This window comes from Streptococcus sp. FDAARGOS_522 (assembly GCF_003812445.1).
GTDB classification, from domain to species: Bacteria; Bacillota; Bacilli; order Lactobacillales; family Streptococcaceae; genus Streptococcus; species Streptococcus agalactiae.
Map to the genome: position 1 here is coordinate 576,714 of NZ_CP033808.1, position 57,671 is coordinate 634,384.

39 protein-coding genes, 1 other RNA gene, 2 pseudogenes and 1 CRISPR repeat array (1 of these 43 only partly in view) are annotated in these 57,671 nt (G+C 35.2%); of the genes and pseudogenes, 9 read left to right on the forward strand and 33 right to left on the reverse strand.

All coding sequences use genetic code 11. From position 1 onward, the window contains the following. Positions 1-2,106, reverse strand: the 5' portion of a protein-coding gene (locus EGX70_RS02895; protein WP_123947891.1) for a DNA polymerase III subunit alpha. The gene continues 999 nt to the left of window position 1, outside the view; 2,106 of the gene's 3,105 nt are visible here — the first part of the coding sequence; it begins with the start codon at positions 2,104-2,106; the stop codon falls past the left edge of the window. 144 nt (positions 2,107-2,250) lie between these two features. Between EGX70_RS02895 and EGX70_RS02900 the strand changes: the two genes are divergently transcribed. The 3 genes from EGX70_RS02900 to EGX70_RS02910 are packed head-to-tail and all read left to right on the forward strand — an operon-like array spanning position 2,251 to position 4,112. Next, positions 2,251-2,619 (forward strand): GntR family transcriptional regulator, encoded by a 369-nt coding sequence (locus EGX70_RS02900; protein ID WP_000312256.1) that lies wholly within the window; start codon positions 2,251-2,253, stop codon positions 2,617-2,619. Then, entirely contained in the window at positions 2,620-3,318 is a 699-nt protein-coding gene (locus EGX70_RS02905) for an ABC transporter ATP-binding protein (RefSeq protein ID WP_000192686.1), read from the forward strand. An 11-nt stretch (positions 3,319-3,329) separates the two neighbouring features. After that, positions 3,330-4,112: a hypothetical protein gene (locus EGX70_RS02910; RefSeq protein WP_000467138.1), complete on the forward strand. Its 783-nt coding sequence runs from the start codon at positions 3,330-3,332 to the stop codon at positions 4,110-4,112. 36 nt (positions 4,113-4,148) lie between these two features. Here the strand turns inward: EGX70_RS02910 and EGX70_RS02915 are convergent, their stop codons facing one another. Further along, positions 4,149-4,760 (reverse strand): TVP38/TMEM64 family protein, encoded by a 612-nt coding sequence (locus EGX70_RS02915; protein WP_123947893.1) that lies wholly within the window; start codon positions 4,758-4,760, stop codon positions 4,149-4,151. Between the two features lie 92 nt (positions 4,761-4,852). Here EGX70_RS02915 and ssrA point away from each other — a divergent pair. Then, positions 4,853-5,202, forward strand: a transfer-messenger RNA (tmRNA) gene (gene ssrA / locus EGX70_RS02920). A gap of 325 nt (positions 5,203-5,527) precedes the next feature. Next, positions 5,528-6,109: a CatB-related O-acetyltransferase gene (locus EGX70_RS02925; RefSeq protein ID WP_041970307.1), complete on the forward strand. Its 582-nt coding sequence runs from the start codon at positions 5,528-5,530 to the stop codon at positions 6,107-6,109. A gap of 120 nt (positions 6,110-6,229) precedes the next feature. On the opposite strand, the gene EGX70_RS02930 is transcribed toward EGX70_RS02925, so the two are convergent. From EGX70_RS02930 to cdaA, 21 genes and pseudogenes are all read right to left on the reverse strand, one after another. Beyond that, the gene (locus EGX70_RS02930; protein WP_000065321.1) at positions 6,230-7,333 is read right to left on the reverse strand and encodes a DUF2974 domain-containing protein; all 1,104 of its coding nucleotides are present in this window, start codon (positions 7,331-7,333) and stop codon (positions 6,230-6,232) included. Then, positions 7,333-10,125: pseudogene (locus EGX70_RS02935) on the reverse strand (cation-translocating P-type ATPase). Before EGX70_RS02935 ends, EGX70_RS02930 begins: the two are co-directional and overlap by 1 nt. A 151-nt stretch (positions 10,126-10,276) precedes the next feature. Continuing rightward, positions 10,277-10,711 carry a peptide-methionine (R)-S-oxide reductase MsrB gene (gene msrB / locus EGX70_RS02940; RefSeq protein ID WP_000665410.1) on the reverse strand — a complete coding sequence of 145 codons (435 nt, stop codon included), beginning with the start codon at positions 10,709-10,711 and terminating at the stop codon, positions 10,277-10,279. Further along, positions 10,711-11,175, reverse strand: a complete 465-nt coding sequence (locus EGX70_RS02945; protein ID WP_000621142.1) for a GNAT family N-acetyltransferase — start codon at positions 11,173-11,175, stop codon at positions 10,711-10,713. The genes msrB and EGX70_RS02945 overlap by 1 nt, the downstream gene beginning before the upstream one ends. 8 nt (positions 11,176-11,183) lie before the next feature. Further along, positions 11,184-11,843, reverse strand: coding sequence for an HD domain-containing protein (locus tag EGX70_RS02950; RefSeq protein WP_000180007.1), 660 nt, complete (start codon positions 11,841-11,843; stop codon positions 11,184-11,186). 99 nt (positions 11,844-11,942) lie between these two features. Continuing rightward, a pseudogene (locus EGX70_RS02955) lies at positions 11,943-14,576 on the reverse strand (pneumococcal-type histidine triad protein). Positions 14,577-14,822: 246 nt separating this feature from the next. Then, positions 14,823-16,655, reverse strand: coding sequence for a translation elongation factor 4 (gene lepA / locus EGX70_RS02965; RefSeq protein ID WP_123947895.1), 1,833 nt, complete (start codon positions 16,653-16,655; stop codon positions 14,823-14,825). A 135-nt stretch (positions 16,656-16,790) separates the two neighbouring features. Then, positions 16,791-17,207 carry a nucleoside-diphosphate kinase gene (ndk, locus tag EGX70_RS02970; RefSeq protein WP_000438314.1) on the reverse strand — a complete coding sequence of 139 codons (417 nt, stop codon included), beginning with the start codon at positions 17,205-17,207 and terminating at the stop codon, positions 16,791-16,793. A gap of 557 nt (positions 17,208-17,764) precedes the next feature. Further along, positions 17,765-19,912: a CRISPR direct-repeat array (repeat unit 36 nt; unit sequence GTTTTGGAACCATTCGAAACAGCACAGCTCTAAAAC). 100 nt (positions 19,913-20,012) lie between these two features. Next, a complete protein-coding gene (gene csn2 / locus EGX70_RS02980) occupies positions 20,013-20,678 on the reverse strand; it encodes a type II-A CRISPR-associated protein Csn2 (RefSeq protein ID WP_000590706.1) in 666 nt (221 codons plus the stop codon). Then, positions 20,665-21,006, reverse strand: a complete 342-nt coding sequence (cas2, locus tag EGX70_RS02985) for a CRISPR-associated endonuclease Cas2 (RefSeq protein ID WP_000122194.1) — start codon at positions 21,004-21,006, stop codon at positions 20,665-20,667. Before cas2 ends, csn2 begins: the two co-directional genes overlap by 14 nt. Further along, positions 21,003-21,872, reverse strand: coding sequence for a type II CRISPR-associated endonuclease Cas1 (gene cas1 / locus EGX70_RS02990; RefSeq protein ID WP_000929489.1), 870 nt, complete (start codon positions 21,870-21,872; stop codon positions 21,003-21,005). Before cas1 ends, cas2 begins: the two co-directional genes overlap by 4 nt. 1 nt (position 21,873) lies before the next feature. Then, positions 21,874-25,986: a type II CRISPR RNA-guided endonuclease Cas9 gene (gene cas9 / locus EGX70_RS02995; protein ID WP_123947897.1), complete on the reverse strand. Its 4,113-nt coding sequence runs from the start codon at positions 25,984-25,986 to the stop codon at positions 21,874-21,876. A gap of 387 nt (positions 25,987-26,373) precedes the next feature. Beyond that, the gene (locus EGX70_RS03000; protein WP_000653357.1) at positions 26,374-27,030 is read right to left on the reverse strand and encodes a TIGR01906 family membrane protein; all 657 of its coding nucleotides are present in this window, start codon (positions 27,028-27,030) and stop codon (positions 26,374-26,376) included. Further along, positions 27,020-27,790, reverse strand: a complete 771-nt coding sequence (locus EGX70_RS03005) for a TIGR01457 family HAD-type hydrolase (protein ID WP_000323544.1) — start codon at positions 27,788-27,790, stop codon at positions 27,020-27,022. Before EGX70_RS03005 ends, EGX70_RS03000 begins: the two co-directional genes overlap by 11 nt. Beyond that, a complete protein-coding gene (locus EGX70_RS03010; RefSeq protein ID WP_000523795.1) occupies positions 27,791-28,528 on the reverse strand; it encodes an acyl-ACP thioesterase domain-containing protein in 738 nt (245 codons plus the stop codon). A gap of 3 nt (positions 28,529-28,531) precedes the next feature. Beyond that, on the reverse strand, positions 28,532-29,662 hold the full coding sequence (hemW, locus tag EGX70_RS03015; protein WP_000914664.1) for a radical SAM family heme chaperone HemW: 1,131 nt from the start codon (positions 29,660-29,662) through the stop codon (positions 28,532-28,534). Positions 29,663-29,753: 91 nt separating this feature from the next. Next, positions 29,754-30,134, reverse strand: a complete 381-nt coding sequence (locus EGX70_RS03020; RefSeq protein WP_001241816.1) for a TIGR02328 family protein — start codon at positions 30,132-30,134, stop codon at positions 29,754-29,756. 24 nt (positions 30,135-30,158) lie between these two features. Beyond that, complete coding sequence (locus EGX70_RS03025) at positions 30,159-30,530, reverse strand: YbgA family protein (protein WP_000159234.1); 372 nt, start codon at positions 30,528-30,530, stop codon at positions 30,159-30,161. Positions 30,531-30,652: 122 nt separating this feature from the next. Further along, positions 30,653-32,005, reverse strand: coding sequence for a phosphoglucosamine mutase (gene glmM / locus EGX70_RS03030; RefSeq protein ID WP_000521427.1), 1,353 nt, complete (start codon positions 32,003-32,005; stop codon positions 30,653-30,655). Positions 32,006-32,058: 53 nt separating this feature from the next. After that, positions 32,059-33,018: a YbbR-like domain-containing protein gene (locus EGX70_RS03035; protein WP_123947899.1), complete on the reverse strand. Its 960-nt coding sequence runs from the start codon at positions 33,016-33,018 to the stop codon at positions 32,059-32,061. A gap of 2 nt (positions 33,019-33,020) precedes the next feature. Further along, the gene (gene cdaA / locus EGX70_RS03040) at positions 33,021-33,872 is read right to left on the reverse strand and encodes a diadenylate cyclase CdaA (protein WP_000350949.1); all 852 of its coding nucleotides are present in this window, start codon (positions 33,870-33,872) and stop codon (positions 33,021-33,023) included. A 139-nt stretch (positions 33,873-34,011) separates the two neighbouring features. Here cdaA and murT point away from each other — a divergent pair, with 139 nt between their 5' ends. Both murT and gatD read left to right on the forward strand, forming a co-directional pair. Then, positions 34,012-35,355, forward strand: coding sequence for a lipid II isoglutaminyl synthase subunit MurT (gene murT / locus EGX70_RS03045; protein WP_000700880.1), 1,344 nt, complete (start codon positions 34,012-34,014; stop codon positions 35,353-35,355). Then, positions 35,355-36,140, forward strand: a complete 786-nt coding sequence (gatD, locus tag EGX70_RS03050; protein ID WP_000222749.1) for a lipid II isoglutaminyl synthase subunit GatD — start codon at positions 35,355-35,357, stop codon at positions 36,138-36,140. The genes murT and gatD overlap by 1 nt, the downstream gene beginning before the upstream one ends. A 107-nt stretch (positions 36,141-36,247) precedes the next feature. Here gatD and EGX70_RS03055 read toward each other — a convergent pair whose 3' ends face one another. The 6 genes from EGX70_RS03055 to EGX70_RS03080 form a co-directional block, all read right to left on the reverse strand. Then, positions 36,248-37,237: a lipoate--protein ligase gene (locus tag EGX70_RS03055; protein ID WP_123947901.1), complete on the reverse strand. Its 990-nt coding sequence runs from the start codon at positions 37,235-37,237 to the stop codon at positions 36,248-36,250. A 97-nt stretch (positions 37,238-37,334) separates the two neighbouring features. Next, entirely contained in the window at positions 37,335-39,092 is a 1,758-nt protein-coding gene (lpdA, locus tag EGX70_RS03060; protein WP_000863368.1) for a dihydrolipoyl dehydrogenase, read from the reverse strand. A 59-nt stretch (positions 39,093-39,151) separates the two neighbouring features. Then, positions 39,152-40,540, reverse strand: a complete 1,389-nt coding sequence (locus EGX70_RS03065) for a dihydrolipoamide acetyltransferase (RefSeq protein WP_000257565.1) — start codon at positions 40,538-40,540, stop codon at positions 39,152-39,154. Between the two features lie 126 nt (positions 40,541-40,666). Then, entirely contained in the window at positions 40,667-41,665 is a 999-nt protein-coding gene (locus EGX70_RS03070) for an alpha-ketoacid dehydrogenase subunit beta (RefSeq protein WP_000005088.1), read from the reverse strand. Between the two features lie 74 nt (positions 41,666-41,739). Beyond that, entirely contained in the window at positions 41,740-42,708 is a 969-nt protein-coding gene (locus EGX70_RS03075; RefSeq protein WP_000258166.1) for a thiamine pyrophosphate-dependent dehydrogenase E1 component subunit alpha, read from the reverse strand. 149 nt (positions 42,709-42,857) lie between these two features. Beyond that, positions 42,858-44,768: an ABC-F family ATP-binding cassette domain-containing protein gene (locus EGX70_RS03080; RefSeq protein ID WP_000584913.1), complete on the reverse strand. Its 1,911-nt coding sequence runs from the start codon at positions 44,766-44,768 to the stop codon at positions 42,858-42,860. Between the two features lie 127 nt (positions 44,769-44,895). On the opposite strand from EGX70_RS03080, the gene mnmE reads away from it, so the two are divergent. Next, positions 44,896-46,272: a tRNA uridine-5-carboxymethylaminomethyl(34) synthesis GTPase MnmE gene (mnmE, locus tag EGX70_RS03085; RefSeq protein WP_000028893.1), complete on the forward strand. Its 1,377-nt coding sequence runs from the start codon at positions 44,896-44,898 to the stop codon at positions 46,270-46,272. 32 nt (positions 46,273-46,304) lie between these two features. On the opposite strand, the gene EGX70_RS03090 is transcribed toward mnmE, so the two are convergent. From EGX70_RS03090 to rexB, 3 genes are read right to left on the reverse strand one after another with little or no spacing between them, the layout of a single operon-like run. Next, positions 46,305-47,222, reverse strand: coding sequence for a magnesium transporter CorA family protein (locus tag EGX70_RS03090; protein ID WP_000634649.1), 918 nt, complete (start codon positions 47,220-47,222; stop codon positions 46,305-46,307). Between the two features lie 12 nt (positions 47,223-47,234). After that, positions 47,235-50,858: a helicase-exonuclease AddAB subunit AddA gene (addA, locus tag EGX70_RS03095; protein WP_000143231.1), complete on the reverse strand. Its 3,624-nt coding sequence runs from the start codon at positions 50,856-50,858 to the stop codon at positions 47,235-47,237. Next, entirely contained in the window at positions 50,848-54,081 is a 3,234-nt protein-coding gene (gene rexB, locus EGX70_RS03100) for an ATP-dependent nuclease subunit B (protein ID WP_000772298.1), read from the reverse strand. Before rexB ends, addA begins: the two co-directional genes overlap by 11 nt. A 177-nt stretch (positions 54,082-54,258) precedes the next feature. Between rexB and EGX70_RS03105 the strand changes: the two genes are divergently transcribed. Further along, positions 54,259-55,161 carry a neutral zinc metallopeptidase gene (locus EGX70_RS03105; RefSeq protein ID WP_000686759.1) on the forward strand — a complete coding sequence of 301 codons (903 nt, stop codon included), beginning with the start codon at positions 54,259-54,261 and terminating at the stop codon, positions 55,159-55,161. A 68-nt stretch (positions 55,162-55,229) separates the two neighbouring features. Here EGX70_RS03105 and pheT read toward each other — a convergent pair whose 3' ends face one another. Continuing rightward, entirely contained in the window at positions 55,230-57,635 is a 2,406-nt protein-coding gene (gene pheT / locus EGX70_RS03110) for a phenylalanine--tRNA ligase subunit beta (RefSeq protein ID WP_123947903.1), read from the reverse strand. Positions 57,636-57,671: the final 36 nt, after the last annotated feature.

Here is a 57,671-nt window from a genome sequence, read left to right on the forward strand (position 1 = left end):
ATAATGGGCTTTGAAATAGGCTAATTGAAAAGCTAAAGCCGAATAAGCAAACGCATGGCTGCGATTAAACCCATAACCTGCAAATTTAGCCATGCGTTCAAATATAAGTCGAGCATCTTCTTGACGATGTCCCTTAGATACTGCACCCTCTAAGAAGGATTGAGACATCTTTTGCATCTCCTTAGAATTTTTCTTAGACATAGCACGTCTGAGCAAATCAGACTTGCCTAGCGTAAAACCTGCGTAGGTCTGGGCAATCTGCATAACCTGTTCTTGATAGAGCATTATGCCATAGGTAGGTTGTAAAATTGGAGCTATGACAGGATCTACTAAATCGATTTTTTCTTTACCAAAACGACGGTTTATAAAATTCTCAGTATAATCACTTGCACCAGGCCTATTCAAGCTGGTGGTAGCTACCACATCTTCAAAACACTCTGGCCTAATACGTCGCAACAAATTAATAGCTCCACTTTGCTCAAATTGAAAAATCCCCTTTGTTTGACCAGCTGCAAATAGTTTTAGAGTCTCTTTATCTTCTAAATCAATAGTTTCTAATTGTATAGAGATACCGTAGTCCTTATCGACTTTCTCCTTCATTTTCTGAACAAATGTCAAATTTCGAAGACCTAGAAAGTCCATTTTTAGAAGACCATTATCCTCAACAGAACTAGCATCATATTGCGTTATCATCATATCCTCACCGTTTTTTAAAGGAATATGATCTGTTAACAAATCGTCACTCATTACTACCCCAGCGGCATGAATAGAAGTCTGTCTAGGATTTCCTTCAATACGCTTAGCAATATCATAGGCTTTTTGGTATTCAATTTTACTATCTATTATTTGTCTGAAAGCTAAGTTGCGGTTATAAACACTGGTCAAATTATCTCTGAAATGAATTTTTTTAGTTATGTTTGTTAACTCATACTCTGATGCACCAAAGCGTTTAAAAACATCTCGAATAGCCTGTTTCGCACCAAAAGTTGAGAAGGTTACAATCTGTGCAGAATGCATTGAACCATATCGATTACGTACATAGCGCAAGAATTCTCCACGATAAATATCCGGAAGATCAATATCAATATCTGGCATCGAATAACGCTCTTCATTTAAAAAACGTTCAAAAATTAAATTATGTTTGACAGGATCGATACCGGTAATATTTAAAGCATATGAGACTAAACTTCCCGCTGCTGAACCACGTCCCATTCCCATATAGTAGCCCTTACTACGACCAAATCTTAATAAATCCCACACAATAAGGAAATAGTCATCAAAGCCCATTTTGTGAATGATTGTTAATTCTTTTTCGAGACGCTCTTGATAAGCATCGCTCCATAAACCTTTACTTTTTAAGTTATTTTGAGTTAAGGTTCTTAATTCTTCTCCAGCAGGAATTTCTCTATTAAAAATAGGTAACTTAAAGTCAGAATCAAAGTGATAAGCAACATTCTCTACCAAAGATTCTAGGTTAGCTAAAGCTTCAGGAAAACGTTCCTTGAATGCTAGAGTCATTTCTTGACAAGGTTTTAATTCTTGATTTTTGCTCGCATATTGTGCGTCTTTTAACAGGACATTATCTCTTATAGCATGAAGCATCTGTAATGTCTCAATATCATTTTTTTGAAAATATCGAACAGTATCTATGGCTATAATGGGTTTGGTATATGGAATCTGCGGAGAGGTCAAATTAACACCAATAACATAATCAAAGGGTAAATTGAGCTGATCAAGAACATCTTGATAGGGAAGAATCAATTGCACCCCTTCAAGATGTTCTGTCAATAAATTTAGAGACATCTTCTCAGACATTTGAGCCGTTGACAACTTCAAGAGATTCTTATAACCAACTGTATTTATCGCAATACAGTAAACTTCTATTGATCTATTTTCAACCACTATATCAAAGCTAAATCCAACTATTGGTCTTAGGTTTGCCTTTTGCGCCTCTTGAATAAAATGATATGCTGCATAAAGATTACTGTGGTCCAAGATACCAATAGTTTGATATCCTAATGATTTCGATTTAGAGACATATGTCTTTAAATCAACCAAGCTATCCATAAAAGAATAAACGGTTCTTGTATCAAGTTGTGCAAACATAGTAGCCCCTTTTTACGATTTTTTACTATTATACTATGAAACAATAAACGATTAAAGTCTCAATGATAATTCCTTGACATTTCAAATATTTTTTTGTACTATTTTTATAGTACAAAAAGTACAAGATTATGAAAGGAGTTATCTATGGCTTGGGAATTCAATGAAAAATCACCTATTTATTCACAAATTGCTGAACATATAAAGATGCAAATTGTTAGTCAAGAAATAAAAAGTGGTGACCAATTGCCTACCGTGAGAGAGTTAGCTCAAGAAGCTGGTGTTAACCCAAATACCATGCAACGTGCCTTCACTGAATTGGAACGTGAAGGAATGGTATTCTCACAACGTACTTCCGGACGCTTTGTTACAGAAGACAACTTACTAATTGGTAAAATTCGTCAACAAGTTGCAAAAGCAGAGTTAGCAACTTTTGTCAACAACATGAAAAAAATAGGATATAAATTAGATGAAATTACGGTTGCTCTCGATCATTTTATAAAGGAGATTAATTAAATGACACAGTTATTACAACTTCATCATGTTACAAAGAAATATCACAAACATACTGCTGTTAATGATGTGACTGTAAGTATTCCAACAGGAAAGATTATAGGTTTATTAGGTCCAAATGGTAGCGGAAAAACAACAATCATCAAAATGATAAATGGATTACTTCAGCCAGATAAGGGAGATATCGTTATTGATGGTTACAGACCGTCTGTTGAAACCAAAAAAATTATTTCATATCTCCCTGATACTTCATATTTACAAGAAAATATGAAAATCAAAGACGTCGTTACATTATTTGAAGATTTCTATAACGATTTTGATTCAAAGGTAGCATATCAACTATTTGAGGATCTTAACCTAAATCCTAGGGAACGTCTAAAAAACCTATCAAAAGGGAACAAGGAAAAAGTTCAATTAATACTTGTTATGAGTCGTAAAGCTAGGCTCTACATCCTTGATGAACCTATTGGTGGTGTAGACCCTGCAGCGCGTGACTACATTTTAAAAACAATCATTAGCAACTACTCTAATGATGCTTCTGTTTTAATTTCGACTCACTTAATTTCTGACATTGAACCTATCCTTGATGAAGTTATCTTCCTTAAAGAAGGAGAAATTGACCTACAAGGCAATGCTGATGACTTAAGAGAAGAGCACAACTGTTCGATTGATGCTCTCTTTCGTGAAAGATTCAAGAAATAAAGGAGATTGATATGTTTGGAAAATTATTAAAATATGAATTAAAATCAGTTGGTAAGTGGTATCTAACACTCAACGCTGCGGTTTTATTAGTATCTATTATTTTAGGACTGGTATTAAAGGCACTTGGCGGCAATTTTTCTACTGATACTAATAGTACTAGCGCCCAAATATTCACTATAATACTCGTTTTATTGTTAGCGATGGTTATTTCAGGATCTCTGTTATCCACCCTTGCTATTATTATCAAACGTTTTTATAGCAATATCTTCGGCCGTCAAGGATATCTAACCTTAACGCTCCCAGTAACTACGAATCAGATTATTTGTTCAAAGCTACTAGCTTCTCTTCTTTGGAGTATTTTTAATATTTTTATTGTCATTATTGGAATCATATTGGTCATATTACCTTTAGTAGGTATTGGTCAGTTCGTTGTCGCTTTTCCAGAAATCTATAAAATTATTTCATCTTCGAACGCTCCACTTTTTATCGCCTATTTCTTTCTATCGTACGTTGCAGGGACATTACTGATTTATCTCTCTATCGCTGTAGGGCAATTATTTACAAACAAACGTGTATTGATGGGAATTGTTTCTTATTTTGGAATATCACTCTTAATTACTTTCTTAACATTAATAATAGATAGTATTTTTCATATTGATTTATTCAACTCTCATGCAAATGCAACATTCTCTCAACCTGTATTGCTCTACAATATACTTGTTAGCATTGTTGAAATTGCTATATTCTATATGTTGACACACTCTATTATTAAGTACAAACTTAATATACAATAAAAAGATTGGAGATATATCTCCAACCTTTTTTTATTTTTAATTCAAAAAATTTTTCAAAATATCACCGCCATAAATCCACAAATAGCTATAACCGATGATAGAAATAGGTTTCGTTATCATAATGATTGTCACAAAGCGCTTAATAGACATATTAGATAGACCGGTAATCATCACCATGATGTCCGCTGGTGAAATGGGAGATGCCATACAAAAGATAAAAAACCTTTCATATCCGGATGTTTCTAGCTTAGACTCATATTTATCAAATGTCTTCTGATCCATAAATAGCAAAACGAATTTTCGTCCATAAAATTTGACTAACCAAAAAAGGATGACACTTCCGATGATAATCCCAATATAGTTATAAATAAAGCCTAAGGTAGGACCAAAAATTAAGAAACCTGCTACTGTTGTAACACCTCCAGGAATTACTGGAAAAACAATCTGTACAATTTGAGCCACAATAAAAATCATTGGACCCCAAAATTCATACTTGTGTACTAGGTCTTTTAATTCATTGCTATCATTCAAAATACCAAGTTTGTACAAATAAACAACTAAGACAAGAGTCGCTATTAACGCTAAGACACCCAAAGCCTTAATAACCTTCTGCCAAAAGCGGTAACGTTTTGATAATTTCATATTCATGCTTTAATCATAACACAACTGTTAAATTTTTGCTATTTTAAATAGTATTTGTTATACTATATTGGTAAGTTTTTATGCTTTATTCTACTTTTGGGGTCGTTACGGATTCGACAGGCATTATGAGGTATATTTCGCGACTCATCGGCAGATGTAAAATGCCAGTTAAATATAACTGCAAAAAATACAAATTCTTACGCATTAGCTGCCTAAAAAACAGCCTGCGTGATCTTCACAAGATTGTTTGCGTTTTGCTAGAAGGTCTTATTTATCAGCAAACTACGTTTGGCTACTGTCTAGTTAGTTAAAAAGAGATTTATAGACTCGCTATGTGAGGGCTTGAGTTATGTGTCATCACCTAGTTAAATCAATACATAACCTATAGTTGTAGACAAATATATTAGCAGATGTTTGGACGTGGGTTCGACTCCCACCGGCTCCATATCATTTTACCATAACTTACTATACATACTTAAAACCTTGTTATTACAAGGTTTTAAGTATGTTTCTTTGTTCATACATTGCCTCTATCTTAGGAAAAAAATACTGGGAACAGACTCTAACATTGAATTAGGCCACCTCATTAGCTCACTCTTTGTCAATATCCGAGAATAAGTTCTTTATCATTCTAATTTATAGAATTTATTAAAAAAGGTAAGGTTTTTAGAGGAAAAAATGTTATAATCTATTTAGTCTACGATTGGAGGCTAGTTATGGCTAGTATTTAAAAAAAACATTTAGAGAAACGTTTAGAGCTTAAAAATGATCCTATGAGGACAGATATGAGTACTGGTGCCAGTTACCCTAAATATGGATTCTCGGTAGGAAAGTACACATATGGATATCAACAATTCTTTTACGAAGGCGTTAACTTAAAAGAAATTGGAGCATTTTGCTCAATAGCCCAGAACGTTACTATTACTGGTCTGAATCATCCAACCGATCACATTACCACTAACCCTTTTATTTACTATAAGTCAAGGGGATTTATAAATGAGGATAGGGCGGACTTAATAGATGAAAAGAAAAATGGAAAAGTTATTATTGGCAACGATGTCTGGATAGGAACTAATGTCACTATACTTCCATCTGTTACAATAGGTAATGGAGCAATTATTGGAGCAGGTTCAGTTATTACCAAAGACATTCCTGACTATGCTGTTGTCGCTGGAACACCTGCTAAAATTATCAAATATCGCTTTTCAGAGGAAGAAATAACATTATTAAATGCATCTCAGTGGTGGAATTGGTCAGATGAAGCTATTAAGGAACATATTAGCGAATTTTCAGATAAGAAGGAATTCTTCAATACTCTAAAAAGTATTTCCGAAAACAAAAATCATAAACTCTAGAATAACTTCATCAAATAGCACACTAAAAATACTACTCAGCATAATATGAGTAGTATTTTTAGTGTGCTATTTTGCTAGTTTATTTAGCACCATGTTTAGACTAATGCAATTCTAGGAAAGCTACTTAGTCTCTCTGCTATTATCATGATAAGCTCCCCAAAATATGGTTACTAATAATTTTAAAGATTTGTTAAATAACCTTTTTTTATCATCATCTAGTTCTCTAAAGCTATGAAAAGCTTTCATCATTTTTGCTCTGGAAGCCAAGTTGAAGTCATCCAAACTAGATACGCCACTTGATAGGAAGCTATCAAATAATAAATCAAAAAATAATTTTCTTTCTTGACTTTTTAATTCAGCCATCCACTGTTGAAATGTCTTTTCAAAACAAATACTTTTTAGCGATAGTCCTGTTCCAGTCTTTAAAATAGCTGGTTCTTGAATTTCCCAAGTTGTAACATCGTGTTGCAGAATTCCACGCGCATTGCTACTAATAATTAGCGGCTCTATATCACTATAAAGCATCATACCAACAATAGATTCTTCTGGTAGTAAGCGAATGCACTTTTGTTTAGTAGTTTTATACTCTGTAGTAGGTAACAAAGTTTTTTGTAGTCCTGGGGAGTCAATAAGCCAAATCAAATCAATTTTTGCTTTTAAATCTGGCTTTGTAAACATTGCAGCGTACAAGGCTAAATTACCCCCCTTAGAATGACCTGAGAGAACTACTTTATCAAAATAAGGCAGTATTGTATTTAAGTATTTAATCGCTGAACGATGAGCCGATATTTCTCTCATATAAGTCAATTTAAAATCTTCTTTCCAACCAATAAGGTTGGCATCAGTACCACGAAATACAACCTGATGATAATTAATGTTAGGAATAGTAAAAACCATAGCTGCAAATTGTTTTTCAAATTCTAAACTAATCTCAGCTCGATAATAAGATAAAGTTAAGTTTTTAAAACGTTTCGAGGTCATCATTAACTGACATAAATCATGTCGTTGTGATGTGAACATAAAGCTATATGATTTAGCCATAGTTTGAAGGTACTCATGATATAACTCACAGACTAAAACTGACTTCATTTCTGTAGTGTTTATAAGTTTTTCAAAAGAAATATAGCCAAATTCATTTAAACAAAGAATGTCAACATCGTTTAATGCTAATTCATCAAAAGTTAAGTTTGAATTATTTTTTAAATAAGTTATTATATTTGACATCACCGTTTATTCTTTCTACTGCTGAATAATTTCCGAACTTCATCTAAACCTATCATGATAAATGGGCAGCTTATTAAATAGAGCCAATGTGATAAACCTAGGCTTGCTGTGTTGAATAAGTTATGGAATAGTGGCACGTATACTAAGACTAAAAATGCTAAAATCTCCATTATTATACCAAAATTAATTAATTTATTACCAAAAATAGATAGTGCTTTAATAGATTGATAGCTCGTTCTGCTATTCATAACCATACCTATCTGGCTAAAGATAATAGCTCCAAGTGTCATAGTTGTCGCTTCTCTGTACGGTATGCCGTTTGCGACGAAAAAAGTAAAATTACCATAACGTAAGTAATGAGCCCAGAAAAAACCACCCATAGCTAATACGGATTCAATAGTGCCGTACCAAAGGAAAGATTTTATAAGTAGCCCTTTGTCCAATAAGCGATCTGTTAGCCGTCTTGGAGGACGATTCATAACGTCTGTTTCTGGTGGTTCCACGCCCAGACCTAAAGCGGGAAGCATATCGGTTCCCAAATCAACAGCAAGTATTTGCATTACAGTCAATGGTAAAGGAATAAAACCTTTAGAAAAAAGGAAGAATGCCGACGGAACAGCCTCAGGAGTATTACTATTAAAAATATACGTCAAGAATTTCTTAATGTTTTGATAAACAGCCCGTCCTTCTTCCACAGCATGTACAATAGAAGCAAAATGATCATCTGTCAGAATCATATCAGCTGATTCTTTAGCAACATCAGTACCGGTAACACCCATGGCTACACCAATATCGGATTTTTTTAGCGCAGGCGCATCATTGACCCCGTCTCCTGTAACTGCTACTACTTCACCCATCTCCTGTAATATCGTTACTACTCGATATTTTTGTTCTGGTGCTACACGAGCAAAAACGACTTCACCTGACAATTCTTTTTTCAATTGGCTATCCGTCATTTCTGATAACTCTAAACCTGAAATTACTTTAGCATCATCGTTACGAATAATACCAATATTTTTAGCGATACTTAGTGCCGTTAATCCGTAATCTCCAGTCACCATAATAATACGAATGCTTGCTGCATGACATTTATCAATAGCTTCGCGAACGCCTTCACGAGGTGGATCACTCATTGCTATCAACCCTATAAACACCATGTGTTGTTCCAAATTTTCTTGCGTCCATTGTTCTTTTGAAAAGCCTTCAATATCGCAGTATGAAACAGCTAAGACGCGAAGTCCATCTTTAGCAAATGTATCGTTAGCCAACTGTATTTTATTACGTTCTTCCTTGTTTAAGGGGATAACTTTGCCATCAGATAAGACATAATCTGATAAATCAAGTATTTCTTTCGGCGCACCTTTTGTAATTGAAATTTTTTTATCCTTTTCATCGCCTCCTAAGCTATGAATAGTTGTCATGCGTTTTCTAACCGAATCAAAAGGTAATTCTTTCAAACGTGGTGCAAACTTACGATTTTCTTGTATGTTTATCCCTGATTTTTCCAATAAAACATTCAAACAAGCTTCTGTCGGATCTCCAAGTACAGTATAAGTTGAACGATCATCATTTGGTGGTAATACTTGAGCGTTGCTACAGAGATGAGCAAAACGAATAAGTTTTTCTAAGTCTCCTCTATCACTATTACCAAAGCAAATATTGTCACCTTCAAAAAGAATCTGTCCTTCTGGAGCATAACCCAGTCCTGTCACTTGGTAACTCTTTCCATTTTGTCACAAATGATTGACGGTCATTTCATTTTGCGTTAATGTACCAGTCTTATCAGAACAGATAACTGAGGTTGCTCCAAGAGTCTCAACTGAAGAAAGTTTTTTGACAAGTGCGTGTTCTTTAGCCATTCGTTGGACTGCCATAGCTAGAGAAGGTGTAACGGTAGGTAGTAAACCTTCTGGGATAAATGCAACGATCATCCCCAAGGCAAAGATAAATGATTTTGACACTGGCTCCTTAACAAAAAAAGTCGCTGCTAAGAAAAAGATAATTCCTACCGTAATTGAAATGATAGAAATCTGTTTGGTCAACCGATCAAGTTCTCTTTGAAGAGGGCTTTTTTCTGATTTCATCCCTTGTGTTAAATCAGCGATTTGACCAAATTGAGTTTGCATTCCAATTGCCGTAACAACCATTGTTGCGCTACCACTGGAGACCGTCGTTCCTGCGAAAACCATATTATCACATTCAATCAATGTTTTAGACTGGTCGTTTTCAACATTGCTATCTTTATAAATAGGATTTGATTCCCCTGTCAAGGCTGATTGGTTTACTTGCAAATCTGTTGTTTTAATCAAGCGACCATCTGCTGAAATACGGTCTCCTTCTTCAATAAGAACAATATCGCCTGGGACTAGTTGCTCTGATAATATCTTTTCTTCTGAGCCTTTTCTAAGAACACGTGAATAAGATGGTAACATTTTCTCGAGAGCTTGTGTTGCTTGGCTTGCACGGTATTCCTGAATGAAACTAAAAATACCATTAATCACATTAACCATCCAAATGGCAAGACCTAGCTCTAAGCTATTAGAAACAATAGCCACAAATCCTCCAACCCATAATAGTATTGCCATAAGACTAGTAAAATTTTTCAGAAACAATAAAATAATCGATTCTTGCTTTACTTCAGATAACAGGTTTAAACCATATTTTTTCTGACGTACAGCAACCTCTTCATCTGATAAACCACCTTGAGTTGTCCCTAATTCTTCGAAAACCTCTTCTAACTCCTCTTTAGCAAAACGTGTGTTTGTATCTGAAACATTATTTGTAGAAGCCATATTCTAGTCTCCTTCTCTAAAACGTTTTCATTTTTGATACCTATATTATACTCTTTTTTCAGAAAATAAACTGATGAAGAATACACCTGCCACCAATTCTTTTTACCATACATAAAAAACGACTTAAGATATACCCTTAAGTCGTCTCTTATTAATCAAAAAGTGATAGGTAGTCCCCATAGCCTCTCTTTGCCATCTGGTCATAAGGAATAAAATCTAAGGCAGCTGAATTGATACAATAGCGTAAACCACCTGCATCAACCGGTCCATCATTAAATACATGCCCTAAATGAGAGTCAGCTTGACGACTCCTAACCTCAATACGATGCATTCCATGAGAGTGATCTTGATGATTTGTCACCATTCGATTCTCAATTGGTTTTGAAAATGCTGGCCAACCACAACCAGATTGAAATTTATCTAAAGAAGAGAATAAAACCTCTCCACTGACGATATCTACATATATCCCCTCTTCAAAAAAATCATCATACTTCCCAGTAAAAGCATGTTCCGTAGCTGAATTTTGGGTTACTTGATAAGCTGTATGTCCAATACGCTGACGTAATTCTTCTTGTGTTTCTTTCATTATAGTATCTCCTCCATTTGAGTTTGTTGAGGTTTAAAACCTAATTTTTCATAAAAAGAGACCGCTCTCTGATTATCATTCCAAACATTTAAAGTTATATTATAACACCCATGTTTCTTAGCATATTGTCTTGCAAAATCCATCAACTTTTGTCCAATTTGCTGACCTCTTACTTCCTCATCAATGCACAAATCATCTATATAGAGAGTTTTAAATGACTTTCGAGGTAAGTCACGTTTTTCTTGTAATTGAAGAAACAAGTGGGCAACAACTTTACCCTCGTCTGATTCATAAACAAAGATAGGCTTTGATTCGTCTATCAGCATTTCTTTCAATTGTTCTTTAGAAAACTTACTTCCTCTTGTATGAAAAATATCTGGGCGAACCTCATGATGTAACATTAAAATTTGTTTCAATAGCTCTGCAATATCAGGCAAATCTTTTTCTTTCGCTCTACGAATCATATCTACTCCTAACGTTTACCATTCCATTCAGCATAAAATTCGGCTAAATATAGTTCTAAAAAATCATGACGTTTTTGAGCAAGCATTTTCCCTTGTTTTGTATTCATAAGGTCTTTTAACTTTAATAATTTTTCGTAAAAATGCATGATAGCTGTATCCTGACCATTACGATACTCTTCTAAAGTGAGGTTTTCTCGTGGTTTTAAGTTAGGGTCATGAATTAAACGTCCTTTACTCCCTGAATAAGCCATCGTTCTTGCAATACCAATAGCCCCCATAGCATCTAGGCGATCTGCATCTTGAACAATTTGACCTTCCAATGTTTTCATAGTCAATCCAGTTCCTGCTTTGAATGAAATATTTTCAAGAATATCAAGGATATGTTCTACTTCTGCTATGGCAAGATCTTGACTATATAACCATTGAGTCAATTCATACGACGCTTGCTTACTATCTTGGCAGATTTTGTCATCAATAATATCATGCAAAAGTGCAGCCATTTGACAAATAAAGGTATTAGCCCCTTCTTTGTGTGCTAATTCTACCGCAAGATTTCTTACTCTAACAATATGAAACCAGTCATGGCCACTTGGATCATTTTTTAATTTATGGTGAACCATATTTTCAGTTGCATTTAAAATCACATCTTCTCTTTTAACCATAGTCATATTATAGCTAATTTTCTAAAAAAATAAATGATTTAGCATATAAATGCAAAATCCTCCAAGAAATTCTTGAAGGATTTTATATATTAGCTCTGTAAAAGATTAATGGTGATGATGACCTACATGTGCATGATCTGTTTCTTCATGGTCATGATGTTCATCATGTGTTTTAGGGTTTTCTTTTTTACTATCAGCATTCGCTTGAGCAGATTTTTCAGTGTTTTTTTGGTGATTAGTATTATCTGAAACTTGTTTGTCCTCTTTAGAAGCCATAGCTGCTTTTTCAGCAAGACTACCATTTCCAACCATTGAACCTTCTACAACTGCTGGAAAATTCTTAGCTACTGCTTCAGGAATATTTTTTTCATTCAATTTCAATTGTGATGTTGGAACATTGTTATGGCTAAAATCAAGATTTGTAACTGTTTTGTTAGGTGTTTTAATATCTAAAGATTCAAGTTTATTTTTAGAAACACTTAAGGTCTCAAGTGAAGTATAATTATTAACACCTTCAAGTGATGTTAACTGATTATTAGTCACATTCAAGAATTTTAACGAACCTTGTTTATTTTTCAATACTAGTTACTTAATTTGGTTCCCTTCAGCTTCTACTTTAACAATTTCATCGCTCTCTTCAATACCATCTAATGATGCTAATTTCGCATTATTAATTGTTAAATTAGATACCTTAGGATTTTGCTTTAAGAAACTTAGATTGCTTGTATTCGTCTCATTTAAAAGAAGCGTCTCAAGACTAGTTGTTTTTAGAGTCGATAAGTCTGCGGATTTATTGTTTGATAAATCTAGAACTTTCAAATCTTTTTTACCAGAAAGTGCACTTAAATTCTTCACATTATTATGATCAAGGTGCAATTCTTGGAGTTTTGTCAAGTTTGATAACGGTGTCAAGTCAGAGATATTGTTATGACTCAAAACTAAGAATTGAAGGTTTGGTAATTCAGCCAATGGTTTTAGCGAAGTAATGCCATTATTAGCTGCAGCAATAAGACTTAATTGTTTATATTTTGTAAGGAAAGATAAATCCTTAATACCGTTTTGTGAAATATCCAATCCTTCTAATAGTGGCATCTTATCAAGGAAAGAATAATCTGTAATACCAGTATTTGTCATCCAAAGCTGTTTAAGTTTTTTGAATTGCAAAACTGGCGTCATATCATTAATCGGAGTAAACCCAATTCCTAGAACTTCAATATTAGGCATCAATGATAGACCAAAACGCTGGAATGGATTGGTTCTTTGTCCAATGTTAATCTTAGTAACAGTTGCAAGCCACTGACGCATTTTTTCAGGATTAGTTTCATTTGATGGGAATGGTGTTGGAGCATCTGCATGCAGAATATCCTGAATAATCTCATCATCAAAACCAATTTGTTTTAGAGTTGCCATACCAACTTTATCTTTTGCATGAGAGTGATCGTGGTGTCCATCTGGGATAGGCTTCCCAATTTCAATATCCTTACTTGCTATGGTGTGTGAGTGGTCATCATGTGGATACTTAAAGATGATACTTCCATCCTCTGACGTTAATACTTCAATTTGATTAGGATTTAAACCAAGCTTCTCTGCTAAATAAATTAATTTCTTTTGATCTTCATCAGATAATTTATTTGACTTAGTGTGCTCGTGTTCTTCATGCTTATGGTCGGACTCATCATGGTGATGACCTTTGTGATGATCTTCATCATCATGATGTGGATTTGGAATTGGCTTACTTAGATCAATATCTTTGGCCATAATAACATGTGTATGATCATCATGTGGGTATTCAAATCCAATTTCACCATTTAGTGTTTTAAGGACTCTGATACGTGAAATATCTAAATGTAATTCACGAGCAAGGTAAGCTAGCTTATCTTTGATGTCCTTAGGTAAAGTATTTTCAGTTCTTGGCTTTTTACTTGATGGTGACTGTTTTTTAGAATCAGCTTTCTTTTGTGGTTGGTAACGGTCAGCAATTGATCCCCACCCCCCTTTTCTTAAATCAGCAAAACTAATAAAATGCAGATGATTATGATGTTCTACTAAAATACCTGTTGGGGTAGTGCCTTTTATTCCTCGTCCATTAAATAAGAAACCATTACTTGTTGGGTAGTGAAGCCCTGCAATTTTAGAACTATTAACCCTGTAATGGCTATTACTTTGATTTCCTAAACGTGAAACAGCTCTACTTGCTTGTACTTGCTTTTGCTGAGATAAACTTGCTTTTGGAATATAGTGGAAATGATCACCATGTCTGACCACGTAGCCATTAGCATCTTCTGAAACAATATCTGCGGGATTAAAAACATAGCCATCATTTAATGTATTAACAGCTACCGCCCCTGCTTTAAAGTTTCTTACCGCTTGATTTTTATTAGTTTTTGTATTAGCATTAGGGATTAAATAGCTAAATTTTGAACCTTTTAAATCAGAGTAAAAAATAAAATGAGAATGATTTCCATGTGCTACAACGATTCCAGAATCTGTATGAGATAAAATCTTCGAATCTTTAGTCAGTAAAAAGCCATCATCAGTTGGAAAGTCAACCCCTGCAACACCCTTGCGTTTTTTATGACTTTCCTTAACAGAGACTTTCTTTTTATTAGCTTTTTTCTTAGCAACCTGCTTTGTTTTAATATGATGAGAATTTTTGTGTTCTTGAGTATGACATGCCGTAAGAGCAAAATGGCATGACAGGACAAGACCAGCTAGAGCAATAATTTTTTGACCTTTCATGAGTCCTCCATAAATGTTTTTTTCGTTTTAGTTAACTAGTTAATTATATCAGATGTTTTTCCTTTTGCAATACTATTTGCCATCTTTTTATTATTTAGTTACTAACAAAAACTCATTTATAGCTCATTTATATTTAAACAAATATATTATAAAGCCATATTATTTGATAATTGCAGACAAAGAAAAAGTAACTTAAGCACGAAGCTAAGTTACTTTAAAATAGATAAATGATATCATCTTTCTGAATTATTTTTTGTCATCATCGTCCATTGATAAAACACTTAAGAAAGCTTCCTGAGGAACTTCGACGGAACCAATTGCTTTCATGCGCTTTTTACCAGCTTTTTGGTTTTCAAGCAACTTACGTTTACGTGAAACGTCACCACCATAACATTTTGCTAAGACATTTTTACGTAGTGCTTTTATATCAGAACGGGCCACAATTTTTTGTCCAATAGCTGCTTGGATAGGAACTTCAAACTGCTGACGAGGAATGATTTTTTTCAACTTATCAACGATCAATTTACCACGTTCATAGGCAAATTCTTTGTGAACAATAAAGCTTAAAGCATCCACTTTATCACCATTTAAAAGAATATCCATTTTAACTAATTGTGAGCGACGATATTCGGAAATTTCATAATCAAAACTAGCATAGCCACGTGTTGATGATTTAAGCTTATCAAAGAAGTCAAACACAATTTCAGCTAAAGGAATTTGGTAAATAACATTAACACGATTATCATCAATATAATCCATTGTTACAAAGTCACCACGTTTACGTTGTGCTAACTCCATTACAGCACCGACAAATTCTTGAGGAACCATAATTTGCGCCTTAACATATGGTTCTTCAATGCTGTCAACACGAGTAGGATCAGGAAATTCAGATGGATTCGAAACTTCAAGCATTTCACCGTCAGTTGTATTAACATGATAAACTACTGATGGTGCAGTCATAATAAGATCAATATTGAACTCTCGTTCCAAGCGCTCTTGGATAACGTCCATATGTAAAAGTCCTAAGAAACCACAACGGAAACCAAACCCTAATGCTTGTGATGTTTCCGGTTCAAACTGTAGACTAGCATCATTCAATTGTAATTTTTCAAGGGCTTCACGCAGATCGTTATACTTATTTGATTCAATTGGATAAAGACCGGCAAAAACCATTGGGTTCATTTGCTTATAGCCATGCAAGGGTTCTATTGCTGGGTTATTAGCAAGGGTAATGGTATCACCAACACGTGTATCAGCAACCGTTTTAATTGAGGCAGCAATATACCCTACATCTCCAGTTGCTAAAAAATCACGTCCAACTGCTTTGGGAGTGAAAATACCAACCTCAGTAACGTCGAAGGTTTTACCATTAGACATCATTTGAATCTTATCTCCTGGCTTAACCATACCATTTACAATCCTTACTTGAAGAATTACTCCACGATAAGCATCATAAACAGAATCAAAAATTAGAGCTTGAAGAGGAGCATCTACTTCCCCAGTCGGTGCAGGAACTTTTTCAACGATCTGCTCTAAAATTTCTTCAATACCAATCCCTGCCTTAGCTGAGGCAAGCACAGCTTCTGAAGCATCTAGACCAATAACATCCTCTACTTCTGCACGTACACGTTCTGGATCTGCTGCTGGTAAATCAATTTTATTAATAACTGGTAGTATCTCTAAATCATTGTCTAGAGCCAAATAAACATTTGCCAGAGTTTGAGCTTCAATTCCTTGGGCTGCATCAACAACCAGTATAGCACCCTCACAAGCTGCCAATGAACGTGATACTTCATATGTGAAGTCAACATGCCCTGGCGTGTCAATCAAGTGAAAAATGTAAGTTTCACCATCTTTAGCAGTATAATTAAGCTCAATAGCATTTAACTTTATAGTAATTCCACGCTCACGTTCTAGATCCATAGAGTCCAACAGTTGCGCCTGCATTTCACGACTAGAAACCGTTTCTGTTTTCTCTAAAATACGGTCTGCTAAGGTTGATTTTCCATGGTCAATATGAGCGATAATCGAAAAGTTTCTAATCTTTTCTTGACGTTTCTTCAAATCTTCAATATTCATTCTATTTCCTATACAATTTGATATGTTTAACTTCTAAAGTATTAAAACAGTCCTATAGACTCTAGAATATTATATCAAAAAGAAGACCGATGTAAAAGAGAATTAACACTTGAACATCAATCTTCATTAAGTCTATTAGTTATTGAACCAAATGGCTATCTCGCGAGTTGCAGATTCAGGTGAGTCTGACCCATGAACAATATTACATGTCGCTTGGTTTGGAGAGGGAGCTTGTGCAAAATCTCCTCGAATAGTTCCTGGAAGGGCATCTTTGGGGTTAGTACTCCCCATCATGGTGCGCCAAGTTGAAATGACCTCTTCTCCCGAAATAACTCCAATGATTACTGGACCACTAGTCATATAATCTACTAATGTTGGAAAGAATGGTCTATCCGTCAGTTCTGCATAATGTCTTTTCAAAATATCTGCATCTGCATATCTAACCTCTAAGCGATCAATAGAGAAGCCTCGACGCTCAATACGACTAATAACTTCTCCAATAAAACCACGTTTTACACCATCAGGTTTTATCATAAAAAAGGTTTGTTCCATAATATTAGCACCTCATTTCTTTCTCCACTATTATAACATGAAAATATGTTTTCTGTAACTTCCAACTGTATTTCAAAAAAGGAGTATTGGACACTCCTTAACTATATTAATAGGTGAGATCCATCATAGCTGTTAGTTGATTATGGATAGGTTCTCCACTGCTTTCCTTGTAAGCTTGCAAGTATTAATGACAAAGAAAACACCAGCAATCACTAAAAGAACCAACGCTGTCAAACTAATAATTAAGTAAAGCGTAGAACAACCTAGCCCTTTAACCATAAGGTTGGAATTATAGCCTTTCATATCTCTTTTATTGACACATTCTCTTTGAATCCGAAAAACAATTCGAATTTTCTACTAATAGACACACCTCTAAATGACGTTCATATTTTTTAGTCGCCAATATATAAGTTTCCCAATCAAACTGATAAATTGGGGTGATTTCGTTAGCTTGGCCAACTAAGTTCTGAATTACGTCTTGAATTAATCTAATTACCGCCTTCCCCCACATTCTCTGAAAATTTATTTCAGTATAACAAAAAACTAGAACACCACAATGATGTCCTAGCATAATAACAGCACAGCTCTAAAACTATCCATCTCGGTGAGATGAGAATTAGCTTGTTTTGGAACCATTCGAAACAGCACAGCTCTAAAACTAAATTCCGTCATCTTCAATTCGTCAAGTAGTTTTGGAACCATTCGAAACAGCACAGCTCTAAAACATATAAGCGATATGGAAGCATTGGTAAAAAGTTTTGGAACCATTCGAAACAGCACAGCTCTAAAACATTTCCATAATCAGTCGAAACTGTAATTTGGTTTTGGAACCATTCGAAACAGCACAGCTCTAAAACTTACCGATTAGAACATCATCTAAGGTAATCGTTTTGGAACCATTCGAAACAGCACAGCTCTAAAACTATCGCTCAAGCATTCGTATTTGTTTTGGAGTTTTGGAACCATTCGAAACAGCACAGCTCTAAAACATTTCCAGTAAGTTCAAATTTAACAAATGTGTTTTGGAACCATTCGAAACAGCACAGCTCTAAAACTGCCCCGTTTTCTAGCACTCGTGTAAAAATGTTTTGGAACCATTCGAAACAGCACAGCTCTAAAACTATCAGTCCACTTATAATCAAGATAGTTTGGTTTTGGAACCATTCGAAACAGCACAGCTCTAAAACAGTTTTAACATTAAATCACGTCTTAAATAAGTTTTGGAACCATTCGAAACAGCACAGCTCTAAAACAGTTTTAACATTAAATCACGTCTTAAATAAGTTTTGGAACCATTCGAAACAGCACAGCTCTAAAACGCTATTAGTGGAAACTTTTGAACGTTATGTGTTTTGGAACCATTCGAAACAGCACAGCTCTAAAACGAACAAGATGTAGATATGAAATTAACATTTGTTTTGGAACCATTCGAAACAGCACAGCTCTAAAACTCAACCACCGCCGCATAATCGAAATCATCCGTTTTGGAACCATTCGAAACAGCACAGCTCTAAAACAAATAAAAGCCATAATAATAATGGCTACTAGTTTTGGAACCATTCGAAACAGCACAGCTCTAAAACAATTATCCTGGATTATTGTGCAAATCGTTGGTTTTGGAACCATTCGAAACAGCACAGCTCTAAAACGCTATTAGTGGAAACTTTTGAACGTTATGTGTTTTGGAACCATTCGAAACAGCACAGCTCTAAAACGAACAAGATGTAGATATGAAATTAACATTTGTTTTGGAACCATTCGAAACAGCACAGCTCTAAAACTCAACCACCGCCGCATAATCGAAATCATCCGTTTTGGAACCATTCGAAACAGCACAGCTCTAAAACAAATAAAAGCCATAATAATAATGGCTACTAGTTTTGGAACCATTCGAAACAGCACAGCTCTAAAACAATTATCCTGGATTATTGTGCAAATCGTTGGTTTTGGAACCATTCGAAACAGCACAGCTCTAAAACCTCCAAGTGCTTTAAAGTCATTTATTTTTTGTTTTGGAACCATTCGAAACAGCACAGCTCTAAAACCCATCATCAACCTGAATGACTCCACATTTCGTTTTGGAACCATTCGAAACAGCACAGCTCTAAAACGACCCTTGTCAAACCCAAGCAGAAGTAACTGTTTTGGAACCATTCGAAACAGCACAGCTCTAAAACGATGGTCGAGCACTTAGAAAACCAATAAAAGTTTTGGAACCATTCGAAACAGCACAGCTCTAAAACAAGCACAAGAAGCAACTGTTAGAAGACATAGTTTTGGAACCATTCGAAACAGCACAGCTCTAAAACACAGCTGAAGAGTTAGAAAAGGCTAATGTTGTTTTGGAACCATTCGAAACAGCACAGCTCTAAAACTATCAGTATTTGGGGCAAATTAAATTAGTGGTTTTGGAACCATTCGAAACAGCACAGCTCTAAAACTAAGCTGGGTTCTCGATCAGATAATATTTCGTTTTGGAACCATTCGAAACAGCACAGCTCTAAAACAAAGATATTGATTGGATTGATGAATTGAGAGTTTTGGAACCATTCGAAACAGCACAGCTCTAAAACGACGGTTTTGAAAACAAAGAGCGTAACATAGTTTTGGAACCATTCGAAACAGCACAGCTCTAAAACTTTAATTTTTCTTTCAATTTTGGGATATAAGTTTTGGAACCATTCGAAACAGCACAGCTCTAAAACCTCGTAGAAAATTTTCTTTTGAGCTTTCGTAATCGCGCCATTCGTCTCAGCAGGACTTCAGTTTCGATGATTCCTTGTTATTACTGTGCTTTTACTAATATTATACCATATTTTCGCCTATCAAGAAATAATCCTTATCAATAACATATTGCGGTAAATCATAGAGTCTTCTAGGTTCTAGAAAGAGTACTGACTTTTGCATTAAATTGATGTATTCACATAATTTTATAACTTCATCTTTGGTAAGATAAGCTCCGCTATTAACAAAAACCAAGAGATTCTTTTTCGTTAAATAATGGTAAACTTGTATAATTTCAAAACATTTTTCAAAGATAGTGTCGCTCTGTGTCTCAATTTTGACTCCCAGTGCCTTAATGAGTTCTAAAATCGTAATTTCATCGTATTCTAAATCAAGCTCATTCTCTAGACACTCAAATGCGATAAGTTCTGTAATAGTAGCTGCTAATTTTTCTACCATTGATTTCACTTCTGGCTTTTCGTTGAATTGATTTTCTAAGTCACCATGTATCAACTTTAGAATAGGTGCTGAGTTGACATCGTATCCTAAGATATCTGTAACCAGCATTAACTCTGTTGCCTTCAGACTTTTCTGCTTATCATCAAATAATTTCAAATGTTCATCTACGTCATATTGATAAAAATGTTTCACCAATGAAGAATAAACTGAAACATCTTCTATCGTTAAAATCGTAGCATTACTTAACACTAATGGTTCATCTAAAATTGGAAAATTAATCTTGATCATAAGAATCTCCTAGGAAAACCAAGCGACTATCAGAGTTGGCAACACTTGTGTTGCGTTCTCCATGGAGGTAAACCATTCTCGCAAATTGTTTTTCCGTAACTGTTAAGAGTGTGATATTACCCTTTTTAGGATTATTCACTTTAAGCCGACCTATCATAGCATTATTAGCTGTATTATTGAGTAATAATTTACTATAAACAGAAAACTGATGCATGATAAAGCCTTCGCTCAAGAGAAACTTTCTAAACTTACGATACGCCTTCCGTTCTTCTGCTGTTTCAGTAGGCATATCAAACATTAAAATCATTCGCATATACCGATAACTCATATCCTAAACTCCGGAATTCCATTCCCATCACTATTTAGCGACTTAATAACTTTTTTGGTATAGTCGCTGACAATATTTGAGAGATACATTTCTTTACCATTGTAGCTGTATGTCTCTGAAAACATAGAAAAGAGTTCTCTTTTCATTTTGACAAAATCACTCTGCCTATTTTCATAAATAATCCTATCAACGATTGGGCGAAATGGTTCCATAATATCGCTTGCTAGGTTGAACTGATTAAATTGATTAGCATGCTTCAAGCCAAATTGTGTCATGCAACCACACTTAACAACTTCACGCGCAAACATACTCAAAAGCAATGAATATCCGTAGTCTAAACCAGCATTTATTGGATTATCCTGCTCTCTTGAAAAATCATTTCCAAAAAGTGTATTGAAATAAATCCTAGCAGCATGCCCCTCACGATTAGAAGGATCAAAAGGTTCTAAGTCATGGTAGAGATTCATAATAGACTGGGATTTTTCAAAGAAAGAACACTCACCGAGATAAAAAGACTGATTCAAAATTTTTTGTGCAATAATTGATGTCCAAACATCTGCTTTGACATCTTCAATCCATGACATCTGCCTAGATAATTGTAAACTCGAATCATGTCTGGCATAGTACGGCATTAACATAGCTGTTGGCAAGCGTTTATCGTCACAAAATATAACTAAAATATTTTCATCAACCAAACGTTTAATCAGCATGGTCGACAAAACGATATCTGTTGTTTCCATGATTAGAATGTCAATCTCTGATAGATGAATCATTTCCGTCTGATAAGAATCTTTAAAAATCAGATGATTATTTTTATAAGAGAGCTTAGAATGTGTATTTACAACAACGGTTCGCCAACCTGCCATATCAATCTTCTCCTAACTTACCCAAATCAATACGTGTTTCATAAAGTCCAGTAATAGATTGATGAATTAGGGTAGAATTAAGTACTTCTTTAGTTGATGTATAGCGTTTTCTATCAACTATTTTATCAAAAAATTTAAAAGCTGCTGGAGCTCCTAGACTGGTAAAAGTAAATAGATTGATAATATTATTAGCAAGTTCATCTACTGATATATTTTCCTTATTATCTTGGTAAAGCTTATTGATTTTCTCTAAATTAGCATCTGCTAGAATAACTCGTTTTGGAAAATCATTAATTAATTGAAGGATGTCATCAAAATAAGAGACATGTTGATTTACAAATTCTTGTTTCTTCTCAATCTCCTCTGGTTTACCTTTTGACTCATTATAACGACTTGCAAGGTATAAGAACTTCATAAATTGTGTTGGTAAGGCTAGCTCATTACCTTTTTGTAATTCACCAGCACTAGCAAGTAATCGACGACGCCCATTTTCTAATTCGAACAGACTATACTTGGGCAAAATAATTAGTTTATCAGCCCTAATATTTAAATAGCCTTTTGATTCAAGGAAAGCTGATGGATTTTTCTCAAATCTGGACCTCTCCATGATGGTAATTCCTAAAAGTTCCGTAACTGTTTTTAGTTTTTGTGCTTTACCCTTTTTGATATCAGCTACAACTAAAACAGAGTAAGCTACTATCGGACTATCAAAACCTCCATATTTCTTAGGATCTAAATAAATATCCTTCGTTTTTCTTGGAATCAACTTATCTGAGTTACCATGCGCCAAGATTGATTCCTTAGAGAAACCACCTGTCTGAATCTCTGTCTTCTTCACGATATTGTTCTGAGGGTATGACAAGACTTTTCTAACTGTCGCAAAGTGTTTCCTTTTATCCCAAACAATTTCACCCGTATCATTATTAACTTCAATATCATCTTTTACAACAACGGTTCCATCCGCTAAAGTTACCTTAGTTTTAAAGAAGTTCATAATATTTGAATAGAAAAATAGCTTTTCTGTAGCGGATTTACGCGTTTTGTAACTATTATATTTTGGATAGTCGCCGTAGACAAATTCTGGCTCTAACTGAGGATATTTGGTTAGAATAGCTTTAGCAACTACTGCATTAAGATAGGCATCATGTGCATGGTGATAATTGTTAACTTCACGAATTTTATAGAATCCAAATTCTTTTCGGAAATTTGAAACCAAATTTGACTTCAAGGTTACAATTTTAACTTTGCGGATCCTTCTACCTTTACTATCAAGCTCATTATTAAAGCGTTCATCCAAGATACGGGCAACATGCTTGGTAATTTGTCGTGTCTCAACCAACTGACGTTGGATAAATCTTGCCTTATCATCGGAAGTTAGGCCTCCGCGCTCTGCCTTAGTCAAATTATCATACTTACGCTGACTCATTAACTTAGCATCAAGTAATTTTTTCCAGAAAACTTTACAATCTTTTACAATTTCAAGGCTAGGAACATCATCTGACTTTCCACGATTTTTAGCAGATGATACCAAAACACGATTATCAATAGAATCATCTTTTATGAAAGCTTGAGGAATAATGTGGTCAATATCATATTGACTTAAATTGTCAATATCTAGAGCTTCCCCTGTATACATATCTCTTCCGTTTTGTAAGTAGTAAAGGAAAAGTCTTTCATTTTGCAACGCTTGATTATCCGTAGGATATTCTTTCAAAATATTGCCATTCAAGTCACTAGCTAGATTCTTAACGCCATCATCAAGAAGTTTATAGCGTTGTCGAGAGTTACGACGACCTTGATTTGTTGTTTGATTCTCACGCGCCATCTCAACCACAATTTGTTCAGGTTCGTATCCCATGACTTTAACAAGCTCATCAACAATTTTCAAACTTTGTAGAATTCCCTTTTTAATAGCAGGGCTACCTGCAAGCTCACCTACAACTTCTTTTAGATTATCTGAATGACTACCAGCCTGTGCCTTACTGATAATTGATTTGAAAGATAGACCATCATCATTTATCAACTGCATAAAGTTGCGATTAGATCTACCATCATCAATAAGATAGTCCAAGATTGTTTTTTGACTCTCTTTATCTCGAATACCATTGATTAACTTAGCAGACAATCGTCCCCAGCCAGTATAGTGACGACGATAGAGTTTTTTTAGTTGTGACTCTGTAAAAAGATCTTTATAGTTTTCAAGACGCTTCTTAATCATTTCTCTGTCTTCAAATAATGTTAGAGTTTGGACGATATCTTCCAGAATAGACTCATTATCTGGATTATCTAGAAAATCTTTGTCTAGTATTTTTTCGAGATCGTGGTAAGTTCCCAATGAGGCGTTGAAAGCTTTATTTTCTTTATCTAGACCAATAACATCTACTATCCTAAACTCCTCATATTCTTTAGCCAGAAAATCTAGCAACTTCTTCTTGGATACCTTACGATGTTCCTTGAATACTCCATCAAAGATTTCTTGTTTAATATTGCTATCAAAAAAATAAGTCTCACCTTGCTCATTTTTATATCTAACCTTAGTCAACTCATTATAGACCGTAAATTTTTCATAAATAAGACTATGCTTTGGTAAAACTTTTTCTTCAGGAAGATAAAAATCATTGTTGGTCATACGATGGATAAAAGCTTCCGCAGATTTTTCTTTATCAACCAAGTCTTCAAAATTCCAAGGTCGAATACTGTCATCTGTTTTGCGAGTCATCCATGCAAAATCACTCTTCTCACGTGCTAGTGGCCCGATATAATAAGGAATTCTAAAGGTAAGGATTTTTTCAATCCTATCTTGATTCTCTTTCAAGAAGGGATAGTATTCTGATTGACGGCGGATAATAGCTTTCAGCTCTGTCAAATGGACTTGGTGTGGAATTGAGCCATTATCAAAGGTCCTTTGTTTTCTCAAGAAATCTTCATTCTTGATTTTTTCAAGAAAATTCTCGCTATCTTCTTGCTTGGTCAACAATTTTGACAGGTATTTATAAAAAGCTTCTTGATTAGTTTTACCTTCAATATAACCAGCGTAGCCATCTTTTGATGAATCAGCAAATATTTCTTGATATTTTTCCGGCAATGAAGCTTTTACGAATTGTTTTAACTGTTTCAAGTCCTCTCTATGTTCATCATAACGCTGAATCATAGAAGCTGAAAGTGGCGCCTTGGTACTGAGGTCGATTACTGTAAGAATGCCAGACAAAAGGACACTATCATATAACTTTTTCGCTGCTGAGAATAAGTCTGCAAATTCATCACCAATCTGTCCAAGAAGATTTTCTAAATCTTCATCGTAGCTATCCTTAGCGAATTGAAGCGGCGTTTTATCCTCCAAATTGAAATATTTCTTGAAGTCAGCTTGATTTCCGACAATCAATTTCAAAAATTCTGCAAAAATGCCAGTAGATTTTTGGTTAGGATACTGCGCTAAAATACGATCTTTCTTCGCAGACTTGCTAATCTTATCTGTTAGTATTGCCTCTACGTCAACGTTTTGAGATAACAAATCATTATTTTCAAAAGTTGTATTAAAGATTTCTAAAAAATCTTGATATTGTTTTGAAATGTCTGTATTCCTGACATCAAAGCTATCATCCTCAATTAGGAAATGCCCTCTAAATTTAATGATATGAGCTAGAGCAATATAAATAAGACGAAGGTCTGCTTTTTCTTTCTTGTCAGCTAATTCTTTTCTCAAATGATAGATTGTCGAAAATTTTTCATGATAATCTTTCTCTTCCTGCAATGTTGCAAAGATAGGATACTTGCTCCCTCTCTTATCTTCCTCAACTAGAAAAGAATCCTCTAATCGATGAAAGAAACTATCATCAACTTTACTCATTTCCTCTGCAAAAATTTCTTGTAAATATAGAATACGATTTCTACGACGTGTATAACGACGACGAGCAGTTCGCTTCAAGCGTCTATCTGCAGCAGTATTCCCGCCATCAAAAAGCAGAGCACCTATGAGATTCTTCTTAATATATTCTTTATCAGTGTTCCCTAAAACTCTCATCTTCTTAGCAGGTACTTTATAATCATCTGTAATAATGCTCCATCCGACGGAATTAGTACCGATGTCAAGGCCTATTGAATATGGCTTATTCATAACTTTTCTCCTTTTATTTAAAACACCATTCTAAAAACAACACCTTTAAAACATACTTTAATTATATATTATTTTTTTGAATTTTAAAAGCATTATCTTTATCTTTCATCTGTTATTTGTTAAAATATCCTAAAGTATGTTTTAAGTTTTAAAGCTTTGCTGATTTTTAATTTTTACTTGATTATTACACTAAAATAACATATAATAATTTTGTTGGAATTATTCGAAACAGCACAGCACGTTAAAATAAGGCAGTGATTTTTAATCCAGTCCGTATTCAGCTTGAAAAAGTGAGCACCGATTCGGTGCTTTTTTATGTCATTGTTATAATTCCGACATTTCTCATATTTGTATTATAAAAAAATAGCAAACAAAATGCAAGCGCTATTATAAGGCTTGCATTTTGTTTTTATATTTTCTTAATTTTAAATGTTTTCTACCTATTATCAAAAGAATTATAGTTATTGTTTCATAGATTAACAAAAAAATGATGAAACAATGGAGGAAAAAAGTTTCAGGAAGTATCCAAATTACTGGATCCGTTAGAGGATTAAATTGCCAAGTAGAATCTCCTGGAAAAAGCACCTCATGAAATAGAGTGAAAAACTGGTCAAAACCCAACAGAAAGGCACATACTACAATAAAAATAGGCAACATAATAGCTATCTTGAAAAAGCCTTCATATAGAAAGATACTTTTTTGCTTCCATCCACGTCTTAAAAAATAAATAACTGGAAAAGTTAGTATAACAAAAAGCCCATGCGCTAGAGTAAAAAGATATTTTACATCCGCAAAATGCTTTAAACCATCCTCTGAAGAAGGAAAGCTGGGCATATTTAAATCAGAGATAAAAGGATGAGTCAGATATATCATCAACTTATTAAAATTATAATAAATTGTTTCAGCCTTTAAATACACAACCTTTTCTAATTTTAAAAACTGAATTTCTATAGGATAGATCAACCAAGCAATATAAATTGTAGCTAGAGTTGCTAACGATATAATCCAAATCCAAGTTAAAACTACTAATAACTTATCCTTCATTAAATGTCCATTCATCTAAACTTGCTAAAACATAACTTGGTTGAATTGGTAAATCTGGTACTTCTTCAACTGTTGTAAAACCCGTTGTTACTAACAAAGTATCAATATCATTATTAATACCAGCCATGATATCTGTCAAATAATTATCACCGACCATGACTGCTTGATTTCTAGGAATATTTAAAATTTCAAGTGCCTTATTCATAATGATGGCATTTGGCTTTCCAATAAAGACTGGTTTTATACGCGTTGCGGCTTCTAATAAAGCATTTAAGGAGCCAGCACCGGGTAATAAACCACGTTCAGTAGGAATATTCAAATCTGGATTGGTTCCAATAAATAAAGCACCATTTTGAATTGCTAACGTAGCAGTTGCCAATTTATCATAAGTAACATTCCAATCTAAACCAACAACCACATAGGCTGGATTTTTTGTATCCTCCACATAACCTGCATCTGCAATAGCTTTTTTAAGCCCTTCTTCACCAATAACGTAAGCTGTTTTTCCACGGTTCATATCATTCATATAGTCAACCGTAGCCATAGTTGCGGTATAGATTGTTTCAAGTGGTGTTTCAACATTGAAGCCTCGAAGCATTTCCTGAACGCTTTCTGGTGTACGAGTCGTATTATTAGTTACTAACATATAAGGAATGCCTTTTTCTTGCAAACGTTCGATAAAACGCTCTCCTGCTGGGATACGACTTTTCCCTTTGTAAATAGTACCATCTAAATCAATAAGATATCCTTTATAAGCCATTTAATCCTCCTTTTTTTCCTGCCATTCAATCCTAGCTTGAGCATGAATAGCATCGCCACCAATAATATCATGACGTGTCACAAGACCATCTTGATACCAATGAGACTTAATATCCGTTCCATATTGAATTTCCTTAATATATTTTAAATCAATTTTTTTAGGAATGTGGCTACTTAGAAAATCTAAGTCCAACACATCATACATCCATTCTAGATACTTACTATTATTAACATGTCCATTCATATCTAAATCAAAATAACGAACATGGTATTGTTTAACTTTACTATCTCCAATGGGATGATATTTCGGCCCTCGAATAACTTTTTTGATTCTTTGGGATTGGTAAATTGAAGTAATATCATCAAGAACAGGATGAATCTTCCGTGTTTTAAAATCCATTAAGACAAAAGCAGATGAAATCGTTATTATTTTTTGCCCGTCTTCACCATAAATATAAAAATAGCGGTAACACAATAATTTATTATGAGCTTTGGCTTCAGTCTCAATGACTATCTTTTCAGCATGCTTGGGTAAACGCTCAATATCAATAATATAATCTGTAACGACCCAAACCAATCCGTATCTTTTAAAAACGATGTCATCGCCTATTCCTAATTTTAAAGATTGTTTGGCTGAAATTTGTAACGCTAAAGCCAACAACTGCGGTAATTTCATATAATGATTAGTGTCTGATTCATAAAAAGGCACTTCGTAAGTTTCTCGATATAATAAACCCATTTTTTACTCCACAATAAATTTCTCGGCAACCGTATCTCCTAAGAAGAGACCTTTTTTAGTCATCTGGATAAAACCATTATTTTCTTTCAAAAGCCCATCACTTTGGAGTTCTTGAACAATCTGACCGTAACGTTTCTCAAAGGACGTTCCAAATTTTTGTTCAAATTTTCCGATGGAAACACCCTCTTTTTTACGAAGACCGAGGAAAAGCTCCTCTTCCATCATTTCATTTTTTGATAATACTTCTTCAGATAACCTTGCATTACCTTCTGAAACCCCCTTTAGATAATGTTGTATTGGCCCTCTATTACGATAACGAATACCATCAAGATAACCAGAAGCGCCTGCACCAACACCATAATATTCTACATTATCCCAGTACATCAAATTATGACGACTTTCAAAACCCGGCTTTGTAAAATTAGAAATTTCATAATGCTCAAAACCATTTCTTTCCATTTCAGAAATGATATATTCAAACATCTCGGCTTCTAAATCTTCTGTTGGCAAATGTAATTTCCCACGACGCATTTTATTCATAAATACAGTATGGTGTTCTAAAATTAAACTATATAAACTCAAATGAGGAATATTTAGAGAGAGAGCTTTGGCTACATTACTTCTAACATCATCCATCGTTTGTCCAGGTAAGGCATAAATTAGGTCAATAGAGATATTTTGAAAACCAGCTGTTTTAAGAGCATCAATTGTAGAATAAATTTGTGCCTCATTGTGACTGCGTCCAATACGCTTTAAATGTTTATCATTAAAGGTCTGAACTCCTAGAGAAACTCTATTGACAGCTGACTTTTGAAGCACCTCTATTTTATCAACGGTTAAATCTCCTGGATTAGCTTCGATAGTGAACTCCTCTAAAGTATTTAAGTTTAAATCTCTACTTAACTCCGTCAATAAATAGTCCAGTTGCACAGCGCTTATAGATGTAGGTGTCCCTCCTCCAATATATAAGGTGCGCAATTCTGTAATATCATAAGACCGAAATTCACGGATAAGAGCCTGAAGATAAGCGTCTACAGGCTGATTTTTAATAAAAACTTTTGAAAAATCACAATAATAACATATTTGGGTACAAAATGGAATGTGTACATATGCTGAGGTTGGTTTCTTTAACATGTTTCTATTTTACCACTTTGCCCTTAAAAAAACACTCCTCTAAAACTTGATAATATAGCTTTTTATTCCAAAATAAAATAGAGATAAATCTCTATTTTATCTTATTTATAGGAAGGTCAATTCCTTTTGCTTTTAAATTCCATAGACATTCTTGTAGATAGTCTTGATTGTGCTCGGGATAGATAGGTGTCTCCAAGTCAACAGGATTAAGTGTATCATATCTTGGGCACTTCATTCCCCTATATTCTGCAATTAGCCATTCTTTAGATACACGATACCCACGCTCCATCATTTCTTCCATAACTAATTGATGATATGCAAATAACCTATAAGGTGAATATCGAAAAACATAATCAACAGTCTCATGTTTTCTCCCCCACCCATTCCCTCTCAATGCACAACACTCTCTATGCTGTCCTAAAAGTTGCTGCCTAGGCAATAACTCAATAATATCTTGATGCCATAATCTCATTTATATACCTCAACTATCAATCTTTTACTCTTCTTCGAAAATAGAAGAGTTTTGTAAATAAGAATTTGGGTATTTAGCTAATAGCTGTTTTAGAAAAGCTAACAGTTTTCTTCGTTGATAACCTGTTTTCCTGTATTTTTCCAGCAAGGTTAAAAATTCTTCTTTTTCTTGACGCTCTGCCTTATTTTTAAAATAGCCCCATATATGCATATAAGCATTAGTCACTTGTGATGGTGATTCTTCTAAAAGCACTGCTTGGTCAATGAGTGACTGAACGTCTAAAACGGTACAATTTGGTGATTTCAAAGTTTGTCTAATATCCAAATAAATTTTCTGAGATTTACTTAAGACTAAATACTTGTGTTTAGCCCATAATAATTCTGCTTCTTTAGTCATTTTCTCTAAACTCCCTTCTCAAATCAAAAAGAGAGAGAAAGGCGTATGCTTGATGCTCCACTCCAATTCCATCTCTTTATTATTTTATAACATTGACGACTTTATAGCAGAATAACGCCGTTTTAATCTAAACCAATTTCTGTACGAACGACATCTGCGATAGTATCAACATAATAATCAACCGCTTCATTTGTTGGCGCTTCTGCCATAACTCTAAGAAGAGGCTCAGTACCACTAGGACGTACTAGAATACGACCATTGCCATCCATCTCTTCTTCCATTTTAGCAATAATTTCCGCAATTGCAGGAACTTCCATCGCTTTATCTTTCATGTTATTTTCAACACGAATATTTACTAATTTTTGAGGATAAATCGTCACTTCACTAGCTAACTCTGATAATTTCTTACCAGTTTCTTTCATGACCTTAGTCAATTGGATGGCTGTTAATTGTCCATCCCCTGTAGTATTGTAATCCATGATAATAACGTGGCCTGATTGCTCTCCGCCAAGATTATATCCTGATTTACGCATTTCTTCAACCACGTAGCGGTCTCCTACAGCGGTAATCGCTTTATGAATTCCTTCACGGTCGAGCGCTTTATGAAAGCCGAGATTTGACATAACCGTTGTTACGATTGTATTCTGAGCAAGCTGCCCTTTATCAGAGAGATATTTCCCAATGATAAACATAATTTTATCACCATCTACAATCTCTCCATTTTCATCAACAGCGATCAAACGATCACTATCACCATCAAAAGCTAGACCGATGTCGGAACCATTTTCTCTAACTAAACTTTGTAATTGCTCAGGATGTGTCGAACCAACACCATCATTGATATTCAAACCATCTGGTTGATCACCAATAACACTTATATCAGCATTCAAGTCTAAAAAGATATTCCGAGCTGAGGCTGTTGCTGCTCCATTTGCTGTATCCAACGCAACCTTCATACCTTCTAAATCAATACCAGTTGATTCCATAAACTTCTCATATTTCCGAAGTCCTTCAGGATAATCTACTAAAGTACCTAAACCTTGTGCTGATGGACGTGGTAAAGTGTCTTCCTTCGCATCAAGTAAAGCTTCAATTTCTAATTCACGATCATCATCAAGTTTAAAACCATCACTACCAAAGAACTTAATACCATTATCAAGTGCTGGATTGTGGCTTGCTGAAATCATAACCCCTGCACTAGCTTTTTCTGTACGGACAAGGTAAGACACTCCAGGAGTGGCTAAAACACCAAGTTTATAAACCTCAATACCTACTGAAAGTAGACCAGCAATCAAAGCAGATTCCAGCATTTCACCAGAAATACGAGTATCACGAGCTACAAAAACTCTCGGACGATCAGTTTCGTGTTGACTTAGAACATATCCTCCAAAACGTCCTAATTTAAAAGCCAATTCTGGCGTCAGTTCAACATTAGCTTCACCGCGAACACCATCTGTACCAAAATATTTTCCCATAATTTTTTTCTAGCGAAAAACGCTACCTCCATTTTTTTCGTTTTTATTATCTATTATTTTTTAGTAGTTGTCAATTGAACTGTTACTTGAGCAGGATCAACTGAAACATTGTTTGCAGAAAGATTAATTTTCTTTTCTGTATTTTTAGTTACGTCTGAAATATCTACCTCAGCATTAATAACAGAAATAGCTTCTAAAGCCTCTTTTGTTCCTGAAATTACTGCTTTTTCTTGACTCAACTTGTAGTTAATTTTTGAAATACTATCGCTGAATTGTCCTACTGGTATCAAATTAATCGGTACTGTCTTGGTCAATTTTTTTACTTTGACAGATAAAGTTGCTTTAGAAGGGTGAATAATACTTGCTAATACTGTACCATCTGCTGTTACAGCTTGTAAAGTAACTGTCTTGTTAAAATCATCATCAAGAACTTTATCATCAGGGATATTGGCAGCGACATGGTCAATACGATCTATAATAGATTCATCACTAGTAACTTTAACTTTTGACACATCAACTGACATCTTATCGACTGCATAACCAGCTTTAATTTGCTTATCATTAACATGTCCATAAACCGGAAACTCTTTTGTTTTCCTTTTACCCATAGTTACTGTAATTGTTGTTGGAGAAACCGTAGCATTTACACCAGATGGCAAATTTACTACCTTTAGTGGGACTTTGTGAGTCCCTGGTTTCATATTTGTCAAATCGGCGACTACTTTAAATTTTCGTGTATCCTCATTTATTTCAGAATCTAACTTAACACGATTAACCGATGACATATAGACATCTGCCCCATAAGAATATCCACTAATAAAGTAATCATCACTATCGTATTTGATGTCTATTGGCACATCTGTTAGGGTATGTGTATATGTCTCAGACGCTCCTGCAATCTTACTATTGTCTTGATGGTTCATACTTGTTGCAGTTGCCGTTAAAAATAATAAAATAGCCAGAAAGAGTGAGACAACGCCTAACCAAAATTTATTTGTAAAAAATTTTTTCATGTCTACTTCCTCCTCAATAGTTGATTATACCAAGCTAATTTTGAGTTTTCCTCTTGATTTTGAATCAACTGAGTTCTCAGAATTGCTTCAAAGCTATCTTTAGAAAGATCATGTAAAAATTCACCTTTCAAAGCAACAGAAATACCACCAGTCTCTTCAGAAACAATAACTGTTAGTGCATCTGAATTCTCTGATAGACCAATCGCTGCTCTGTGGCGTGTTCCAAATTCTTTTGAAATCGAAGATGATTCTGATAGAGGTAAGTACGAGCATGCTGTAGCAATTTTTTTATCTTTTACAATAACAGCACCATCATGCAGTGGTGTATTAGGAATGAAAATATTAATTAACAATTCACTGGAAATATCTGCATCTAATGGGATACCTGTAGCTATATACTCTTGCAAAGTTTGGGTACGTTCAATTGAAATCAAGGCTCCTATTTTACGCGGACTCATATAAGCAACTGCCTTAACAAGGGCATCTACTAGCTTTTCATCACTGCTTAATTGAGAACGTTGCGTAAATAGTTGTGGTGTTCGCCCAAATTTTTCGAGACCTGTTCTAATCTCTGGAGCAAAGATGACAACACCTGCAATTACACCATAAGTAACAATCTGATTCATCAAAAATGTAATCGTTGTTAGCCCTATCCATTCTGACACAAATCTAATGATGATAAACAAAATAACGCCCTGAATTAAGGACATAATTTTTGTGCCTGCTAGCGCTTTGATAAATTTATAAATCAGAACAGCTACTATGATAATATCCATGAGATGAATAAGGATCATCCATGGATTTTCCATAATGCTCGCCCAAAACTTTGAATCAATAGCTGAAAAAATATCCATATCTTCCTCTCTACTGGTAGCCTGTCGAAGAGTTTCTTGCTTAACTCCTTGATTTCTTATTTTCCATCGTCTACATTATACCATGTTTTCATAATATTTTCTTTAGCAAGAAAGCATCTTTTTATGATAAAATATCTTTATGAAAATAAATACAGCACTAGGAGTGGCTGCCGGTAAGTCTGCTCATTACCTTTTAAGTAAAATGGGACGTGGCTCTACTTATCCGGGTAGTTTAGCACTCAAATTCGATAAAGATATACTAGATACAATTGCCAAAGATTATGAAATTGTAGTTGTGACTGGTACTAACGGTAAAACCTTAACAACAGCTTTAACAGTTGGTATTTTAAAGGAAGCCTTCGGTCAGGTGGTAACCAACCCAAGTGGAGCAAATATGATTACAGGTATTGTTTCGACCTTCCTAACAGCTAAGAAAAGTAAATCTGGTAAAAAAATAGCTGTCCTTGAAATAGACGAAGCGAGTTTACCCCGTATTACACAGTATATAAAGCCTAGTTTGTTCGTCTTTACCAATATTTTCCGTGATCAAATGGACCGTTATGGCGAAATCTACACAACTTATCAAATGATTTTAGATGGAGCTGCTAACGCTCCGCAAGCTACTATCTTAGCTAACGGTGACAGTCCACTTTTTAATTCTAAAAGCGTGACTAACCCTGTGCAATTCTATGGATTTAATACCGACAAACATGAGCCACGATTAGCACACTATAATACTGAGGGTATTCTCTGTCCAAAGTGTCAAGCAATTTTAACTTATCGATTGAACACATATGCCAACCTTGGTGACTACACTTGTCCTAATTGTGATTTTGAACGTCCAAACCTTGATTATGCCTTAACAAGGCTAACACATCTGACAAATACTTCATCAGGTTTCGTTATTGATGGCCAACAATATAATATCAACGTGGGTGGCCTTTATAATATTTACAATGCTTTGGCGGCAGTATCTGTTGCTGAATATTTTGGTGTAGAACCAAGTCAAATTAAGGATGGATTTGATAAAAGCCGTGCCGTTTTTGGTCGTCAAGAAACCTTTACAATTGGAAATAAAAAATGTACTTTAGTTCTGATTAAAAATCCGGTAGGAGCTAGTCAAGCTCTTGATATGATTAAACTTGCTCCATACCCGTTCTCTCTCTCAGTACTACTGAATGCCAATTATGCTGACGGTATTGATACTTCTTGGATTTGGGACGCTAATTTTGAAACTATTCTCACGATGAATATCCCAGAAATATTTGCTGGTGGTGTTCGCCACTCTGAAATTGCTCGTCGCTTACGTGTAACTGGTTATGATGAGAAACGCATAAAACAAGCTGATAAACTGCAAGATATTATGACAATGATTGAGCAGCAAGAGACTGAGCATGCTTATATTTTAGCAACATATACAGCTATGCTGGAGTTTCGTGAAATTCTTGCTAACCACAACGCTATCAGAAAGGAGATGAATTAATGACTTATACCTCACTAAAATCTCCTACTACCAAAGATTATAAATACACTCTTAATGTAGCTCATCTTTATGGTAACCTATTAAATACTTATGGCGATAACGGAAATATCTTAATGATGAAATATGTGGGAGAAAAACTAGGATGTCAAATGACATTTGATATCGTTTCATTAGAAGATAGATTTGATCCCAACTATTATCAGATGGCATTTTTTGGTGGTGGACAAGACTACGAACAAGCCATTGTTGCACGCGATCTTCCCAGTAAGAAAGAAGACATTAACAAATTCATTCAAAATAATGGTGTAGTACTTGCTATTTGTGGAGGTTTCCAACTTTTAGGACAATACTATATTCAAGCTAATGGAGAACGAATAGAGGGCATTGGCGTTATGGGACACTATACGCTAAACCAAAATAATAATCGCTATATTGGTGATATCAAGATTCACAACGATGAATTCAATGAAACATATTATGGCTTTGAGAATCATCAAGGACGTACCTTTTTATCAGAAGACGAAAAACCTTTAGGAACCGTCATTTATGGAAATGGGAATAACAAAGAAGATGGTACTGAAGGGGTTCATTATAAGAATGTTTTTGGGTCATACTTTCACGGTCCAATCCTTTCTCGTAATGCTAATCTAGCTTACCGTCTTGTGGCAACTGCCCTCCGTAACAAATACGGTAAAGAGATTGTCCTCCCTAGTTATGAAGAAATTTTATCTTTAGAGATTCCTGAAGAATACGGAGACGTTAAATCAAAAGCAGATTTTGAATAATATAAAAACCAGCGTTATCAATAACGTTGTTTTTTTACTACTATAACGTCACTTAACCATACAAAAAACCTAGCCAAAGGCGAAGACTTTGACTAGATTTTTTGATTTTAGTCTACAATAGCTTTTGTAATCTCTTCGGGTGTCATACGTGAGAAGTATTGACTTGTATCAACTGTTTTAAGCGCTGCTAAAACATCTTTGTAATCGTAGCGGACACCCTCCAACATTTTTTCAATATCATCCACAGGTTTCACTCCAAAGAAGTCACCAAAGATTTTGACAGATTTTATCGTTGAATTTTCAACATTAGCATAAGTCGTAATTTTTCCAGCTGGATAGCGGACACCACGTTCAATGGTGTATTCAGGTGCTTTACCATACGTCCAATCCCATGTAGCAAATTGATTATCGCGCATAGCTTGGATTTCTGATAACTCGGCATCACTCAAAACATATTCATCCATCTCTGGATATTCTTCCTTCATTTGAGCTAAAATGGCATCGCTAAATTCTTGTACTGTAATTTTATCTGAAAGATGGTCAACAATATTTGTAACACGTGCGCGTACAGATTTTATCCCTTTAGATTCAATTTTGTCTTTAGATACTTTGAGTGCTTGCCCTAAGACTGACATATCAACATCAAATAAAAGACAACCATGATGCATCATACGACCTTTGTAATAAGCTTGAGCATTTCCTGCAAATTTTTGTCCATTGATTTCTAAATCATTACGACCAGTAAATTCTGCTTTAACACCTAATTTAGCAAGAGTATCAATAACTGGTTTTGGAAAAGTTTGGAAATCAAAGGCACCTTCTTGTGTATTATTAGAAATAATAGTGTAGTTTAAATTATTCAAGTCATGATAAACTGCTCCGCCTCCTGACAAACGACGGACAACATGGATGCCATTTTTATCAATGAACTCTTTGTTAATTTCTTGAATTGTATTTTGATGGCGTCCAATAATGATAGCCGGTTCATTAATCCAAAGAATAAAGATTTCATCGATATCTGTCAACTTTTGAAAGGCGTAAGCTTCTAAAGCAACATTGTAAGCCGGATCATTAGACGTGTTAACGATATATTTCATTTTAAATTCCTAACTAATATTTTATAATATTCAGACAATATATACGTGAAAAGAGATTGAAGCTATAAAAGCTCAATCTCAAATATATTAAACAAAATTATTTGCGTTTTGGAGGGTTGTGAATAGCTTCACCGAGAACATCTAAGAAAGCTTCGTACATAACTTCAGAGAATGTTGGGTGACCATGGATAGATTGTGCTACATCGTAGACAGTCAACTCATTTTCCATAATCGTAGAAGCTTCATTAATCAATTCCGCTGCAGCTGGACCAATAATGTGAACACCAAGAATCTCTTTATACTTAGGTTCAGCAATTACTTTTACAAAACCATGTGCTTCGTTTGAAGCGATAGCACGACCATTGCCTGTAAAGCTATTTTTACCAACTAATATGTCACCATATTGTTCACGTGCTTGCTCTTCTGTCATCCCCACCATTGCTACTTCAGGATGAGTATAAACAGCTGCTGGAGTGAAATCTAGATGTGCTTTACGCTTATTACCGCCGAGTGCGTTTTCAGCAGCTACTTCACCCATACGGTATGCAGCATGAGCTAACATACGAGTTCCATTAACATCACCTGGTGCATAGATACCTGGAATTGAAGTTTCTTGATAAGCATTAACTTTAATACGTCCACGTTCCATCTCAAGTTCAGGCTCAAGATTTTCAAGACCATTCATTTGTGGAACACGTCCAATTGAAAGAAGAGCTTTATCAGCAACAACTTCTTCACCGTTGTTTAATTTAAGCGTTAATTGATTATTGGCTTCAACAATTTCAGAAACACCAACTGATGTTTTAATCTTCATTCCCTTCTTAGCAAGGATTTTTTGAAGTTCTAGCGATACTTCTTTATCCATTGCTGGAATGATGCGATCAGCCATTTCAATAACAGTTACGTCAACACCATATGAAGCCCATACAAGACCAAGCTCAATACCTACGACACCACCACCCATAACAGCAAGTGACTTAGGAATTTCACGTAAATCAAGAATATCATCTGATGTTAATACTAATGGTGATTCAATACCTGGAATATTAATACGAGATACCTTAGAACCAGTCGCAAGGACGACGTTACGACCTTTGATAACTTTATCGCCAATAACAACAGACTTATCAGGGTTTACTTGTCCAAGTCCATTGAAAATTTCAACTTTGTTCGCTTTCAAGAGACCACGTACACCACCAGTCAGTGTCTTAACTACAGAATTTTTAAAGGCAACAGTCTTATCCATATCAATTGCATAGTTAGTTGAAGCAAGGTTGATACCACGTCCAGCTGCTACTTTCAAACCATCTAGGATTTCAGCATTTTTAAGATATGTTTTTGTAGGGATACAACCAACATTCAAACACGTACCGCCAAATTCAGTTTTCTCAACAATGGCAATTTTTCCTCCAAGTTGAGCACCGCGGATTGCTGCGTAATAACCTGCAGGCCCACCACCTACGACTACGATATCGTACTCATCAGCTGCAAGTTCTTCTTTAGGAGTTGCTGCTGCAACTGTCTCTTGTGAAGGAGCAGCAGGTCCAGAAACTGATTGACCATCTTCAGCTGTGATAGTTGCATCAGCTGAAGGTGATGACGTACCTACTTCTTCACCTTCTTCTCCGATATAGGCAATCACTTCAGTGACGGGAACAACATCTCCTGCCTGATGTACAATTTTTAAAAGTACACCAGTGTCTTCTGCTTCGATTTCCATATTGGTTTTATCAGACATGATTTCAAGAAGGACATCACCTTCATTAACGGTGTCACCTTCATTTTTTTTCCACTCAAGGATTTCGCCTTCTTGCATGTCAACCCCAAGTTTTGGCATAATTACATCAAAAGCCATTTTTTATTTCCTCTTTCGTTTTTCGAATAACTTATTATATCAAATTAAGACCTACGGAATCAAATAAGTAAACCAAATGGGTTTTCCATTAAGTTCTTAAGATCAACCATAAACTTAGCACCATTCATTCCATCAACAATACGGTGGTCAATTGTTAAACACATTGCCATAATTGGTCGAGCTACAATTTCACCATCAACCACTGTTGGAGTCGGAATAGTAGCTCCTACTCCAAGGATTGCTGAGTTCGGTTGATTGATAATTGGGTTAAACGTCTTAGTACCAAACATACCTAAGTTAGTAATTGAGAATGTTGAACCTGACATTTCAGCTGATTTTAATTTACCTTCTTGAGTTTTCTTAATAACATCTTTAGATGCTATAACAAAGTCAGAAAGTGACATTTGATCAGCATTGTGAACAACAGGAACAATCAAACCATCATCAAGACCAACTGCGATTCCAATATTAACAAAATTATGAAGCTCAATTTCTTGTGCATCGTTAATTAATGAAGCATTTAGGTATCGATGCTCTGGTTTCATCAATGTCTTAACAACGGCCATTCCAATCAAATCAGTAAAGCTGACTTTCAAGCCTGTTTTAGCCATGATTGGATCAATTAATTTCTTGCGAAGAGCCATCATTTCAGTCATATCAATGTCATAGTTAAGTGTAAAGCTTGGAGCAGTGAGGTAAGAGTTAGTCATACCTTTAGAAATAGCCTTACGCATTGCAGACATCTTAATGACTTCAACACCTTCTGGTAATTGTTTTTCTTCTGTTGTTGGTGTAGCTTTAGTTTCTACAGGAGCCTCTGCTGCTTGCGGTGACATAGCAGCCAAAACATCATTTTTAACAATTTTACCACGAATACCACTGCCAGTGATTTCTGCTATATCAACTCCTTGATCTTCAGCAATTCGACGTGCCAATGGTGTAATACGTGGTTGAGCACCCTTGAAGTTTTCAACATCTTCTCTGTGAACGCGACCATTTGCCCCTGTTCCAGATACTAGTGCAAGGTCAATAGACATCTCTCTTGCTAATTTACGAGCTGCAGGAGTGGCACGTACTTTTTCACCACTTGTAGCTGCTGGCACACTTGGTTCTGATGTTTCTTCAACTTTTTCTGGTTCTGAAGTTACTTGTGTCGCGTTTTCTTCAACTGATGTATTTTCAGAAGAAGATGCTTCTGTTACTTCTTCACCTTCAGCACCAATATAACCAATTGTCTCAGTTACAGGAACAACATCTCCATTCCCATGTGTGATTTTTAGTAAAACACCTGAGTCTTCTGCTTCAATCTCCATATTTGTTTTATCTGACATAATTTCAAGTAGGACGTCACCTTCATTAACAACATCACCTACCTGTTTTTTCCACTCAAGGATTTCGCCTTCTTGCATATCAACCCCGAGTTTAGGCATAATAATTTCGACAGCCATAGTTTTCCTTTCACACTAAACTATATCGTCAAATATATGTTTCATCTAACGATATAAATTAAAACCTATAAACAAGGAAAGAGGCTAAGTTTTCACTCATTCCTCAGTCCCTCTTTGTTTTATGAATTATTTACCTTTGTTAACTACTTTATAGATAGCATCTTTAATTTTTGCTACATCAGGTAAGATTCCTTGTTCAAGTACACGTGAATACGGTACTGGAACATCTTCACTTGCAAGACGCACGATAGGATGATCAAGGTAATCAAATGCTTCACTTTCAGCAACCATAGTTGCAATTTCACCAGTGAAACCACCAGTTTTATAAGCATCGTTAACCAAGATCAATTTACCAGTTTTCTTAACAGAATCGATAATTAATTCTTTATCAAGCGGAATAAGTGTACGTGGATCAACAACCTCAACGTTAATACCTTCCTCAGCAACTTCTTCAGCAGCTTGCATAACACGCTCAAGCATACGGCCATAAGAAACAATTGTTAAGTCAGTCCCCTCACGCTTAATATCCCCTTTACCAAGTGGAATATAGAAATCAGGGTCCATATTAACTTCTTCTTTCTTACCATAGAGAGCTTTTGGCTCTAAGAAGATAACTGGGTTATTGTCAAGAATAGAAGATTTCAAAAGTGCTTTTGACTCATTAACAGTACCAGGTGCAACAACTTTTAGACCTGGAATGTGTGTTAACCAAGCTTCTAATGATTGTGAGTGTTGTGCAGCCGAACCAATACCTGACCCTGATGCCACACGGAAAGTAACTGGAGTTGATAGACCTCCACCAAACATATAATTCGTTTTAGCACCTTGGTTAACGATAGCATCCATTGCGATTGTTACAAAATCCATGAATGTCAAATCAACGATAGGACGCAAACCTGTTTGTGCAGCACCGATAGCTGAACCTGCAATCGCAGCCTCTGAGATTGGTGTGTCGCGAACGCGCTTAGCACCAAACTCTTCTAACATACCAACAGATGTACCGAAGTCTCCTCCATATACACCTACATCTTCACCCATTAAAAATACTTTTTCATCTTTGCGCATTTCTTCGCTCATAGCGACATTAATCGCTTCGCGCAAAGCCATAACTTTAGTTTCGCTCATTATTTCCTCCGAATATCCGTTTTTTAATCAATTGAATAATAGAACGAGATAAATCTCATCTACTTTAGGTTATTTTAGTCCACAAAAACGTCTTCAAATGCAACAGACATATCAGGGAATGGACTTTCTTCAGCGAATTTAACCCCTTCTTCAACTTCTTTAATCACTTGTGCTTCAATAGCTGCAAGCTCTTCTTCAGTAGCGATTTCATTTTCAATTAAGTATGCACGGTAGCGTTTTACTGGATCTTTAGCTTTCCATGAATCAACTTCTTCTTTAGTACGGTATACCCCAGCATCAGCAGTTGAATGACCAAACCAACGGTATGATTCAACCTCTACAATAGCTGGTCCATTTCCTGAACGCACGTAATTGATAACTTCATGCATTTTCTCGTAAACAGCCATAAGGTCATTACCATCTTCAACATAATGCCCTGGAATACCGTACGCATCAGCACGCATGTAAAGGTGAGGAATTTTAGTTGAGTATGTGATGTCTGTTGAGATACCATAACGGTTGTTGATGATAAAGAAGATAACTGGTAAGTTCCAAACAGCAGCTAAGTTAACTGACTCATGGAATGAGCCCTCGTTAGTCGCTGAGTCACCCGAAAAGGCGATAACAATGTTATCAGTTCCTTCATATTGCTGTGTAAGGGCAGCACCTACTGCAAGCGCATATCCTCCACCGACGATACCGTTTGTTCCATAGTTACCTTTTTCAAGGTTTGCTAAGTGCATTGAGCCTCCACGACCTTTTGATGTTCCTGTTGCTTTACCAGCAAGTTCAGCAAACATTCCACCAATATCAATACCTTTTGCAATAGTTTGTCCGTGTCCACGGTGGTTTGAGAAAATGATATCTGAATCTGTTAAATCTTGGATAGCACCTACTGAAGCAGCTTCTTCACCAACAGAGAAGTGAGTCATCCCTTGGACGAAACCACGACGAACCAATTTGTTAAATTTCATATCAACATCACGAATACGTTGCATTTTTAGAAACATATCCAAGTGTTGTTCTTTAGATAGAGTTACCATTCTAACCTCCAAAAAAATCTTTATTACTTAATTATTGTATAAGTTTTTTTCACAAGATGCAAGAATTTGAACCGCTTTCTTTGTTTTCGTAAAAGGCATCTCAATTTAAAATGTACTTTTTTTCACAAACTATTGTTTTTGAAATTTTCTCACAAATCTAGTCTCATATTTAGATTTTCCCACTCTTCCATTAATAGCAATTGTTCTTCTTGGATTGATTCCAGCTCTTTTTGCAAATCAGAGAGTTTTCCGATGTCATTGGTTTCTAACATTAAACCATTGATATTGTTTTCATCATTTTCAAGAACTTCCAAACGCGCCTCAATTTCTACAACGCGACGGGTAATTTTCCTAAATTCCTTTTGATTTGCTTTTTGTGTCTCATAATCTGATGTAACGTCGATTTCTGTTTTTGAAGCACTCACTTCTTCTTCATTTAAACGTGCTAATTCCTCTAGTTCGGCTTTCTTAGTGAGGTAATAATCATAATCTCCTAGATAGAGAGTACTTCCCTTATCAGAAATTTCGAGAACCTTAGTTGCCACACGATTAATAAAATAGCGATCATGACTAACAAAAAGTAATGTGCCATCAAATTCGATGAGTGCATTTTCTAAGACTTCTTTACTATCAATATCCAAGTGGTTTGTTGGCTCATCTAATATGAGAAAATTATTATTTTCCATAGATAATTTTGCCAATAGCAAACGCGCTCGTTCACCACCTGATAGCATTGAAACTGATTTTTTAACATCATCACCTGAAAAAAGAAAAGCTCCTAAACGGTTTCTAATTTCAACTTCTGGCGTTGTTGAAAAAGCATCCCATAACTCATCTAAAACAGTATTCGTTTTTGTTAAATTACTTTGACTTTGATCGTAATACCCAGTTTCGACATTTGCTCCTAATTTTGCTTCTCCTTTGATAAAAGGAATTTGCCCAACAAGCGATTTGATTAAAGTTGATTTCCCGATACCATTTGGACCTACAATTGCAATAGCATCAAATTTCTTCACGTCCAAATCGATTGGCTCCGATAAAGAAACACCTTCATAACCAATAGCTGCATTCTCAAGTGTTAAAACAACATTCCCTGAGACTTTCCCAGCATGAAAAGTCATATTAGCTGATTTTTGCTCTACATTCGGTTTGTCGAGTCGTTCCATCTTTTCTAATTGTTTACGACGAGCTTGTGCTCGTTTAGTGGTTGAAGCCCTAACAATGTTACGTTGTACAAAATCTTCTAACTTAGCAATTTCTTTTTGTTGTTTTTCAAAATTCTTTTCTTCAGTCGCTATTTTCTCTGCCTTAAGATCCATAAATTTCGAATAATTGCCTACATAGCGGTCTAGAGAATGTGTCGTTAAATCATAAGTTACTGTAGCTACCTTGTCTAAAAAATAGCGGTCATGGCTGACAATAATAAGGGCTCCTTGATAATTTACAAGATAATTTTCTAACCAAGCAATCGTATCAATGTCTAAATGGTTCGTTGGTTCATCTAAAACAAGTAATTCTGGCTTTTCAAGTAGCATTTTTGCAAGCGCTAATCGTGTATTTTGCCCGCCAGACAATTCACTAATAGGCATTTCCCACATATCACTGTTAAACTTAAAACCATTTAAAATAGCCTTTATATCTGATTCATAGGTAAAGCCACCTTTTTCACGAAACTCTTCTGACAAAATATCGTATGTTTTCATCAATTGTTCCAGGTCACTTCCTGAAACTTGCCCCATTTGTAATTCCAATTCACGTAAGCGCTTCTCTACTTCTCTTAATGAGTCAAAAACTTGTAACATTTCTTGGAAAATTGTATTTTCAGATTGAAAACGACTATCTTGTGCCAAGTAGGACAAACTCAAATCACGCTTTTTATTTATTTCTCCTTTTGTCGGAGCCTCTTCACCAACTAAAATTTTAAGAAGCGTTGATTTGCCAGCACCATTACGTCCAACAAGAGCAATACGATCACGTTGATCAACTTGAATATTAATATTATCAAAAAGCACATCACCTGAAAATGAGCGCTCAATTTTGTTTCCTTGTAGTATAATCATAGTTTTATTATAGCATACCTTCAAATAAAACCATTATGGAAATCTTCTCTTTTAATCAAATGATTGCACCTTTTAGGGCTTTAGGTTACAATGAATGTTAGTAATTTCCAAGAAAGAGAGAGACTTTATGTCTATTACAAAAGAATTTGATACCATCGCAGCTATTTCAACTCCTCTCGGTGAGGGAGCTATTGGTATTGTCCGTATATCTGGTACAGATGCCTTAAAGATAGCATCAAAAATTTATCGTGGAAAAGATCTATCCGCGATCCAATCCCATACCTTAAACTATGGTCATATTGTGGACCCAGATAAAAATGAAATCTTGGATGAAGTTATGTTAGGCGTTATGCTTGCTCCAAAAACATTCACAAGAGAAGATGTTATTGAAATTAATACGCATGGAGGAATTGCAGTTACTAACGAAATTCTTCAGTTAATTTTACGACATGGAGCACGAATGGCTGAACCAGGAGAATTTACTAAACGTGCTTTTTTAAATGGTCGAGTTGACTTGACTCAGGCTGAAGCTGTTATGGATCTTATTAGAGCTAAAACAGATAAAGCAATGGATATTGCCGTTAAGCAATTAGATGGTTCTTTAAAGACACTAATCAATAACACTCGACAAGAAATTTTAAATACTCTAGCCCAAGTTGAAGTTAATATCGATTACCCTGAATATGATGACGTTGAAGAGATGACTACAACACTGATGCGTGAAAAAACACAAGAGTTTCAAGCACTTATGGAAAATTTACTTCGAACTGCCAGACGTGGAAAAATTCTTCGAGAAGGACTTTCAACAGCAATCATTGGTCGTCCAAATGTCGGTAAATCCAGCTTACTAAATAACCTCTTACGTGAAGAAAAGGCGATTGTGACAGATATTGAAGGAACAACTCGTGATGTTATTGAAGAATACGTCAATATTAAAGGAGTTCCTTTAAAACTAGTTGACACTGCTGGTATCCGTGATACAGATGATATCGTTGAAAAAATTGGTGTTGAACGTTCAAAGAAGGCTTTAGAAGAAGCCGACCTTGTGTTGTTGGTTCTCAATAGTTCCGAACCACTAACATTACAAGACCGCTCCCTTCTAGAACTAAGTAAAGAAAGTAATCGTATCGTATTACTCAATAAAACGGATCTTCCTCAAAAAATAGAAGTTAACGAATTACCTAAAAATGTTATTCCAATTTCGGTTTTAGAAAATGAAAACATCGATAAAATCGAAGAACGTATTAACGATATTTTCTTTGACAACGCTGGTATGGTAGAACATGACGCTACTTATCTATCAAATGCTCGCCATATCTCACTAATTGAAAAAGCCGTTGATAGTTTAAAAGCTGTCAATGAGGGCTTGGAATTAGGAATGCCTGTTGATCTCTTACAAGTCGATATGACTAGAACTTGGGAAATACTTGGAGAAATCACTGGGGATGCAGCTCCAGATGAACTAATAACTCAGCTCTTCAGCCAATTCTGCTTAGGTAAATAAAAAAATATTCGGTGCGTAAGCACCGAATATTTTTATTTTCTTAAGTTAAAAACTCGTTTTAAAATTTGAGCAATAATAACCCAAAGTAAGACCGAAGTAGCAATAACAATTAACCATGAACTCCGTGATTCTGTAAGAGGTAATGGAATATTCATCCCAAAAAAGCCAGTAATTGCTGCAATAATCGCTAAATTAATCGAAATGATATTCAAACCTGTTAAGTTTTCGTTCAAGTTATTATTTAAGACATTATTAAAAGTAGATGATAATTGTGAAAGTACCTGACTGTTTAATTGTGTCATACTGACTAACTGATGCGCTTCAATGAGAGCATCTGATAACTGTTCTTTTTCCACTTCAGAATTAAATCGCTGACTAGGATGAACATCTAATTGCTCTAATACCAATGCATTTTGATTGGCAGCTGTCAAAAGATAAACGGATCCTGTCTCTAGGTCACTCATGGCTAATAAGCGCTTATTGGTTGTTTGTTCTCTCAATTGACGGTTGAGAATATCCTTTTCTCTATCAATTTTCGATACAACATTAAAATATTGTTTTGTAATCAAAGTTAAAGCTGCAAATAAAAATTTTTTAGGAGAGACATCTGGATTACGGTCTAGATATTTTTGCAATAGTTCTAGCATATAACTATTTCGAGACCGTGTCACCGTTATCAAACGGTCGTGTGATAAGCAAAAGGTCATCGGAACGGTCTCATAATAACTTTCTTTCTGCTTTAGATCAATAGTATTAAAAATAATCGTCAAGACTTCTTTTCCTTTAATATGAGAACATTCCATAAAGGCTCGTTCATAATCATCCAGAGCATATGTAATAATCTCACTATCCAAATATTTTGCTTGAATTTCCGATGTTTCTGTTCGCAATTGCTCTGCTTCAATGTTAATCCAAGTAAAACCATTTCCAAATTTTTGTTCGACTATCATTTTTTCCTTTCTTTAATCCATTTTTACCACTTCTAGCTGTTTACCACCTAAAAGAATTAAGTATTTGTCTATCTTTTCTATCTCGTAAGATTTTTTTAAAGCTTCTGCATATAAAGCCATTTGTCCCTGATAGCGTTCTTTTAATTCTAGAGGATTGACAAATTTATCAGTCTTATAATCAAATAGAATTATCCGATTTTCTAATAGTAGATACCCATCAATAATACCACGTACAACGAATTTCTCACCACTCTCCGGATCTTCTTTTAACATGGCAAAAGGTGCCTCTCGATGCAGATGTTCTACTTCTTCTTGTATATACTTACCGAGTGAGGTTTCTTGGAAAAAATAGTTGATTTTTTCAATCTGAATAGCCGCTTTGACACTTGTTTCAGCATTCACTTCTGTCAAAGCTTTTTGAATATCTTCCATTTTGACATGAGATGACATCTCTATGCGTTGCATTAATTCATGTACAGCAGATCCTAAAGCTGCTGGGTCTTGCTTTTTACTTGTAGAAAAATCAGGTAACTTAAAATCTACTGATGTTTTAGTAATAGTTTCCATCACATCAACACCTTCTATATCTAGAATAGGCTCATAGAATTTTTTGACTTGACTTGGTGTTCTCACTGTCGGTAACTCAATAGCCGCTTTATAAGTTTGATTAATCTGCTCAACAGATTCTAACACGCTAATCGCACGCACGATATCTTCAGACTGACGATTCTCTACCTTATTATCGGGATTGAAAGGTAGACTAGGGTTAACCATCCCTATGTGGTGATCTGTTAATTCCTCTAATGATACGAAGTTGATGTCATAAAACAACTCTTGTTTCTTATAGGTTTCATGAACAGCCAGTAACCAATCTTGAAAGGTCACAAAAGTTTCACGACTAGCTAATGGGAGATGATTATTTTCAGATACTAAGTCATAATGATCAGCCCATTTGGTTTGACTAGCCTTACCAACCAGATATAATTTTTTCTCTGCACGTGTCATAGCTACGTAAAGTAAACGCATTTGCTCTGATAAAGTAGCTAAGCGTAACTCTCTTTTATTAAGTTGGTAAGGAAGTGTTTCCATGCTAACCTTTACTGCAGGCAGTATCTCTTCTTCGAGTTCATGTCGCATATCAGCAACATATTTAATACCAATTCCTTGATTTCGGCTTAAAATAAGAGGGGAAGTTATGTCTACCATTGAAAATTTCTTATCAATATTTAAAATAAATACATACTTAAACTCAAGCCCCTTTGATTTGTGTATAGTCATTAGGTTAACAGCATTTTGCGGTAATGCCACCTCAACATCTGCCAAATCATTTTCATTTTCTAAAACTTTATCAATCATTCGAATAAAGCGTGATAAACCCTTGAAACCTGTTTTTTCAAACTGATTTGCTCGAAGTGCCAAGGCATATAGATTGGCTTGACGTTGCTCAGCTTTAGGCAGAGCTCCTACATAATCATAATAAAAACGGTCATTATATATTTTCCATATTAAATCATAAAGCGAATGCCATTTAGCAAAATCACGCCAAGTCTGGAATGTTTTCATAAAGTGATCTATTTTAGAAGATAATTCTGGAGTAATTAAATCACTATGATGACCTTCTTTATGATAAGACAATTTCACTTTATGATAAAAAGCCATTTTGACATCCTGAATAGCAATTCTTGTTAAATCATCTTCATTAAAGCCAAACATGGGAGATCTCAAAAGAGCAACTAGAGCATAATCATTTAAGGGATTATCAATTGACCGCAAAGTATCAAGCATTACCATCACTTCGACTGATTTTAAGTAATTTTGCTCCCCACCGTCAGTTACCAAAGGAATACCATAACGGTCAAAAGTTTGTAAGATACCATCATTCCTTGTCCTTGAAGAAACTAAGAGGGTGATATCTTGAAAGGGAACATTCTCTTCTTTATGCAATCGAATAATTTCTTTTGCGACTAACTTTGCTTCAGCTGGGCTAATATCATATTGTTGACTATCACTGTCATCTATATCATCTTCATCAGTATCTAATAGTAAAACTTGTGTTTTATTATTCGGATGTCTTTCTTGCTGTCTTGGACTACCAGCTTTTAATTGGTGACTTTCATCATAAAGAATGTCTCCTACTTCTTCATCCATAAGATGTGTAAACACACTATTTGTACTGTCTAAAACCTCTGATTGACTCCGAAAATTCTCTTTCAGAATAATTAATTTCCCTTGACTTGGATTGTCTTGGTAAGCTTTGTATTTATCATTAAAAATTTGTGGATCAGCCTGACGAAAACGGTAAATTGATTGTTTTATGTCTCCAACCATGAAACGATTATGTCCATTAGACAATAATTCTAACATTCTCTCTTGGGTATGGTTATTGTCCTGATACTCATCAACCATTACTTCATGATACTTATCTTGATAAAGTTGCCTAATATCATGATTTTCTTCCAATATTTGAATTGCAAAATGGGCAATATCAGAAAATTCAAAAGCATTTTCTTGAATCTTCTCCTGTAAATATTGTTCTGAGAAATCTAAAACAAAGGATTGCAATAATTCTAACAAGAAAAGAGATTCTCCTTGATACTTAAAAATAACTTCTAAGTGCTTAAGTCCAACGATACGATTATGCAATTGTTTAAAGATAGGATATTTAACGCCAGCAACTGTAACATCATTGCCTGAAGGAATCACATTAGTGATATCACGTGCCAAATTAGTCAATCCTTTTTTTCCATACAGCAAATTAAAGTCTTGAGACCAATGGACTAAATTTTCAATTATTTTAAGGTGTTTTTTGTAATTTGCTGTCGGAACCCCTTTAGCAGTTAATTGCTTATAATCTTCTTGATCCGTTAAATCACGTAATTGATTAGCAGTTGTTTGCATTACATTTAAAAGGCTTGAAACTTCTTGATCTGGAATAGCTTCAAAATCAGTGTAAGTTTGTGCACCTTTTAGAAAAACTGTTTGCATCCAGCGCTTGGGGTTATCGGTGGACTGGCTAAAAGCATAAACTTTATAAACCATTTCTCGAAAAGCTTTGCTATCTTTACGATTACCTGAGAAATTTTTGACTAATTTTATGAATGAAGCTGCATTCTTCCCAGTCATGTAGTCAGAAAATAAATCAGCATAGACCTCATTCTTTATGACGTCTTGCTCATTTTTATCTTGTAAAATCCTAAATATAGGTGATATGCCCAAAGTATAACCATATTGGTTAACTATTTTTTGCGTAAAAGCATCCATAGTACCAATATCAGCTGTTTGAATGCCGACAAGTTGCTGGGTGAGAAACTGTTTTAAATCATCTGATTCTGCGGATTTCAAAGACTCGTTTATTTTCTTTTCTAAACGTTCTTTGAGCTCACCTGCCGCTTTTACTGTAAATGTTGAGATAAACAAAGAGTCAATCGGAACCCCTCTTAAAAGTTTATCTAAAATCCGCTCAACCATTACAAAAGTCTTTCCAGAACCAGCCGAAGCTGATACCAGGACATTGTTACCAAAAGTATAAATGGCTTCAATTTGTTCAGGCGTTCGCTTTTGTTTTTTATCAGAATTTTTTTCTTCTGTCTGAATAACAGCAATATCTTCTGGATTTAAGAAAGGCTTAAAGGTCATCATTTTCCTCCTCTTGCTGCATTAATGTTAAGAAACCTTGACGTTTTTCCTTAGCAGGTAATTTATAAAGCGCTCTGGCACGTGCCATATGCCTATCCGCCTCGAATCCCGTAATACTCTTAAACTGATCTCCGTCAACTGTTTTAGCATCTTCTGTATATGGATTGATCAAAAACTTACCTGACTTAATAGTCTCAGATGCTTTTTTGTAAAGCGATTGGTTATGTGCTTGTAAAATAGCAATTTCAGTCTCTGAATAAAGGGAATCTTTGAGATGGTATTTCCCATTTGCTAAGAATTCTTTTTCGGCTTCTGAAAATAATCCTTTATAAGTTAAAGCTTGATGATTTTTTGTTACTAAATCATCTAAATTTTTAATTTTAGACAAGTCTTGTCTAGGTTCCTGCATATGTAAGTACATAGCTCCAAAAATCGGTGGTTTTTGTTCAACTTCCTTGTCACGACTGATAGCATCAATGTAGGTGACTAATTGTGGACTTAGACCGTTATAAAATTTTTGGATATCGAATTTTTGAGCGCTTGATTTATAGTCCACGACACCCAAAGAACCATCAGATAAACGATCGATACGGTCAATAATACCGTTAATTTTTATAGTATTATCAATCATTAGTTCAAATCGTTCTTCTTCACTTTCAACAGTCATCTGACTATCTTGTCGTAATATGGTTGCAGTTGCACGCGCGATATCTTCTAAAATTTCTAAAGAATAACGACTTTCTGCATCTTCTGAATACAAGGATTTGAAAACATCTTCTTGATTGGTTTTATTAATTGCAGAGTTGAGTTTCTCTTCAAAAGATTCTATCCCTTGGTTTTTCATCAGAATTTCAAAAACACGATGAAGGTACGTTCCATGGTGCCGCATATCTGGATGAATTGAGTCTTGTTCTTCCAAACCTAACACATATTGTAAAAAATACTTATATTGATTATTATAAAAAGTTGTCAAAGCAGATGAGGATAATTTAAGTGGGTCATCTTCTGGGAAGCGTCTGGTCATCACATCTGATGAAACTGTCACAGTATCAAGACTATCTGTAATTATTGGTATCTCAATCCCTTTAGAAGTTAATTGACGACGCAAATAACGAACAGCAACTGACCAAAAAGTTTGTTCTTCTTTAGTCATCTCTTTGTCAATAGCAGAGCGATACAAGTCAACAACACGCGATAATAAAGCTTTGTAATTCCCAATATTATCAGCTTCTTCTTTTAACGATTGGCGTCCTTTATGATTAAAAGGAACACCTATATCTCTTAGTTCGACAAGATATGGTGACATCTGATCTTCAGACTCATTCAATAATTGTGGTATAGTCAACACTAATTCTTGTTTAGCAGCATTAAAAAGAGAGAGGGCAGCAAAATGGTTTTTCTTCAAATTTTCTTGCGTCATAATGTCAAAATGACCATCAGTGTCATTGGCATCATTTATAAGCTGACGTTCAATATCAGATATTAAAGATTTGTTTTGAGCAATCTTTGGAAAATGTGATTGTGTCATGCCTAGGGCATAGACAAATTGATTACTATGTGGTTCTACCAAATCGTAAGACTTAACAGTAACCACATCAACAGTAGCAGGGACCATACGATACTCGGCTTGCATCATACCTGAATTTAATAACGATAAAAATTCGTCTAAATTTAATTTTTCTTGACCAAATATTGTTTGAAACTGCTCTAAAATATCTGTAAATGTTTTCCAAACTTCTTGATGTTTTTCTTGTTCATTTTCAGACATTTGACCAACTAATCGCGATAAATTGTCACTCAAACCTACCTGAGTAAGGAAAAACATGAATTGGTTGAGTGTTTTTATACCGTCTTGTTTTTTCGTTTTCACAAAACTTTCCAGTGGAGTAAGGAGGGACTGACGAATAGTGTTAAGACGCCCTAAATCAAATTTTTTAGCCCCCACAACAAAATCTGTAAAGAACTTCTTAGGACCTTTAATGTCTGCATATGAGATATAAGCCTCAAAATAATCTAAATCATCTTGGCTAATCTCTCCATAAATACCTGTCTTAAAAAGATTTAAAACATCTTCAGCTCTAAATCGATAACGTTTTATTCGAGACAAGGAATCCATAAAATGAACTAAAGGGTGCGCAGCCATTGTTTCAGCTTTACCGAAATAATAAGGAATATCATACTGCTCAAAAATCTTACTTAATTGTAGTTTATAACTATCTACATCTCCTAGTAAAACTAAAATATCTTTGTAGCGATATCCTTGATAAAGTTTCTGACGTATAGCTCTAGCCACATGTTCCACTTCATCTTTTTGATTAATGCACTCCCAAATTGTTATACAATCTTTAGCAGTGTCGTCTAAAATGTGACTACTATTTGTAAAATCATGTTTACCTTCGATATTTTTCGAAATCATTTCAAAACCAGATTTACTTTCCCACTTGGACAAGATAAATTCTGGTTTTGTTTGAAATGTCGTTGCTAGATATCTTAAAAAATCAACCCCTGCAGAATAAATATTTCCATTAGTAAAGTTAGCCTTATACGCTTTTTGGCTAGCATAAGCTCCGATGATAATCTCTTGACAACGTGAACTCAGACTTTTAATTAAAGCTTCTTCTTCAGCTGAGAAACGGGTAAAACCATCGACTATAAGGATAGTGTTCTTTAAATCCACATCTAGCTGGCCTGACCTTACTTGTTCTGTAAAAAAGGCAATTTTAGATTGATTGTCGTATTCTCCTTCTCTTAAAAGATCTGAAACCACTAGAAAAATAGCTAATAAATCTTCAAATTTTTCAGGAGAATGTAAATATTTTAACTCTAAAATACTCAGATTTGCTGTCTGCAATTCTTTGTATAGGTCTACCAATTGACTGATAAAGGAAGCATCTTGCTTCAATCGTCCAAAAACTTTTAATTGTCCATCTTCAAAACTTGCTAAAGCACGATAAAAGATCATTGCTAATCCAATATCGTTTAAACTTTCTTTTTGATTAGGCTGGTTTAAAGTAAAATAACGTGCCAATTGAGCAAAGCGAGTAATTGTAATAGCAAAAGAGGCTTCTTGAGGAAGGTTCTCTAATACTGCACGCTCTTTTTCAAAAGATAAAGAGTTTGGAGCAATATAAAAAATACGCCATCCAGCTTCAGCAGCATGCGCGGCCTGATTGACTAAGATTTCTGTCATATCATGATTAATATCAGTATAAAGTAATTTCATGAATCTCCTATCTTATAAGTCAACTGAGAAGTAAACCTTCTTCAACTTATCCTTTACAGTTTATTAATATTATACCAAAAATAGCTTCAAATCTAGGGGAAGATATTTAGTTAAAAATTCAAGCATTTCTTATTAAAATAGTTTATAATGAGCCTATAAAACACTTTGGAGATACTTATGAAAATAGATGACCTAAGAAAAAGCGACAATGTTGAAGATCGTCGCTCCAGTAGCGGAGGTTCATTCTCTAGCGGAGGAAGTGGATTACCGATTCTTCAACTTTTATTGCTGCGAGGGAGTTGGAAAACCAAGCTTGTGGTTTTAATCATCTTACTGCTACTTGGCGGAGGGGGACTAACCAGCATTTTTAATGACTCATCCTCACCTTCTAGTTACCAATCTCAGAATGTCTCACGTTCTGTTGATAATAGCGCAACGAGAGAACAAATCGATTTCGTTAATAAAGTCCTTGGCTCAACTGAGGATTTCTGGTCACAAGAATTCCAAACCCAAGGTTTTGGAAATTATAAGGAACCAAAACTTGTTCTTTACACCAATTCAATTCAAACAGGTTGTGGTATAGGTGAATCTGCTTCAGGACCATTTTATTGTTCAGCAGATAAAAAAATCTATCTTGATATTTCTTTTTACAATGAATTATCACATAAATATGGTGCTACTGGTGATTTTGCTATGGCCTACGTCATCGCCCACGAAGTTGGTCACCACATTCAAACAGAGTTAGGCATTATGGATAAGTATAATAGAATGCGACACGGACTTACTAAGAAAGAAGCAAATGCTTTAAATGTTCGGCTAGAACTTCAAGCAGATTATTATGCAGGGGTATGGGCTCACTACATCAGGGGAAAAAATCTCTTAGAACAAGGAGACTTTGAAGAGGCCATGAATGCTGCCCACGCCGTCGGAGACGATACCCTTCAGAAAGAAACCTACGGAAAATTAGTGCCTGATAGCTTTACCCATGGAACAGCTGAACAACGCCAACGTTGGTTTAACAAAGGCTTTCAATATGGTGACATCCAACACGGTGATACTTTCTCCGTAGAACATCTATAAATTTTAAATAAAAAAACAGCATCTTAATTGATGCTGTTTTTTATTTATTTTTCAACGTAAAATATAAATTATCTTATTTCTGCATTAACTTTCTCAACGAGTGATTTAGTGATTTTTTCCATATATTTAGCCACTTCTTCGTCCGTTAGATTGTCATTAGGGTTTTGGAAAGTTAAGCTATAAGCCATTGATTTATACCCTTCTGCAATATTATTTCCAGCGTAGACATCAAACAGTTTAATCGCTGTTAGACGTTTTACCCCTGATGTCTCAATTGCTGACACAATATCATGATGACTAACAGATTCTGCAAGTAATAATGCAATATCGCGAGATACAGACGGATACTTCGTAATATCTTCAAAAATCAACGCTTGGTTCATTTGACTTTCAATAGTTGATAGATTGATTTCAGCAACATAAGTTTCAGGAATATCATATTGTTTTGCAGTTTGTGGGTGTACTTGACCAACAAAACCAATCTTTTTCCCATCTAATAAGATAGTTGCTGTACGACCTGGGTGCATACTTGCTAAACCTTTTTGTGCTACAAAAGTAACATCTAATTTTAATTTAATAAAGAGCGCCTCTACAATACCTTTGGCGTAGAAGAAATCAACTGGCTTGGCTTTTGTTTGGAAATCTTTTTCCTCTACTAGACCTGTTAAGGCAAAAGTAAACGTCTCTACTTCAGTTGGTAAATCTTCTTTTGGATTACCAGTTTGTTCAAAAACTTTTCCTATCTCATAAACTGCAAGGTTACTGTTTTTGCGAGCAACGTTATAAGCAATTGTATCAAGCATTCCTGAAACAACATTTTGGCGAAGTGCTGAGCGATCAACAGTCATCGGCCACATAAGTTCAGTTATATTAGTTGCTTGAGTTGAGAACTGCACTGCTTTTTCTGGAGTTGTTAAAGCATAGGTGATAATTTCAGATAATCCTGCTCCTTCAGCAACCGTACGGACTCTACGACGTAAGCGTTGCATACTCGTTAATTCTCCTGCAGTCGCTCCGGCTTCTGGCAATGTTGTTGGTAATTTTTCGTAACCATAAATACGGGCAATCTCTTCAACTAAGTCAGCTTGAATGGCAATATCCCATCTACGACGCGGTACCAACACAGTAAATTTCACTTCTGAACCAGAAATAGCAAAGCCGAGTTTTTCAAATACTTCTTCAATATCAGTATAGGTAAGTTCTGTTCCCAAACGAGTATTAACGTAACCAAGAGTCGTTGATACCTCTACCGGCTCAGTTGGAAGAACTCCTTCTGTAACTTGACCAGAAAGAACTTGACCACCTGCCAATTCTTGTAACATTGCAGCCGCAAAATCCATAGCCTCTGAAACTGTATCATAATTGATACCTTTTTCAAAGCGAGAAGATGATTCTGAACGAAGGTTGAGTCTTCCACTTGTTTTGCGGATACTTGTTCCATTAAATACTGCCGCTTCAAGGACCACTGTCTTAGAAGAACTACCAATTTCAGTTGATTGTCCTCCCATAACGCCTGCCAAAGCAACTGGTTGATCATTTACCGCAATGACCAAGTCATCAGCTATTAAGTCACGCTCTTCACCATCAAGAGTAATTAACTTTTCCCCATTCTCAGCATTACGTGCTACTATAGTTGTCCCATCAAATTTATCAAAATCAAAAGCATGCATTGGTTGACCATAAGTCAAAAGAACATAGTTTGTCACATCAACAACATTATTAATTGGACGTATACCAGCATTCATCAGTTTATTTTGAAGCCATTGTGGACTTGGTGCAACTGTTACATTCTTAACAATACGAGCCGAGTAAGATAAAACTTTATCTGATTCAATGACAACAGAAATCTTATCAGCTGCTCTTTCTGCTTCTTCAATGAGATTTTTTTCTTCAAAATGAACTTTTTTCCCATAAATTGCTGCTACCTCATGGGCAACACCACGCATTGAAAGAGCATCTGCACGGTTTGGTGTAATTGATAATTCAATAATTTCATCATCTAAGTCAAGATAAGAGAAAATACTATCACCAGGTATAGCTCCCTCAGGTAAAATTTGGATACCATCAGAAAACTCTTTTGGAATGATACTTTCCGATAAGCCCAACTCTTGAAGTGAACAAATCATTCCAAGTGACTCCATACCACGGATTTTACCTTTTTTAATCTTATAGTTATCTGCAATACGAGCACCAGGAACCGCTACGATAACATTAATACCAGTCTTGACATTTGGAGCACCACAGACAACTTGACGAAGTTCATCATCCCCTGTATCAACTTGACACAAATGTAAGTGGGTATCTGGAACATCTTCACACGAAACAATATGACCTACAACTAATTTTGATAAACCTTCCGCTGGTGTCTCCACACCTTCAACCTCAATACCAGTGGTTGACATTTTCTCAGCTAGTTCTGCTGTTGTAACATCAACATCCACTAACTCTTTTAACCATTTATACGATACTAACATGTAATTTCTCTCTATTTATTTTCTTTTAATTTTATA

Excerpts from the sequence above, each read along its gene's own strand:
- cdaA (WP_000350949.1), bottom strand. The coding sequence starts at position 33,872 with ATGGATATTTTTTCAGCTATTGATTCAAAGTTTTGGGCGAGCATTATG.
- EGX70_RS02950 (WP_000180007.1), bottom strand. The coding sequence starts at position 11,843 with ATGACTATGGTTAAAAGAGAAGATGTGATTTTAAATGCAACTGAAAAT.
- murT (WP_000700880.1), top strand. The coding sequence starts at position 34,012 with ATGAAAATAAATACAGCACTAGGAGTGGCTGCCGGTAAGTCTGCTCAT.
- addA (WP_000143231.1), bottom strand. The coding sequence starts at position 50,858 with ATGACCTTTAAGCCTTTCTTAAATCCAGAAGATATTGCTGTTATTCAG.
- hemW (WP_000914664.1), bottom strand. The coding sequence starts at position 29,662 with ATGTTAAAGAAACCAACCTCAGCATATGTACACATTCCATTTTGTACC.
- ndk (WP_000438314.1), bottom strand. The coding sequence starts at position 17,207 with ATGGAACAAACCTTTTTTATGATAAAACCTGATGGTGTAAAACGTGGT.
- pheT (WP_123947903.1), bottom strand. The coding sequence starts at position 57,635 with ATGTTAGTATCGTATAAATGGTTAAAAGAGTTAGTGGATGTTGATGTT.
- EGX70_RS02925 (WP_041970307.1), top strand. The coding sequence starts at position 5,528 with ATGAGGACAGATATGAGTACTGGTGCCAGTTACCCTAAATATGGATTC.
- lpdA (WP_000863368.1), bottom strand. The coding sequence starts at position 39,092 with ATGGCTTTTGATGTAATTATGCCAAAACTTGGGGTTGACATGCAAGAA.
- EGX70_RS02930 (WP_000065321.1), bottom strand. The coding sequence starts at position 7,333 with ATGTCAAATATAATAACTTATTTAAAAAATAATTCAAACTTAACTTTT.
- EGX70_RS03010 (WP_000523795.1), bottom strand. The coding sequence starts at position 28,528 with ATGGGTTTATTATATCGAGAAACTTACGAAGTGCCTTTTTATGAATCA.
- EGX70_RS03025 (WP_000159234.1), bottom strand. The coding sequence starts at position 30,530 with ATGACTAAAGAAGCAGAATTATTATGGGCTAAACACAAGTATTTAGTC.
- EGX70_RS02905 (WP_000192686.1), top strand. The coding sequence starts at position 2,620 with ATGACACAGTTATTACAACTTCATCATGTTACAAAGAAATATCACAAA.
- EGX70_RS02900 (WP_000312256.1), top strand. The coding sequence starts at position 2,251 with ATGGCTTGGGAATTCAATGAAAAATCACCTATTTATTCACAAATTGCT.
- rexB (WP_000772298.1), bottom strand. The coding sequence starts at position 54,081 with ATGAAATTACTTTATACTGATATTAATCATGATATGACAGAAATCTTA.
- EGX70_RS03090 (WP_000634649.1), bottom strand. The coding sequence starts at position 47,222 with ATGATAGTCGAACAAAAATTTGGAAATGGTTTTACTTGGATTAACATT.
- EGX70_RS03035 (WP_123947899.1), bottom strand. The coding sequence starts at position 33,018 with ATGAAAAAATTTTTTACAAATAAATTTTGGTTAGGCGTTGTCTCACTC.
- EGX70_RS03070 (WP_000005088.1), bottom strand. The coding sequence starts at position 41,665 with ATGAGCGAAACTAAAGTTATGGCTTTGCGCGAAGCGATTAATGTCGCT.
- glmM (WP_000521427.1), bottom strand. The coding sequence starts at position 32,005 with ATGGGAAAATATTTTGGTACAGATGGTGTTCGCGGTGAAGCTAATGTT.
- EGX70_RS02915 (WP_123947893.1), bottom strand. The coding sequence starts at position 4,760 with ATGAATATGAAATTATCAAAACGTTACCGCTTTTGGCAGAAGGTTATT.
- EGX70_RS03105 (WP_000686759.1), top strand. The coding sequence starts at position 54,259 with ATGAAAATAGATGACCTAAGAAAAAGCGACAATGTTGAAGATCGTCGC.
- gatD (WP_000222749.1), top strand. The coding sequence starts at position 35,355 with ATGACTTATACCTCACTAAAATCTCCTACTACCAAAGATTATAAATAC.
- mnmE (WP_000028893.1), top strand. The coding sequence starts at position 44,896 with ATGTCTATTACAAAAGAATTTGATACCATCGCAGCTATTTCAACTCCT.
- csn2 (WP_000590706.1), bottom strand. The coding sequence starts at position 20,678 with ATGATCAAGATTAATTTTCCAATTTTAGATGAACCATTAGTGTTAAGT.
- EGX70_RS03020 (WP_001241816.1), bottom strand. The coding sequence starts at position 30,134 with ATGAGATTATGGCATCAAGATATTATTGAGTTATTGCCTAGGCAGCAA.
- EGX70_RS03075 (WP_000258166.1), bottom strand. The coding sequence starts at position 42,708 with ATGGTAACTCTATCTAAAGAACAACACTTGGATATGTTTCTAAAAATG.
- EGX70_RS03065 (WP_000257565.1), bottom strand. The coding sequence starts at position 40,540 with ATGGCTGTCGAAATTATTATGCCTAAACTCGGGGTTGATATGCAAGAA.
- msrB (WP_000665410.1), bottom strand. The coding sequence starts at position 10,711 with ATGAAAGAAACACAAGAAGAATTACGTCAGCGTATTGGACATACAGCT.
- cas1 (WP_000929489.1), bottom strand. The coding sequence starts at position 21,872 with ATGGCAGGTTGGCGAACCGTTGTTGTAAATACACATTCTAAGCTCTCT.
- EGX70_RS02910 (WP_000467138.1), top strand. The coding sequence starts at position 3,330 with ATGTTTGGAAAATTATTAAAATATGAATTAAAATCAGTTGGTAAGTGG.
- EGX70_RS03080 (WP_000584913.1), bottom strand. The coding sequence starts at position 44,768 with ATGATTATACTACAAGGAAACAAAATTGAGCGCTCATTTTCAGGTGAT.
- cas2 (WP_000122194.1), bottom strand. The coding sequence starts at position 21,006 with ATGAGTTATCGGTATATGCGAATGATTTTAATGTTTGATATGCCTACT.
- lepA (WP_123947895.1), bottom strand. The coding sequence starts at position 16,655 with ATGAATATTGAAGATTTGAAGAAACGTCAAGAAAAGATTAGAAACTTT.
- EGX70_RS03005 (WP_000323544.1), bottom strand. The coding sequence starts at position 27,790 with ATGGCTTATAAAGGATATCTTATTGATTTAGATGGTACTATTTACAAA.
- EGX70_RS03055 (WP_123947901.1), bottom strand. The coding sequence starts at position 37,237 with ATGAAATATATCGTTAACACGTCTAATGATCCGGCTTACAATGTTGCT.
- EGX70_RS03000 (WP_000653357.1), bottom strand. The coding sequence starts at position 27,030 with ATGAAGGATAAGTTATTAGTAGTTTTAACTTGGATTTGGATTATATCG.
- cas9 (WP_123947897.1), bottom strand. The coding sequence starts at position 25,986 with ATGAATAAGCCATATTCAATAGGCCTTGACATCGGTACTAATTCCGTC.
- EGX70_RS02945 (WP_000621142.1), bottom strand. The coding sequence starts at position 11,175 with ATGATTCGTAGAGCGAAAGAAAAAGATTTGCCTGATATTGCAGAGCTA.